The organism is Flagellimonas onchidii, from assembly GCF_004804315.1.
GTDB lineage: Bacteria > Bacteroidota > Bacteroidia > Flavobacteriales > Flavobacteriaceae > Flagellimonas > Flagellimonas onchidii.
The window spans coordinates 115,343-172,559 of the sequence record NZ_SRXX01000009.1 but is presented as its reverse complement, the minus strand read 5'-3'; the positions used below and the strand labels follow the sequence as shown (position 1 = coordinate 172,559).

The 57,217-nt window shown below is 38.4% G+C and carries 60 protein-coding genes (2 of these 60 cut by a window edge); 24 read left to right on the top strand and 36 right to left on the bottom strand.

What is annotated here, in order from left to right:
- The 3 genes in view from E4661_RS11360 to E4661_RS11350 are tightly spaced (at most 14 nt apart) and all read left to right on the top strand, a layout consistent with a single transcriptional unit that may run on beyond the window.
- On the top strand, positions 1 to 1,330 hold the 3' portion of the coding sequence (locus E4661_RS11360) for an HTTM domain-containing protein (RefSeq protein WP_136467406.1). The gene continues 38 nt to the left of window position 1, outside the view; only the last 1,330 of its 1,368 coding nucleotides appear in the window; the start codon falls outside the window, past its left edge; its stop codon occupies positions 1,328 to 1,330.
- The gene (locus E4661_RS11355; protein WP_136467404.1) at positions 1,311 to 3,758 is read left to right on the top strand and encodes a TonB-dependent receptor; all 2,448 of its coding nucleotides are present in this window, start codon (positions 1,311 to 1,313) and stop codon (positions 3,756 to 3,758) included. The genes E4661_RS11360 and E4661_RS11355 overlap by 20 nt, the downstream gene beginning before the upstream one ends.
- A 14-nt stretch (positions 3,759 to 3,772) precedes the next feature.
- Entirely contained in the window at positions 3,773 to 4,240 is a 468-nt protein-coding gene (locus tag E4661_RS11350) for a heme-binding domain-containing protein (protein ID WP_136467402.1), read from the top strand.
- Positions 4,241 to 4,275: 35 nt separating this feature from the next.
- Here E4661_RS11350 and E4661_RS19070 read toward each other — a convergent pair whose 3' ends face one another.
- The 6 genes from E4661_RS19070 to E4661_RS11325 all read right to left on the bottom strand — a co-directional run bounded on the left by E4661_RS19070 (position 4,276) and on the right by E4661_RS11325 (position 8,622).
- The gene (locus E4661_RS19070; protein WP_168796364.1) at positions 4,276 to 4,416 is read right to left on the bottom strand and encodes a hypothetical protein; all 141 of its coding nucleotides are present in this window, start codon (positions 4,414 to 4,416) and stop codon (positions 4,276 to 4,278) included.
- A 156-nt stretch (positions 4,417 to 4,572) separates the two neighbouring features.
- Complete coding sequence (locus E4661_RS11345) at positions 4,573 to 5,109, bottom strand: imelysin family protein (RefSeq protein ID WP_240751463.1); 537 nt, start codon at positions 5,107 to 5,109, stop codon at positions 4,573 to 4,575.
- Entirely contained in the window at positions 5,106 to 5,366 is a 261-nt protein-coding gene (locus tag E4661_RS11340) for a hypothetical protein (RefSeq protein WP_136467398.1), read from the bottom strand. The genes E4661_RS11345 and E4661_RS11340 overlap by 4 nt, the downstream gene beginning before the upstream one ends.
- 9 nt (positions 5,367 to 5,375) lie before the next feature.
- The gene (locus E4661_RS11335) at positions 5,376 to 6,773 is read right to left on the bottom strand and encodes a di-heme oxidoreductase family protein (RefSeq protein ID WP_136467396.1); all 1,398 of its coding nucleotides are present in this window, start codon (positions 6,771 to 6,773) and stop codon (positions 5,376 to 5,378) included.
- Positions 6,774 to 6,887: 114 nt separating this feature from the next.
- Entirely contained in the window at positions 6,888 to 8,114 is a 1,227-nt protein-coding gene (locus tag E4661_RS11330) for an imelysin family protein (RefSeq protein ID WP_136467394.1), read from the bottom strand.
- A gap of 157 nt (positions 8,115 to 8,271) precedes the next feature.
- Positions 8,272 to 8,622, bottom strand: coding sequence for a DUF6686 family protein (locus tag E4661_RS11325; RefSeq protein WP_136467392.1), 351 nt, complete (start codon positions 8,620 to 8,622; stop codon positions 8,272 to 8,274).
- 138 nt (positions 8,623 to 8,760) lie between these two features.
- On the opposite strand from E4661_RS11325, the gene guaB reads away from it, so the two are divergent.
- Entirely contained in the window at positions 8,761 to 10,233 is a 1,473-nt protein-coding gene (gene guaB / locus E4661_RS11320; protein WP_136467390.1) for an IMP dehydrogenase, read from the top strand.
- A gap of 3 nt (positions 10,234 to 10,236) precedes the next feature.
- Here the strand turns inward: guaB and E4661_RS11315 are convergent, their stop codons facing one another.
- The 3 genes from E4661_RS11315 to lysA form a co-directional block, all read right to left on the bottom strand.
- Positions 10,237 to 10,761: a thioredoxin family protein gene (locus E4661_RS11315; protein WP_136467388.1), complete on the bottom strand. Its 525-nt coding sequence runs from the start codon at positions 10,759 to 10,761 to the stop codon at positions 10,237 to 10,239.
- A gap of 68 nt (positions 10,762 to 10,829) precedes the next feature.
- Positions 10,830 to 11,243, bottom strand: coding sequence for a DUF3995 domain-containing protein (locus E4661_RS11310; RefSeq protein WP_136467386.1), 414 nt, complete (start codon positions 11,241 to 11,243; stop codon positions 10,830 to 10,832).
- 1 nt (position 11,244) lies between these two features.
- Positions 11,245 to 12,483, bottom strand: a complete 1,239-nt coding sequence (gene lysA, locus E4661_RS11305) for a diaminopimelate decarboxylase (protein WP_136467384.1) — start codon at positions 12,481 to 12,483, stop codon at positions 11,245 to 11,247.
- A 163-nt stretch (positions 12,484 to 12,646) separates the two neighbouring features.
- Between lysA and E4661_RS11300 the strand changes: the two genes are divergently transcribed.
- The 5 genes from E4661_RS11300 to E4661_RS11280 all read left to right on the top strand — a co-directional run bounded on the left by E4661_RS11300 (position 12,647) and on the right by E4661_RS11280 (position 16,387).
- Positions 12,647 to 13,285, top strand: a complete 639-nt coding sequence (locus E4661_RS11300; RefSeq protein ID WP_136467382.1) for an LON peptidase substrate-binding domain-containing protein — start codon at positions 12,647 to 12,649, stop codon at positions 13,283 to 13,285.
- A 152-nt stretch (positions 13,286 to 13,437) separates the two neighbouring features.
- Complete coding sequence (gene sucC / locus E4661_RS11295; RefSeq protein ID WP_136467380.1) at positions 13,438 to 14,631, top strand: ADP-forming succinate--CoA ligase subunit beta; 1,194 nt, start codon at positions 13,438 to 13,440, stop codon at positions 14,629 to 14,631.
- 361 nt (positions 14,632 to 14,992) lie between these two features.
- Complete coding sequence (locus E4661_RS11290; RefSeq protein WP_136467378.1) at positions 14,993 to 15,328, top strand: hypothetical protein; 336 nt, start codon at positions 14,993 to 14,995, stop codon at positions 15,326 to 15,328.
- Between the two features lie 115 nt (positions 15,329 to 15,443).
- A complete protein-coding gene (locus tag E4661_RS11285; protein WP_136467376.1) occupies positions 15,444 to 15,845 on the top strand; it encodes a TerB family tellurite resistance protein in 402 nt (133 codons plus the stop codon).
- Between the two features lie 116 nt (positions 15,846 to 15,961).
- Positions 15,962 to 16,387 (top strand): Hsp20/alpha crystallin family protein, encoded by a 426-nt coding sequence (locus E4661_RS11280; RefSeq protein ID WP_136467375.1) that lies wholly within the window; start codon positions 15,962 to 15,964, stop codon positions 16,385 to 16,387.
- Positions 16,388 to 16,481: 94 nt separating this feature from the next.
- Here E4661_RS11280 and uvrB read toward each other — a convergent pair whose 3' ends face one another.
- From uvrB to E4661_RS11255, 5 genes are read right to left on the bottom strand one after another with little or no spacing between them, the layout of a single operon-like run.
- Positions 16,482 to 18,470: an excinuclease ABC subunit UvrB gene (uvrB, locus tag E4661_RS11275; protein ID WP_136467373.1), complete on the bottom strand. Its 1,989-nt coding sequence runs from the start codon at positions 18,468 to 18,470 to the stop codon at positions 16,482 to 16,484.
- 48 nt (positions 18,471 to 18,518) lie between these two features.
- A complete protein-coding gene (locus tag E4661_RS11270; RefSeq protein ID WP_168796363.1) occupies positions 18,519 to 20,255 on the bottom strand; it encodes a T9SS type B sorting domain-containing protein in 1,737 nt (578 codons plus the stop codon).
- 42 nt (positions 20,256 to 20,297) lie between these two features.
- Positions 20,298 to 23,015: a T9SS type B sorting domain-containing protein gene (locus tag E4661_RS11265; RefSeq protein WP_136467369.1), complete on the bottom strand. Its 2,718-nt coding sequence runs from the start codon at positions 23,013 to 23,015 to the stop codon at positions 20,298 to 20,300.
- 28 nt (positions 23,016 to 23,043) lie between these two features.
- Complete coding sequence (locus E4661_RS11260; RefSeq protein ID WP_136467367.1) at positions 23,044 to 23,877, bottom strand: ABC transporter permease; 834 nt, start codon at positions 23,875 to 23,877, stop codon at positions 23,044 to 23,046.
- A gap of 1 nt (position 23,878) precedes the next feature.
- The gene (locus E4661_RS11255; RefSeq protein ID WP_136467365.1) at positions 23,879 to 24,775 is read right to left on the bottom strand and encodes an ABC transporter ATP-binding protein; all 897 of its coding nucleotides are present in this window, start codon (positions 24,773 to 24,775) and stop codon (positions 23,879 to 23,881) included.
- Between the two features lie 74 nt (positions 24,776 to 24,849).
- Between E4661_RS11255 and E4661_RS11250 the strand changes: the two genes are divergently transcribed.
- Positions 24,850 to 25,926, top strand: a complete 1,077-nt coding sequence (locus E4661_RS11250) for a hypothetical protein (protein WP_136467363.1) — start codon at positions 24,850 to 24,852, stop codon at positions 25,924 to 25,926.
- Between the two features lie 16 nt (positions 25,927 to 25,942).
- Here the strand turns inward: E4661_RS11250 and E4661_RS11245 are convergent, their stop codons facing one another.
- From E4661_RS11245 to E4661_RS11220, 6 genes are all read right to left on the bottom strand, one after another.
- Positions 25,943 to 27,001, bottom strand: coding sequence for a nucleoid-associated protein (locus E4661_RS11245; RefSeq protein ID WP_136467360.1), 1,059 nt, complete (start codon positions 26,999 to 27,001; stop codon positions 25,943 to 25,945).
- 87 nt (positions 27,002 to 27,088) lie between these two features.
- Positions 27,089 to 27,583 carry a plasmid pRiA4b ORF-3 family protein gene (locus tag E4661_RS11240; protein ID WP_136467358.1) on the bottom strand — a complete coding sequence of 165 codons (495 nt, stop codon included), beginning with the start codon at positions 27,581 to 27,583 and terminating at the stop codon, positions 27,089 to 27,091.
- Between the two features lie 43 nt (positions 27,584 to 27,626).
- On the bottom strand, positions 27,627 to 28,640 hold the full coding sequence (locus E4661_RS11235; RefSeq protein ID WP_136467356.1) for a COX15/CtaA family protein: 1,014 nt from the start codon (positions 28,638 to 28,640) through the stop codon (positions 27,627 to 27,629).
- The gene (locus E4661_RS11230) at positions 28,630 to 30,066 is read right to left on the bottom strand and encodes a CCA tRNA nucleotidyltransferase (protein ID WP_136467354.1); all 1,437 of its coding nucleotides are present in this window, start codon (positions 30,064 to 30,066) and stop codon (positions 28,630 to 28,632) included. The genes E4661_RS11235 and E4661_RS11230 overlap by 11 nt, the downstream gene beginning before the upstream one ends.
- Positions 30,067 to 30,161: 95 nt before the next feature.
- Positions 30,162 to 30,725: an L-threonylcarbamoyladenylate synthase gene (locus E4661_RS11225; protein ID WP_136467352.1), complete on the bottom strand. Its 564-nt coding sequence runs from the start codon at positions 30,723 to 30,725 to the stop codon at positions 30,162 to 30,164.
- A gap of 25 nt (positions 30,726 to 30,750) precedes the next feature.
- A complete protein-coding gene (locus E4661_RS11220) occupies positions 30,751 to 31,884 on the bottom strand; it encodes a glycosyltransferase (protein WP_136467350.1) in 1,134 nt (377 codons plus the stop codon).
- 111 nt (positions 31,885 to 31,995) lie between these two features.
- Between E4661_RS11220 and E4661_RS11215 the strand changes: the two genes are divergently transcribed.
- A complete protein-coding gene (locus tag E4661_RS11215; protein WP_136467348.1) occupies positions 31,996 to 32,829 on the top strand; it encodes a glycosyltransferase family 2 protein in 834 nt (277 codons plus the stop codon).
- On the opposite strand, the gene E4661_RS11210 is transcribed toward E4661_RS11215, so the two are convergent.
- The gene (locus tag E4661_RS11210) at positions 32,811 to 33,614 is read right to left on the bottom strand and encodes a glycosyltransferase family 2 protein (protein WP_136467450.1); all 804 of its coding nucleotides are present in this window, start codon (positions 33,612 to 33,614) and stop codon (positions 32,811 to 32,813) included. The genes E4661_RS11215 and E4661_RS11210 overlap by 19 nt on opposite strands.
- Before the next feature lie 203 nt (positions 33,615 to 33,817).
- A complete protein-coding gene (gene glf, locus E4661_RS11205) occupies positions 33,818 to 34,933 on the bottom strand; it encodes a UDP-galactopyranose mutase (protein ID WP_136467346.1) in 1,116 nt (371 codons plus the stop codon).
- 70 nt (positions 34,934 to 35,003) lie between these two features.
- On the opposite strand from glf, the gene E4661_RS11200 reads away from it, so the two are divergent.
- Entirely contained in the window at positions 35,004 to 36,077 is a 1,074-nt protein-coding gene (locus tag E4661_RS11200; RefSeq protein ID WP_240751462.1) for a glycosyltransferase, read from the top strand.
- A gap of 4 nt (positions 36,078 to 36,081) precedes the next feature.
- On the opposite strand, the gene E4661_RS11195 is transcribed toward E4661_RS11200, so the two are convergent.
- Entirely contained in the window at positions 36,082 to 36,897 is an 816-nt protein-coding gene (locus E4661_RS11195; RefSeq protein ID WP_136467344.1) for a 2,3,4,5-tetrahydropyridine-2,6-dicarboxylate N-succinyltransferase, read from the bottom strand.
- A 100-nt stretch (positions 36,898 to 36,997) separates the two neighbouring features.
- Here E4661_RS11195 and ruvX point away from each other — a divergent pair, with 100 nt between their 5' ends.
- Genes ruvX through E4661_RS11180 form a run of 3 tightly spaced genes read left to right on the top strand, consistent with a single transcriptional unit; the run spans position 36,998 to position 38,489 of the window.
- Positions 36,998 to 37,408, top strand: coding sequence for a Holliday junction resolvase RuvX (gene ruvX, locus E4661_RS11190; RefSeq protein ID WP_136467342.1), 411 nt, complete (start codon positions 36,998 to 37,000; stop codon positions 37,406 to 37,408).
- Positions 37,409 to 37,411: 3 nt separating this feature from the next.
- Complete coding sequence (gene def / locus E4661_RS11185) at positions 37,412 to 38,002, top strand: peptide deformylase (RefSeq protein WP_136467340.1); 591 nt, start codon at positions 37,412 to 37,414, stop codon at positions 38,000 to 38,002.
- A 52-nt stretch (positions 38,003 to 38,054) separates the two neighbouring features.
- Positions 38,055 to 38,489 (top strand): DUF5606 family protein, encoded by a 435-nt coding sequence (locus E4661_RS11180; protein ID WP_136467338.1) that lies wholly within the window; start codon positions 38,055 to 38,057, stop codon positions 38,487 to 38,489.
- A 5-nt stretch (positions 38,490 to 38,494) separates the two neighbouring features.
- On the opposite strand, the gene E4661_RS11175 is transcribed toward E4661_RS11180, so the two are convergent.
- Both E4661_RS11175 and E4661_RS11170 read right to left on the bottom strand, forming a co-directional pair.
- Entirely contained in the window at positions 38,495 to 40,069 is a 1,575-nt protein-coding gene (locus E4661_RS11175; RefSeq protein ID WP_136467336.1) for a family 20 glycosylhydrolase, read from the bottom strand.
- A 1-nt stretch (position 40,070) separates the two neighbouring features.
- Complete coding sequence (locus tag E4661_RS11170) at positions 40,071 to 40,724, bottom strand: SGNH/GDSL hydrolase family protein (protein ID WP_136467334.1); 654 nt, start codon at positions 40,722 to 40,724, stop codon at positions 40,071 to 40,073.
- A 98-nt stretch (positions 40,725 to 40,822) separates the two neighbouring features.
- On the opposite strand from E4661_RS11170, the gene mazG reads away from it, so the two are divergent.
- A complete protein-coding gene (gene mazG, locus E4661_RS11165) occupies positions 40,823 to 41,596 on the top strand; it encodes a nucleoside triphosphate pyrophosphohydrolase (RefSeq protein WP_136467332.1) in 774 nt (257 codons plus the stop codon).
- 98 nt (positions 41,597 to 41,694) lie between these two features.
- On the opposite strand, the gene E4661_RS11160 is transcribed toward mazG, so the two are convergent.
- From E4661_RS11160 to E4661_RS11145, 5 genes are all read right to left on the bottom strand, one after another.
- The gene (locus E4661_RS11160; RefSeq protein WP_136467330.1) at positions 41,695 to 41,994 is read right to left on the bottom strand and encodes a type II toxin-antitoxin system RelE/ParE family toxin; all 300 of its coding nucleotides are present in this window, start codon (positions 41,992 to 41,994) and stop codon (positions 41,695 to 41,697) included.
- A 3-nt stretch (positions 41,995 to 41,997) separates the two neighbouring features.
- Complete coding sequence (locus E4661_RS11155) at positions 41,998 to 42,243, bottom strand: type II toxin-antitoxin system ParD family antitoxin (protein ID WP_136467328.1); 246 nt, start codon at positions 42,241 to 42,243, stop codon at positions 41,998 to 42,000.
- A gap of 124 nt (positions 42,244 to 42,367) precedes the next feature.
- A complete protein-coding gene (locus tag E4661_RS11150) occupies positions 42,368 to 42,601 on the bottom strand; it encodes a hypothetical protein (RefSeq protein ID WP_136467326.1) in 234 nt (77 codons plus the stop codon).
- Positions 42,602 to 42,688: 87 nt separating this feature from the next.
- Entirely contained in the window at positions 42,689 to 42,820 is a 132-nt protein-coding gene (locus E4661_RS19570) for a hypothetical protein (RefSeq protein ID WP_262709922.1), read from the bottom strand.
- A 1-nt stretch (position 42,821) separates the two neighbouring features.
- The gene (locus E4661_RS11145; RefSeq protein WP_136467324.1) at positions 42,822 to 43,253 is read right to left on the bottom strand and encodes a hypothetical protein; all 432 of its coding nucleotides are present in this window, start codon (positions 43,251 to 43,253) and stop codon (positions 42,822 to 42,824) included.
- Positions 43,254 to 43,797: 544 nt separating this feature from the next.
- Between E4661_RS11145 and E4661_RS11140 the strand changes: the two genes are divergently transcribed.
- The 4 genes from E4661_RS11140 to E4661_RS11125 are packed head-to-tail and all read left to right on the top strand — an operon-like array spanning position 43,798 to position 47,648.
- Positions 43,798 to 45,189: an MATE family efflux transporter gene (locus E4661_RS11140; RefSeq protein WP_136467321.1), complete on the top strand. Its 1,392-nt coding sequence runs from the start codon at positions 43,798 to 43,800 to the stop codon at positions 45,187 to 45,189.
- 7 nt (positions 45,190 to 45,196) lie between these two features.
- Positions 45,197 to 45,424 carry a hypothetical protein gene (locus tag E4661_RS11135; RefSeq protein WP_136467319.1) on the top strand — a complete coding sequence of 76 codons (228 nt, stop codon included), beginning with the start codon at positions 45,197 to 45,199 and terminating at the stop codon, positions 45,422 to 45,424.
- Positions 45,424 to 45,993, top strand: coding sequence for a phosphatase PAP2 family protein (locus tag E4661_RS11130; protein ID WP_136467317.1), 570 nt, complete (start codon positions 45,424 to 45,426; stop codon positions 45,991 to 45,993). Before E4661_RS11135 ends, E4661_RS11130 begins: the two co-directional genes overlap by 1 nt.
- Positions 45,990 to 47,648, top strand: coding sequence for an ArnT family glycosyltransferase (locus E4661_RS11125; RefSeq protein WP_136467315.1), 1,659 nt, complete (start codon positions 45,990 to 45,992; stop codon positions 47,646 to 47,648). The genes E4661_RS11130 and E4661_RS11125 overlap by 4 nt, the downstream gene beginning before the upstream one ends.
- On the opposite strand, the gene E4661_RS11120 is transcribed toward E4661_RS11125, so the two are convergent.
- Genes E4661_RS11120 through meaB form a run of 3 tightly spaced genes read right to left on the bottom strand, consistent with a single transcriptional unit; the run spans position 47,645 to position 50,538 of the window.
- Positions 47,645 to 48,517 (bottom strand): lysylphosphatidylglycerol synthase transmembrane domain-containing protein, encoded by an 873-nt coding sequence (locus E4661_RS11120; RefSeq protein WP_136467313.1) that lies wholly within the window; start codon positions 48,515 to 48,517, stop codon positions 47,645 to 47,647. The two genes, E4661_RS11125 and E4661_RS11120, sit on opposite strands and share 4 nt — an antisense overlap.
- Positions 48,498 to 49,460: a glycosyltransferase family 2 protein gene (locus E4661_RS11115; protein ID WP_136467312.1), complete on the bottom strand. Its 963-nt coding sequence runs from the start codon at positions 49,458 to 49,460 to the stop codon at positions 48,498 to 48,500. Before E4661_RS11115 ends, E4661_RS11120 begins: the two co-directional genes overlap by 20 nt.
- Before the next feature lie 34 nt (positions 49,461 to 49,494).
- On the bottom strand, positions 49,495 to 50,538 hold the full coding sequence (gene meaB / locus E4661_RS11110) for a methylmalonyl Co-A mutase-associated GTPase MeaB (protein WP_136467310.1): 1,044 nt from the start codon (positions 50,536 to 50,538) through the stop codon (positions 49,495 to 49,497).
- Between the two features lie 307 nt (positions 50,539 to 50,845).
- On the opposite strand from meaB, the gene E4661_RS11105 reads away from it, so the two are divergent.
- From E4661_RS11105 to E4661_RS11095, 3 genes are read left to right on the top strand one after another with little or no spacing between them, the layout of a single operon-like run.
- Positions 50,846 to 51,388, top strand: a complete 543-nt coding sequence (locus tag E4661_RS11105; protein ID WP_136467308.1) for an RNA polymerase sigma factor — start codon at positions 50,846 to 50,848, stop codon at positions 51,386 to 51,388.
- Positions 51,372 to 51,998 (top strand): hypothetical protein, encoded by a 627-nt coding sequence (locus tag E4661_RS11100; RefSeq protein WP_136467306.1) that lies wholly within the window; start codon positions 51,372 to 51,374, stop codon positions 51,996 to 51,998. The genes E4661_RS11105 and E4661_RS11100 overlap by 17 nt, the downstream gene beginning before the upstream one ends.
- The gene (locus E4661_RS11095) at positions 51,970 to 53,427 is read left to right on the top strand and encodes a DUF4097 family beta strand repeat protein (protein WP_136467304.1); all 1,458 of its coding nucleotides are present in this window, start codon (positions 51,970 to 51,972) and stop codon (positions 53,425 to 53,427) included. Before E4661_RS11100 ends, E4661_RS11095 begins: the two co-directional genes overlap by 29 nt.
- 78 nt (positions 53,428 to 53,505) lie before the next feature.
- Here E4661_RS11095 and msrA read toward each other — a convergent pair whose 3' ends face one another.
- Together msrA and E4661_RS11085 are read right to left on the bottom strand one after the other, a co-directional pair.
- Entirely contained in the window at positions 53,506 to 54,192 is a 687-nt protein-coding gene (gene msrA, locus E4661_RS11090; protein WP_136467445.1) for a peptide-methionine (S)-S-oxide reductase MsrA, read from the bottom strand.
- Positions 54,193 to 54,248: 56 nt separating this feature from the next.
- Entirely contained in the window at positions 54,249 to 54,932 is a 684-nt protein-coding gene (locus E4661_RS11085) for a metal-dependent hydrolase (RefSeq protein WP_136467301.1), read from the bottom strand.
- 314 nt (positions 54,933 to 55,246) lie between these two features.
- Between E4661_RS11085 and E4661_RS11080 the strand changes: the two genes are divergently transcribed.
- Positions 55,247 to 55,483 carry a hypothetical protein gene (locus E4661_RS11080; RefSeq protein ID WP_136467299.1) on the top strand — a complete coding sequence of 79 codons (237 nt, stop codon included), beginning with the start codon at positions 55,247 to 55,249 and terminating at the stop codon, positions 55,481 to 55,483.
- Between the two features lie 179 nt (positions 55,484 to 55,662).
- Here E4661_RS11080 and E4661_RS11075 read toward each other — a convergent pair whose 3' ends face one another.
- A protein-coding gene (locus E4661_RS11075; RefSeq protein WP_136467297.1) for an amidohydrolase family protein crosses the window boundary here: on the bottom strand, positions 55,663 to 57,217 show its 3' portion. The gene runs 23 nt beyond the window's last position; 1,555 of the gene's 1,578 nt are visible here — the last part of the coding sequence; its start codon lies off the right edge, out of view; it ends in the stop codon at positions 55,663 to 55,665.

Here is a 57,217-nt window from a genome sequence, read left to right as displayed (position 1 = left end):
CGAGGCCGCCCCATTGGCGGTCTTTCGTATTTTTTTCGGGATAATGATGTTAGGGAGTATTGTCCGCTTTTGGGCAAACGGATGGATTGAAACACTTTATCTTAATCCTAAATTTCATTTTTCTTACTACGGATTTGAATGGGTAAAACCACTCGGTTCCATTACCTATATTATTTTTATTATTTGTGGATTGGCTTCCATTGGGGTGGCAATAGGATACAAATATCGATTCTCCATTTTAATCTTCTTTTTGTCCTTCACCTATATCGAATTAATGGACAAGACCACATATTTGAATCATTACTACTTTATAAGTGCCCTATCTTTCTTGATGTTTTTTTTGCCGGCCAATGCCTATTTTTCGTGGGATGCAAAAAAGAACTATAAAGTTGCTTTTCAGCGTATACCAAAATGGACCATTGACTGTGTAAAGTTAATGCTGGGTGTAGTCTACTTTTATGCGGGTGTTGCAAAACTAAACTCCGATTGGCTTTTTAAGGCAATGCCACTAAAGATTTGGTTGCCTTCCAAATTCGATATACCATTTATTGGAGATTTATTGACAAAAGAGTGGGTGCATTATGTCCTTAGTTGGGGAGGTACAATCTATGATTTGATGATTCCCTTTTTGCTGTTATGGAGCAGGACACGTTATTTAGGTTTTGCTTTGGTTGTGTTTTTTCATGTGTTAACGAGAATTTTATTTCCAATAGGAATGTTTCCGTATATCATGATCGTGTCCGCACTTATCTTTTTTGATGACCGTTTACATCACAAAATATTGCGCATTATTTCCAACATAATAAAGGTCAACAAAAAAATATTTGATAATGGAAAGGCGTTGGTTTATGGGAAAAATCTGGTCAACCAATTAAACTACGGCGTACTGATCCTGTTTTTTGCCATTCAGTTGCTTTTTCCATGGCGGTATCTATTGTACCCGGGAGAATTGTTCTGGACAGAAGAAGGGTATCGTTTCTCATGGCGTGTAATGCTTATGGAAAAATCGGGTTACGCCCAATTCAAAATTGTAAACAAAGAAACTGGGAAATGGTTTTATGTGGACAATTCAGATTTTTTGACTCCTTTTCAGGAAAAGCAAATGTCCTTCCAACCTGACTTTATTGTAGAATATGCCCATTATCTCAAACAACATTTTGAAAAAGATGGGCACCAAAATATTGGGATATATGTTGAATGCTATGTGGCATTGAACGGGAGATTGAGTCAACCATATATTGACCCCAATATTGATTTAGGGCAAGAAAAAGATTCATTTAAACACAAAACGTGGATATTACCATTTAAGGATGAAATCAAAGGGATTTAAAAACACCATTTTTCTTTTTTTGTTTGTTTCGATTGCTTGGGGACAAAGCAGTTTTTCGGGCAAGGTAACTGATTCAACTGGTGAACCGTTGGCGCAAACCGAAGTTTACATTAAAGAACTGCAACAATTGGAAGCAACCTCCGAAACCGGTAATTTTCAATTTAGTAATATCCCATCCGGAAAATACAATATTGTGGCGTTTACCTTCGGGTTTCAAGTATATGAGCAACCCGTTGAGATTAACGGGGATATGTCACTTAATATCACTTTACAACCTTTGGGAGAACAACTGTCAGAAGTAGTTTTAACTAAAGAACGTGAGAAAGTATTTAGGCTGCAACAACTTAAAAAGGTTGAAGGTACTGCCATTTATGCGGGTAAGAAAACCGAAATAGTGGCAGTTGATCTAATCACTGGAAATTTGGCAGCAAACAATGCACGTCAAATTTATGGGCAGGTTGTTGGACTCAATATTTATGACAATGGTGATGCCGGTCTACAATTGAATATTGGTGGGCGAGGTTTGGATCCAAACCGGACAGCAAACTTCAATACTCGCCAAAATGGTTATGATATTAGTGCAGATGTTCTAGGCTATCCAGAAAGTTACTATACTCCTCCTGCTGAAGCACTAAGGGAAATACAAGTAGTCCGAGGGGCTGCATCCTTGCAGTATGGAACACAATTTGGAGGGTTGATTAATTTTAAGTTTAAACCTCCGAATCCAAATAAGAAAATAGAATTGATATCCAGACAGACCTTGGGTTCAAATGGTTTGTTCACTAGTTTTAATAGTTTAAGTGGCACTTCTGGAAAGTTTAGCTATTACAATTATTTTAATTACAAAGAAGGTGATGGCTTTCGTCCAAATTCCAATTTCAATGCAAGAAATTACCATGGACATTTTGGATATGACATTTCTGAGAAAACCAAGATCACTTTCGAAGCTACCATCTTGGATTATTTGGCCCAACAGCCAGGAGGATTGACAGACTCACAATTTAACGAAGACCCTACATTTTCCAATAGGGAACGAAACTGGTTTGAAATTGACTGGAAGTTAGGTTCGCTACGCTTAGACCATAGTTTTTCTACAGCAACTGACCTTAGTTTTAATCTATTTGCATTGGATGCCTCTCGTAAGGCTTTGGGTTTTCGTCAAAATAGAGTAGATATCATAGATGATGGCAGTGAACGAGAGTTATTGATTGATGATTTTCAGAATTGGGGAGCAGAGGCTCGTTTGCTATCCCGATATAAAATTGGGACAAAAGATGCTGTTTTTTTGATTGGTTCTAAATATTATCAAGCCTTTAATAAACAGCTTCAGGGTGCCGGACCGGCCACAACAGGTCCTGATTTTGTTTTTGCGGACGAAGAATTTCCAGCTTTTCCAAGAAAATCCACATACAGTTTTCCTAATTTGAATTTGGCTGTTTTTGGTGAGAATATATTTAATTTGAGCAATCGCTTTTCCCTTACCCCTGGTTTTCGTTTTGAGTATATAAAAACATCTGCCAATGGTAACTTTACCGAGATATTTACTGATTTGGCAGGGAATGTATTGGAAACCCGAGTAACAGATGAGGAGAATGATTTGGAGCGTTCTTTTGTGCTTTTGGGATTAGGTGCTTCGTATAAATTGAATCAGAGCGTTGAACTGTATGGCAATATATCGCAAAACTACCGTTCCGTTACTTTTAATGATTTGCGGGTGGTAAACCCTTCACAAGTGATTAGTGAAGATTTGGAAGATGAGGAAGGCTTTACGGCAGATGTTGGGGCAAGGGGTAGGTTCAAAGAGATTTTGGCTTATGATGTGAGCAGTTTTTTGCTCTATTATAATAATAGGATATCGAGAACAATTCCTTTTGTAGATGATCAAAATAGGGTGAGGAACTTAACGGATAATGCGGGTACTGCGGTCATTTATGGCCTTGAGCTACTTGGTGACTGGAATCTCAGAGAAACATTTTTGAACAGTTCTGAGGATTTAAAACTAAATCTTTTTGCCAATCTGGCCTTAACGGCATCTGAGTATATAAAATCGGATATTAATAATGTTCAGGGAAAGGAAGTGGAACATATTCCTGCCATAAATTTGCGAACAGGAGTTAACTTTGGCTATAAGGATTTTCTTTCCTCCGTACAATATACTTATCTCTCGCGTCAATTTAACGACCCACAAAACTCATTGCCTTCCACCACCTCTTCTGAGCCTGGTGCTGGTATTATAGGAGAATTACCTGCCTATGGTATTATGGATGTTTCATTATCTTATACCTATAAAAAGTTTAAATTGGAAGCTGGAATCAATAATGTGTTGGATAATTCGTACTTTACCCGAAGGGCAACAGGGTATCCTGGTCCTGGAATAATACCGGCGGATCCCAGAACGTTTTATACAACGCTCCAAGTAAAACTTTGAAAAAATAACACCTGATGAAAGTAATTAAGAAAGTACTGATTGTTTTGTTGATTGTTTTGGTAATCATTCAATTTTTCCGTCCAGAAAAGAATATTGCCGACCAACCGATAGCAGCATTTTTTGAAAGTGAGACACAAGCAAGTGCCGAAATCGTTACTATTCTGGAAAGCAAATGTTACGACTGCCATAGTAACAATACAAAGTATCCGTGGTATGCTGAGGTAGCACCTATTTCATATTGGATTGATGGCCATATTGAAGAAGGAAAAGAGCACTTTAATGTATCGGATTGGGCTTCGTTTGATATTGAAAAGAAGGAGCACAAGATGGAGGAGTTTGTTGAAGAAGTTGAAGAGGGCAAAATGCCTGAGGACTCCTATACATGGATACACGGAAATCTATCAGATGGTGAAAAAGAGAAAATCATCGAATGGGGTAAAAAAGTTCGATTATCCTACAAGCGTGAAATGGAAGGTAAATAAAGGGGTGATTGTTATATTATAATAGCCTGCTCTGTCTAATCTCCATCGTTATCAGTGGATGTTACTATTATAGAAAGCATACTTCTGGCATCTGTGCTAATCAATACTGATAATCTGGTTAGGCTTGTATGCAATGCGGCCACTTCAGTTGGGTTGTCGATTACAGCTTCCTTCAAAGTACCGGGTATGGCCCGTATATCTTCTTTTACCTTGGCAAAGGCCGTCTTAATTTCGTCGTTTAGTACATTGTCTTTGGCTACAAAAAAGATATAATCGGAAATATCTACAGTCCCATCTTGGCTAAAGAAGGCTTTTTCTGAAGTTTCGACACTTTACATAAGCAGGGCAAGAGATTGACCACTATAGGGAGCTTGAACAATATCGGGGTTTGAATTTGGCGAATTCTCCAATCCGGCGGGCTTACCAATCTTAGTCACTTTTCCGGTATCAATGGAATTATATAGCCCATTGAAAAACAAATTGAAAGAACCGTCTATACCTGTAGCATTACTATTGATAAAAGTATTTGCATAATCTTCACCATCTTCTGCCCAAATGTTTAACAAACGGTCCGCCTGTGAAATTAAGAAGGAAGATGAATATTTGAGATAATCCCTACGTTTCGCATTGTCAACAAATTCTTGATTTGTAGTGGTAACATCGGATTTAAAAAGAAGATATTCGATGCCGGCCAAAGCTTTAATCTGGGGACTAATAGGGGCAAGGGTTTCTTCAGTCACCTCGTTATTGGCAATAAAATCTTCAAGAGCTGTTGCAACTGTTGGCCAGTTGTAAATGGCTTGATGTAAGAATCGAGCTCTTGCCATTCCGATATGGAAATTATAAGTGCTTTCATAAGCACGTGTCATCTGAATCCAATGGTTTCGAAGGTCAGATAAGTTAGATTCAGATGGATTACTAATATATATATATTGACCAATCCATCAAATGATTTGACTCGCGCATTAAATTCTTCAATAGTCGGAAGAATAGTTTCGGTGGTTATTACATTCAGCAATTCCTTAATATCGAAGATCTCATCCGTGCTTGTTTCACCATTTGATGAATTACATGCTGTTGCCAATATCAACAATAAGATTGATAAATATGAAGTCAATTTTTTCATGTTAAGATTTTAAAGTGAATTGATGAAATCTATTAGTTGTTGTCTTTCGTCAGCTGTTAGGTTTACGAATTCCTGTTTGCTGCGTTCGGCTTCACCACCATGCCATAGGATGGCTTCTTCTACACTTCTGGCACGCCCATCGTGTAAGAAAAAAGTATGATCGTTTACTGTGGCAATTAATCCAATTCCCCAGAGAGGTTGCGTCCGCCATTCCGTACCACTAGCCAAAAAATCTTGTCGACCATCGGCTAAGTCTTCTCCCATATCGTGTAACAAAAAGTCAGAATAAGGTCGTATGGTTACATTTTCCAATAATGGATTGTTGGGAAAACTTCCTGTTACTTGATCAATAGTATGGCAACCAATACAGTTAAGATTATTGAATAGAACTTTTCCTTTTAAAACAGACTCTTCCATGAAGTTTCTGCGATTAGGAACTGCTAGGGTTTCCTGATAAAACAACACACGGTCAAGTTGGTCATCTGTTACTTCTGGTTCGCCCCCATTGGGAGCTTCTTGGCAATCTTGCTGAGGACTTGGGCAATTATTCTGACTAAAAATAGAAGTGGTTAAGCCCATATCTCCATGGAAAGCACCAGCTATCTGTACCTTAAGGGTTGGGGCATTCGCTTTCCAGCCATATTTACCAAGATCTTCTTCATTGCTATCGGGATTCCAAACGTAATTTGCCTTGCCAGAAATACCATCACCGTCACTGTCAAACTCGTCTACATATTTTAAGATTTCACTATCTGGTAATGCGCTTATTAATCCCATGCCTATGGTTTGTTGTGCCACTCTAGGAGATGTTAGCACACCAGTTAATAAACCAAATTGTTCATCCGAGAAGTTATATATCGGTTTTAGGAGCTCGTATGTTGTGCCATCGGGGTAAGTACCACTAATGGTTTCATATGTTGCCATTACCTTTGCTTCGGATGGGATTCCATTGTTACTTCTATCCTGTATCTGTCCACCATAATTTGGGACACCAAGTGGTCCACCGTTGGTATCTTGGCCTGGAATGCTGACCCGCATTAAAAAACCACTTGAATTTTCTCCATTGACCAAGGGTTTTCCGCGTCCATCCTTAAAATGACAGCCGGCACAAGATCGGGCATTAAATGTAGGGCCGAGACCATCCCTTGCTGTTGTGGAAGCTGGCGAGGAAACCCATGATTGATTGAATAGGGAATTTCCAGTAGCGAACCGGGCCTGTTCTTGAAAAGTGAGGCCAGGGATTTCAAAACCAAATGCGTTGGCACTTGTGGAATTTGTGCCCAAAGACCCTGAAAGAAATTCTTCTCCCTCTTCATATAAAGTTTCAGGGACAGGAATCAGTCCATTGTCATCATTGGAACACCCAAGAAAACATATAGTTAGAAAACCAATTAAGATTCTTCTCATTGTCATTTCATAAACCCATAAATCCCAACGAGTGGCCGTTGGGATTTTTTTAGTTATGGTACTTTTGAATCAAAAGTAGCTCAAATTCTTGTGCCACTCCAAAGGCTTTTTTTATTATAAATTGATACCTATAACTGAAGCTGAGGCACTGATTTCATCTCCCCAAGTCTGAAGGGCGACAACGGCCTGCATTACAGGGCCAAAAGTAGCATCCGTAGAAGACTCTTGCGTAATCAAGAAATCAAAGGGTTGGGCATTATTTGCAATGATATTTACCTTGGCAATAGCCTCATCAGCTGCTTCTTTTAGTTTTGCAGCTTGGGCTTCATCTTCTTGCTTTACCAAATCGTAAAACGAAGAACCTGATATGTCACCATACTTTCCAAATACTACATTGTAAACACCTGCGGTATTAGCAAATATATCTCTGTGCGTATTATCAGAGAAACAAGAATGTTCGTCTTCCTGACCAGAATTATCAATTCCATCTGTAGAGTCAACAGGAGCAATCATGCGCTCTGCACTCAATTCATCACCAGCGATAAAGAACGCCCCATTGATAAGTTGTTTAAGAGCGACTGCTTCATCCAAATCTTCAAAAATAGTTCTATATGCTCCACCTGTGTTCCAGGTGTCAACTAAATCTTTAAGGTCATTAATCAACAGGCTCGTAGATACTTTCAAATATTCTCCGCGTCTGTCAGCGTTGTCAGCTGTTGTGTAATCCGTAAACTCACGCTGACCTGGCAAATCATCCGAAGGGCTTGTATTGTCTTGTCCCCATAGTAAAAATTCGACAGCATGCCATCCTGTACTAATGGATTTGTCATTTTCCTCTTCATTGAGTTGAGCCAATGTAGCTTCATCAATTGTAATGTTTGCATCCGAAATGATGCTTGCATAATCACCCGCATGTGATTCCGTTCCAACAGCAACGTAATCAATATAGCTCTCATCTATAGGCCAAGCATTCATTTGGCCCTCATTGCCAATTCCCCAAGGAGATGAACCGCTCTCGTCTACATCGACAGGACTATTCGTTTCACGGTAGGCTTCGGTTTGACCGTAGGGCTCCCTTGCTGCTAGCCAAGCTTCTTTAGCCGCATCAAAACCTTCTTGTGTTGGATTATCAACAAAGTCATTAATGGCTGTCTGCATAGTTAATGCTGCATTGTAGCTGTCTAAGTATGATTGGTAAACAATGTTCGCATGATTGGCAATTACTTCAGCTTGGGTTATGCTTGGTGTTTCTTCGCCACCATTGTTATCGTCATCGCTGGAACAGGATGTAATTAGTAAGCCGAAGAGGGCATAAGAGGCTAGTGTCTTGATTTTTTTCATATTTTTTATTTAGACTTATTTAAAATAATGAACAAGGCGCAAATATAGAACTACGTATTTTATAATTCAAAATTTAAATTGAAAATATTTGAATAGGGGGGTGTTAAAATTTGCACTAGGGATGTTGTTTGCATTTTAGTTTATACGGCGCAAGAGCTCAGTTTTCAATAAACCTATAATTGATATCTGCAGAGTCTAAAAACTCTATTCGTTTTAAGTCTATTGATAGGAGACGTTTTATCTCAAGGATTTCTCTCTTGCTTACGATGATGATAAAATGTTTTTGCCCAACTGAAATGGGAATTTTTCGTTCATGTATCCAGTTTTTAAACTCATTTTCCCAATATGAGATATCAACTTGTGAAATATAGGATTTTAATGAGTCTAGTTCCCATTCATAAAGTTCAAAACATAGATTGTTGTAAACCAGCTGAAAAAGCTTACTTCTATCACAAAATGTTAATGTACCATTTTTGGTTTGGCTTAGAATCTTAAGAGGCCCGCACATAGAGAATATTTTGGTGTAAATATATTTATTATTTATAATAAGTCTAAATAAAAATAATGTTAAAATACCTTAAACACCCAATTCACCTTAACTTGAATTAAAAGTGGTATATTTGCACGCAATTAATCCGTAATTGCAATGGAAGCCCACCTAAATAAAATTGTTGGCGAAGGACTAACCTATGACGATGTCCTACTCGTGCCCGCATATTCCGAAGTACTTCCCAGAGAGGTCAATATCCAAACGAAGTTTACCAGAAACATCACCATTAATGTACCGATAGTATCCGCAGCAATGGATACGGTCACAGAATCGCAAATGGCTATTGCGATGGCTCGTGAAGGTGGTATTGGGGTGCTGCATAAGAACATGACCATTGAGCAACAGGCCATTAAGGTACGAAAGGTGAAACGTGCAGAAAGTGGTATGATCATGGATCCGGTAACGCTTCCTTTAGATTCACTTGTAAGGCATGCCAAGGCAAGTATGAAAGAGCACAGTATTGGTGGAATCCCGATTGTAAATGGGGAAAAGAAATTGATAGGCATTGTTACCAATCGTGACCTTCGGTTTGAAAAAAACAACGACCGACCTATAGGTGATGTCATGACCTCTGAAAATTTGGTTACCGTTGGTGAGGGGACTTCTTTGGAAGAAGCTGAGGTAATCTTGCAGAAGAACAAAATTGAAAAGCTTCCGGTAGTAAACGATAATAATGAGTTAGTTGGGTTAATTACCTTTAGGGACATTACAAAATTGACACAAAAACCTATTGCCAACAAGGATAAATATGGTAGACTACGTGTTGCTGCTGCTATTGGTGTTACCGCTGATGCAGTGGATAGGGCTGGAGCATTGGTCAATGCAGGTGTTGATGCTATAGTAATTGATACTGCTCACGGACATACACAAGGCGTTGTAGGAGTGTTGAAGGCTGTAAAGAAATCTTTTCCTGAATTGGAAGTCATTGTTGGAAATATTGCAACAGGAGAAGCTGCAAAATATCTTGTAGAAGCGGGAGCTGACGCCGTTAAGGTTGGAATTGGACCTGGTTCAATATGTACTACCCGAGTGGTGGCAGGGGTCGGATTTCCACAATTTTCGGCTGTTCTGGAAGTAGCGGCAGCCATAAAAGGAAGTGGTGTTCCAGTTATTGCTGATGGAGGAATTCGTTACACTGGAGATATTCCTAAGGCTATTGCTGCTGGAGCAGATACCGTAATGTTAGGGTCTTTATTGGCTGGAACCAAGGAATCTCCTGGTGAGACCATTATTTATGAAGGAAGAAAGTTCAAGTCTTATCGAGGGATGGGCTCAGTTGAAGCTATGAAAGAAGGAAGTAAGGATCGTTATTTTCAGGATGTGGAGGATGACATCAAAAAGCTGGTTCCTGAAGGTATAGTAGGAAGAGTGCCCTATAAAGGTGAGCTTTTCGAAAGTATCCATCAATTTGTGGGCGGATTACGAGCCGGTATGGGTTACTGCGGGGCAAAAGATATAGAAACCTTGAAGGAAAGTGGAAGGTTTGTCAAGATTACTGCAAGTGGTATCAACGAGAGCCATCCTCACGATGTAACGATTACAAAAGAAAGCCCTAATTATAGTAGATAGGTTTTACTTGCCCGCATAGGTCTGCCAATCCTTGTCTTTGTAGATGTCATCTCCAAAGTAACGTGCAATCTGCATGAATGGCTTTACCTTTTGGTATCCGGGAACAGGGGAGAGCATATTTAGTTTTTCATCAAGGAATACTACAGTTGGGTAACTCATTTTGCCCTGCAAAAGCGCTGCGGCAAACTCATGATATCCGCGTCTGCCCGAAGGCACGAATTTAAAAGTATTTCCTTTGTATTCAATCGGGTCCTTACCCTCGGCATCCAATTTTACCATATAAAAATTCTCCTTCATATAGGAAGCTACTTCTGGATTTTGAAAAGTGTCCTTATCCATCTTTTTGCACCATCCGCACCAGTCTGTATACACGTCAATAAATATCTTTTTCGGATTAGCATCGGTTTGGGACAATTGAACTGCTTCATCCCAACTTAACCAATCTACCTTTTGGGCATGTGTTTGGAATCCAACTAATAAAAAAAGAAATAAACTGATTTGAGTAAAGTAGGTAGAAACTGCGCTCATAGCTTTTTATTTTGAGGGTTTAGTCCAGTGACTATACCAAAACTAACGAAAATTATGCCAAAATAGTGTCAGGTGAACAATTCAAGAATTAGAATGAGTATGCCCATAAGCAAACACAAGGGGGAGTAGTAACGAGTGTCCAGAGCAGAAAACTTACTGTTCTTAGCAGTTTTAAAAAAACCAACATATTTAAAATCACCTAGAGCCCGGACAATAAAGACCACTCCGATACCAATGGAAACATACCGTAACCACGGAAATTCAACATAATGGACAACCTTATTGATGAATACAAATGCAAAACCCAACAGAATAATACCTACAAGAATTGCGACAATCTTACCGGGAGTTTTTACTTTGTTGCTTCCCACTGGGGTTGGAAGCACAGCCTCTGGCTCTTTTATGCCAAATATTGCCCAAAAAAAATGGAGTATGGCCAAAGTGATTAGAACAATTGAAAGCAATATGGCCAGTACATCCATCCTATTTAATAGCGGCGGCTTTAGGGGTTTCAAATAAATCTTTTACGTCAACCTGATTTCTGAGGATATCATCAAAAGTTTCCCTTTGACGAATCAGATGGGCTTTTCCTTTGTGCCAAAGTACTTCTGCCGGACGATATCTGGAGTTGTAGTTACTTGACATGGTAAAACAATAAGCTCCTGCGTTTTTAAAACATAGAACATCGCCTTCAGAAATCTCATTGATTCTGCGGTTACTACCAAAAGTATCCGTTTCACAAATATAACCAACAACCGAATAATAACGTTCCTTACCCTTTGGGTTTGACAAATTGATGATTTCATGCGAAGATCCGTAGAGCATTGGCCGAATCAAGTGATTAAAGCCTGAATCCACACTTGCAAAAACGGTAGAGGTTGTTTGCTTCACCACATTTACTTTTGCAAGAAAATGACCTGCTTCGCTTACCAAAAATTTACCTGGTTCAAAGGCAAGGGTCAGTTCCTTGCCATAATTTTTGCAAAATTCATTGAATCGATCTCCTAGTTTCTTTCCGAGCTCTTCAATATTGGTTTCAATATCACCATTTTTATAAGGGACTTTAAAACCGCTTCCGAAATCGATGAACTCTAAGTTTTTGAAATTTTTGGCTGTTTCAAACAGAATTTCCGAAGCATAAAGGAAAACATCAATATCCAAAATATCACTCCCTGTATGCATATGGATACCGTTGATGTTCATTTTGGTCAACTCCACAATGCGCAGCAAATGCGGAATCTGATGAATGCTTATCCCGAACTTTGAATCGATGTGTCCAACAGATATTTTGGAATTTCCTCCGGCCATTACGTGCGGATTAATTCGGATACATACGGGAACATCTGGGTGTTTACTCCCGAATTGTTCCAAAATTGAAAGATTGTCAATGTTGATTTGGACTCCTAGGGCAGAAGCTTCTTCTATTTCTTCCAAAGAAACCCCATTAGGTGTAAAAATAATGGACTCAGGTTTGAAACCTGCCATCAGCCCTAGCTTAACCTCTTGAACGGAAACCGTGTCCAAGCCACCGCCTAAGCTATTCATCAATCTTAGGACAGAAATATTGGAAAGGGCTTTGGCCGCATAATTCAGCCTTAAGCTATTCACGCCAGAGAAGGCATTGGTCAATCGTTGAAATTGCGATGTAATTTTTTCAGCATCATATACATATAATGGAGCACCAAATTGATCGGCTAGTTTCAATAAGTTTCGAGAATTCATAGGTCATCTTACTTTAAAGCAAATCTATACGTTGTTATCAAAGTTTACAAGAATATGACATCAAATCATATTAATATAACAATTTGTTTTAAAAATAACAAATAGCTTTGTTTAAGCTTGCTCCTTTCAGGTCGGCATCGTAAATTTAACTCAAATTTGCAGCATGAAGCTACCCCTATTTCCATTACAAACCGTGTTTTTTCCGGGCGAAACAGTTCCACTACATATTTTTGAAGAGCGTTATAAGCAACTTATTCGAGATTGTAGGGAAGAAGCTATTACGTTTGGAATACCTGTATTTATAAACAACACCATAGCTCACGGAACAGAAGTGCAGCTGGCCGAGGTTGTCACCACCTATGAAAATGGGGAAATGGATGTAGTTTGTGTCGCACGGCAGGTCTTTAGAGTCCTATCTTTTGAAAATCAGATGGAAGGAAAGTTATATGCCGGAGGAGATGTGGAGTTTTTAGATTCTGAAAACACTTCTGATGAGGTATTGCGAACCGAAGTGCTAAAAATGCTGGAGGATTTATATGGGCTGATGGATGTCCCTTTTACTAAAATTCCGGAGAAACAATTCAATAGCTATACATTGGCACATAAAATGGGACTTTCGTTTGAGCAAGAGTACCGATTACTTCAAATTTCAAGCGAAGTGGAAAGATTACGTTTTATTAAAGAGCATTTAGAAACAACCACGACTGTGTTGAGTCAAATCAATAGAACTAAGGGAATTATTGAAATGAATGGCCATTTCAAGAATTTTGACCCTCTGGATTTTGAGGATTTTAAAATGTAATCCTTTTATCAGCAGATGGTAATAAGCAGTCCGTGGGCCGTTTTGAAGTTGTACTTGTTTTTCCCGTGCCCCAAACCCAATTATTCCTTTTTCATACTCAATTTGTCAAAGTCGTTTTCTATTTTTGTCCCCAATAAAAAGTTAATTCACAAATGAATCTTCACGAATATCAAGGAAAGGAAATTTTAGCCAGCTTTGGAGTTAGAATTCAACGAGGTATTGTTGCCCGCAATGCAAAAGAAGCTGTGGACGCCGCCAAACAACTTACTCAGGAAACTGGAACGGGGTGGCACGTAATCAAAGCTCAGGTGCATGCCGGAGGACGAGGTAAAGGTGGTGGTGTAAAGTTGGCCAAAAACCTGAAAGAAGTGGAGGAACTGTCTGGTCAAATCATCGGAATGAACCTGATTACCCCGCAAACTTCTGCTGAAGGTAAAAAAGTACATCAAGTGCTTATTGCGGAAGATGTTTATTATCCTGGTGATAGTGAGACCAATGAATTTTATATGTCTGTATTGTTGAACAGGGCGACTGGGCGCAATATGGTAATGTATTCCACTGAAGGTGGAATGGATATTGAAGAGGTGGCCGAAAAAACACCTCACTTGATTTTTACTGAAGAGATTGACCCAGCTACAGGGTTATTGCCGTTTCAAGCAAGAAGGATTGCCTTTAATCTAGGTTTGTCCGGTGCATCTTTTAAGGAAATGGTGAAGTTTGTATCGGCACTTTATAGGGCTTATGAAGAAAGCGATGCAAGTTTGTTCGAGATAAACCCTGTTCTAAAAACATCTGATGATAAAATAATGGCTGTTGATGCCAAGGTTTCCATTGATGATAACGCATTATATAGAAGAAAACCCTATGCTGAAATGCGTGACCTTCGGGAAGAAAACCCTATTGAAGTTGAAGCTCGAGAAGTAGGTCTTAACTATGTTGATTTGGATGGCAACGTGGGATGCATGGTAAATGGTGCTGGTTTGGCTATGGCTACTATGGATTTGATTAAAATGGCTGGTGGTGAACCTGCGAACTTCCTTGACGTTGGGGGTACGGCTGACGCAAAGCGAGTAGAAGAAGCTTTTAGAATTATATTGAAAGATCCAAATGTTAAGGCTATCCTTATCAATATTTTTGGTGGAATTGTACGTTGTGATCGTGTGGCACAAGGTGTTGTTGACGCCTATAAGAATATGGGAGATGCTATTCAAGTTCCTATTATCGTTAGGTTGCAGGGGACAAATGCCGAATTGGCCAAAGAAATTATCGATAATTCAGGATTGGCGGTACACTCGGCTGTTCAATTCCAGGAAGCTGCAGATAAAGTGAAAGAAGTATTGGGATAAAAAATACTTCTTAAAGAAATATGAAAGGGCAACGTTTATTTAACGTTGCCTTTTTTCTTTTTTGGTGATACAATTTTCTTACATTTTTAATTTGGCAATTTTTCATGGTTTTGCTGATTATCTTCCAAAGAAGGGAAGCTTCTCAAGATAGGATTGTCATCGAATGGATTTACATCCTGAAAAATCAAAATATTAGCTTAGGGTTAGCTAGTTTAACCGTTGGTTAAATGTGAATTCAACGCTTGTATCCATGGTAAGATTGATACTAAGTTTGTGCTGTCTTTATAAAGAAACGTTCTTATCTACAATACCGCATGCTTTAACACACAAATCTTATTAAACATCAAAAAAAGAGATTATCATGAAAAAAACAATGTTGATTTCCGTATTGGCTTTACTGTTATTTGGTGCAAAAACTTACCCAAATGACACAGATGCAATTAATCCCCATAAAAGTCTTTCGGTTCAAATTTATGAGATACTGAAAAAGAACCCGATTGCTTTGAAATCAAATGAAACAACTGCCCAAATTCGTTTTACTTTGAACAAAGAAGGTGAATTAGTTGTGCTTTCCGTTGATACAGAAGATACTGCTTTAGAAGATTATTTAAAAAGTAGATTGAACTATCAAAAGGTGGAAATGAATCCGGTTAGGGAAGGTAAAATTTATAAGCTTCCTGTTAGATTTAAATCTTAAATACAAAACCTCTTTTTGGAGGTATTGGATAAAACCCTGAAATGTTTCAGGGTTTTTTATACACTAAAACCAAAGGTTTTAGAGTTATCTTATTAAGAATCAGCTACAATACAATATGGGAACTTTCGAGGAAAAATTAAGTATTCTTTCCGAAATGATAGCTTTTGCAAGGGTTGATCACACCTTGAAGGATTCCGAATATGAGTTTTTACTCGGGGTTGCTACTAATCTAGGAGTTGATAAAAAAACTTTTGAAAGCCTTTTAAAACAGAAATCTCCCAAAGTTACTCTTAAATCACAAGGTGAGCGTATAGTTCAATTTCACAGGCTTTTACTATTGATGAACATTGACCAAGAGCAGCACAAAAAGGAAATCAATACGCTCTACAACATAGGTTTGGCAATGGGGCTTCCTCCGTCAGCTATAGGTCAGGTGTTGGAGGTAATGCATAAGTACCCCAATAAGGTTGTTCCGGCTCGTGTGCTGATTAATATCTTCAAAGCACACTATAATTAATGTCATTTTGACAGTAATTTTTGTTAATAAAATGTCAAAATGACATAAAAAACCTATTGGTACAGCCTTTGACTATATCATCGTGATTTACATGTTTAATACAAAATTTGATTACGATGAGTCTAGTAAAAAGAAATAATTTGTTTTTCCCATCCTTAATGGATGACTTTCTAAGTCCTGATTGGTTTGGAGGGATTAATCATTCCTCTACTTCTATTCCCGCTGTCAATATTAAGGATAATACCGATGGTTTTGAGCTTGAATTGGCCGTGCCAGGTGGGACGAAAGAGGATTTTAAGGTAGAAGTGGAAAATGATATTCTTACCATTTCCAGCGAAGCTAAATCCGAAAACAAAGAAACCAAGGAGAATTACACCCGAAAAGAGTTTACATATGCATCTTTTAAAAGAGCATTTACCCTGCCCGAAACCGTCGATGGGTCTAAAATCGATGCAAAATATGAAGATGGAATTTTAAAGGTCAGTCTTCCCAAAAAAGAGGAAGCTTTACCTGAGCCCAAGCGTTTAATTACGATTGGGTAGGTACAACGAATTGTAAGAGCACCCGCTCGGGTGTTTTCATGATGGTTGGTTTAGTTGGTTAGTTGAGGAAAGCCCCGCATTAGCGGGGCTTTTTTTATTCCTGCTCTTGTAGCATTTTTATTTCGTCCCGAAGTTTGGCAGCTTCCATAAAATCAAGCTCTTTGGCTGCTTTTTCCATTGCTTTTCGCTTTTCACGAATCAATTTTTCTTTTTGATCTTGGGTAAGATATTCCAAATCGGGTTCTGCTGCCCTTAGCTCTTCCTTTTGAAAATGGTAGGTAGATACAGAATTCTTGGCTAGTGCGTTGTCAAGATTCTTGTTCAATGCCTTTGGAACAATATTGTTTTCCTTGTTATAATTTATTTGTTTTTCCCTTCGGTAGTTAGTTTCATCAATAGTTTTTTGCATACTTTCCGTGATGGTATCAGCATACATTATCGCCTTTCCATTTAGGTTTCGAGCTGCCCTTCCCACTGTTTGTGTGAGAGAACGGTTGCTTCTTAAAAAACCTTCTTTATCGGCATCTAAAATGGCCACCAATGATACTTCGGGTAAATCAAGACCTTCCCGGAGTAAGTTGACTCCTATCAAAACATCAAAAAGTCCTTTTCGTAAATCTTGCATAATTTCAACGCGTTCCAGGGTATCCACGTCACTGTGAATGTATCTGCAACGCACATTGATCCTAGAAAGATATTTTGTCAATTCCTCGGCCATACGTTTGGTCAAAGTAGTGACCAAGGTTCGTTCATCCAGTTCAACCCGCTGTTGAATTTCCTCAACCAAATCGTCAATTTGGTTCATACTTGGGCGGACTTCGATTATTGGGTCCAACAGTCCGGTAGGTCGAATCACCTGTTCTACATAAACACCTTGACTTAACTGAAGTTCGTAATCTGCGGGAGTAGCACTAACATATAGCACTTGGTTCTGGAGGGCTTCAAACTCCTCAAACTTCAATGGCCTGTTGTCCATGGCGGCTGGAAGTCGGAATCCGTAGTCTACGAGATTCTCTTTTCTAGACCGGTCTCCCCCATACATGGCATGCACTTGTGGAATGGTAACGTGACTCTCATCAATGACCATCAAATAATCATCCGGAAAATAATCCAAAAGACAAAAGGGTCGAGTGCCTGGTTCACGCCCATCCAAATAACGGGAGTAATTCTCAATTCCTGAACAGTACCCCAGTTCGCGGATCATTTCCAAATCAAAATTCGTTCTTTCTTCCAACCGTTTGGCTTCCAATGGTCTGCCGATTTCTTTGAAATAGTCTATTTGCTTCACTAAATCGTCTTGAATTTGATGAATTGCATTTTGAAGAATATCCGGGGAAGTGACAAACATGTTCGCAGGGTAAATGTTCAATGCATCATACACCTCGATTACTTTATTGTTGAAGGGATCAAGTGCTTCTATTTCCTCTATTTCGTCCCCGAAAAAATGTACCCTGAATGCATGGTCAGCATACCCTGGAAAGACATCGACCACGTCTCCCTTTACCCTAAAGTTTCCATTTCTAAAATCAGCAGTAGTACGGGAATATAGACTTTGCACCAATTGTTTCAGGAATTTCGTTCTGGATATAACCTGATCCCTTTGGATAGATATTACATTTTTTTGGAATTCAATAGGATTTCCAATACCATAAAGGCAAGAAACGGAAGCTACGACCAATACATCCCTTCTTCCAGAAAGTAAAGAAGAAGTGGCACTTAAACGCAGTTTTTCTATATCCTCGTTGATTGAAAGGTCTTTTTCAATATATAATCCGCTAGTGGGGATATAGGCTTCAGGTTGGTAGTAGTCATAATACGATACAAAGTATTCAATTGCATTGTTCGGAAAAAACTGCTTGAACTCAGAATACAACTGTGCTGCCAAAGTTTTGTTGTGTGCCAAAACCAAGGTCGGCCTTTGAACCCTCTCCACAACATTGGCAACGGTGAACGTTTTACCCGAACCAGTGACTCCTAAAAGGGTTTGATGTGGCTCACTTTCATTGATTCCATTAACCAATTCAGAAATGGCCTGGGGTTGGTCCCCAGTGGGGTTAAAATCTGAAACTACTTGAAACTTCATGTGATAAAAATACTAAAGGGAAGTACTAAAATGAAGTAAATACCTGTATTATCTTTTAAGGGCAAAGTGACCCTTTATTTCTCGGTTCATACTGTCCACAGCCTTGAACCAATATTCGCCCGAAGGAAGGGGGCGGCCTGCAAAATTGCCATCCCAGCCCAATGAACTTTGCGAGATTTCTTTTAACAACATGCCATACCGATTAAAAATTCGAATCGATTGAAATACTACCAAGTCCGAGTCTCTAGGTTGTATAAATTGCCAAAAATCATTTATGCTATCTCCATTTGGGGTAAAAAATTTGGGGAATCCTTCTGCGGTTAAATCCAAGGAAAAAGTCTCCGTGGCGATACCGCAACCATTTTTATCCCTAACATAAAAAGTATGGTTTCCTGCTTCAAGATTGCCAAATGTATTGTTATCCTGATATGGTCCGTCAATATTATCCACTGCATATTCATAATCCCCATTTCCTGAAACATTCACGGTTATTTCCATGGTTAATCCAGATTCTCGCATACTGAGGTTGTCAATCGTTGCGATTTCAGATGAAACAACCGAGAATTCCTTGGTGGTTGAACATTCAATGGTTTGTCCTGATTGGGAAATATTGGTGTAGGCTTCGTATCTGTACGTCCCATTTTCTGATAAGGCCACCTCGTTGGTCTCCGAGAGCAAGGTCTCGTTACCAAATGGGTCAATTTGGTACCATCTAAAGCCGTCTGCACTGTCCTCCGAAGTGATTGTATGGGGAAGTTCATTTGAGCATAAAGATAACTTGTCGGGAAAATTGATTTCTGGATTTAGGGATACAAATTCACCGGAATCAATATCGAGATATGGCCCGCAGCCCAGTAAAGTTGAAAAGCTTTCTTGCCCACAGCCAATCGCTTCACCAGCAGAATTAAAAGGGGTAATTCGTATGAAAAATGTGCGATTTGATTCAAACTCCAGAATTAAAGTTGAATTTGTCACGAATGATGCATTGTCTAGAATATCTGCTGAATCTGGTGTTGAACCGATGGTGACCCTATATCCTGTTGCACCTGAAACTGGTGACCATTCCAAAAGAGGGGTGAGCGGAACATTGGTAGCACCATCCAACGGCGAAATCATGTTGGTGCAGCTAGGAATACTAGCCACATCTCCTGTGGTAAATGAGGTTTCTTGACAACCAGAGGCCATTCCGTTTTCATTTTCTGGAAAAACAGAAACATAAATAAGCGTATTGGGAGGGAACTGACCAGAAGGGTTGTAAGAAAGTACGTTTCCAACGGATGTGAGGGGCAGTAAATCACCTCCTCCCGGGTTGGTGCCAAGCCTAATGGAATATCCTGTGGCATTTGGAGCGTAGTCCCAGATAATATTTGAAAATACGCTAACGTCGGTTTCGCCATTTGTCGGACTAGTTACCGTTGTACAATTTGGGGGAGTGGTCACATCTTCAGTAGTAAAAGATTGACCTATGCAAATGATATCCTCTGTAGAGTCGAATAAAAAGTCCAAGATTATGGTTACATATATCGTGGTGTTTTCTGGAAGCCCCAAGGGAGCCGTATATGAGGTAGCATTACCAACAGAGCGCTGCAAAATTTCACTACCCCCAGGAGTGGTACCCAGTCGAATACGATATGCCGGTACTCCGGGAACGGATTCCCATGAAATAACGGTGTTGACAGGTACTCCCGTAGCTCCGTCCAACGGACTTAACAAATTAGGACATTCTTGTGCCTTACCTGCAACCGAAACAAAAAGAGCGGTTATGAAGAGCAATTTTTTTAACATTTGACTAAAATCAAACATTGTAAGTTAGTTATTTTTAATGGATTATCGCTTTAGCGCGAAATGCCCTTTAAAAATTCGTCCGTCTTCCAAGAACATTTTAAACCAATAGTCATCGGCAGGAAGAATAGTATTGTTGAAAGTGCCATTCCACCCTCCAGTTTTAGGGCTTATTTGGGCCATTAACCTACCAAATCTATTATAAATTGAAATAGTGCTTTCGGCCTGAAACTGTTCGTCAATACCAATTATTTGCCATGTATCGTTGATATTGTCACCGTTCGGGGTAAAGAATTTGGGATAACCAATTACCGAGATGAGTTCTGACGATACTCCACATCCATTTTTATCTCTTACGAATACCGTAATAAAACCCGGGGTTACATTTTCAAATATGGGGGAATCTTGATAATTTGACTCATCTGCCAAGGCATATTCATAATCACCATCTCCAGATACTGATATTTCTACTCTGTTATCGTCGGTAATATCTTCAACGCTTATATCTTGTATGATTGCTTTATTAGAGGGACTGACCACAAAATCAACTTCACTCATACAGTCAAAAGTACCTTCATTGGTTACATATCGATAACCAGCTTCGAGCGTGTAATTACCTATCGAGGAAACTTCGGAAATACGATGTGAGCTAATCCTTTGCCGAGTTCCTCCCTCATTTTTGTACCAATAATATAGATCAAAACCTGCAGGAGCTTCCAAGAAGATAGGAGGGCCATCGGTACACCAAGAAACTTCATTGTCAAATTTGAAAGAAGGAGTAGGGTTCACAATAAGATTGATAACGTCAATTTCCTCGCATGCGTTTGAATTTTCTATTCGCGCATATATTTTTGTGGATTCCGTTCTATAGTTGCCGTCAATGGGTTGTTGCTCAAGAGAGGCATCCTCCAAAGAAGTATAAAGTGCCACGTCCGAATTTGGATAATCTTGATTTATTATTGCCTTAAGGTCAAAAATCCCTTCCAATAACAAGTCTTCCGGATTTTCATCACATACATAATAGTTTTTTTCATCCGATGGATTGAAAATTACTGACCTTACCTGTAATTCCAGCGCTGCGAAATCTTCACATCCGTTGTCGTCAACAATTTTATAATAGATGGTTTGGTTAAAGGGATTTGTGTTAGTGAAACCAATAGGATTGATTATCGGTTTTTCCGTGTTTAAATTGGTTAAGGATTCATAAAATGAATAAGTAAAGTCTGTATTTACTATAGCTTCTTCAAGATTGAAAGGTGCGATTCCGTCGGTTGAATTGGTGGTTGAAGCGTCGCATTGTATCAATGTAAGCGGTTGCGCTTGCGGCAAAGGATTTATCGATACGAAGGCCTCACCAATTATAGGACATTCTCCTGGGTCAGCTAAAATTACCTCCAGACTATAACGCCCAGCCTCTGAGGCACCTGCAGAGCTTATGGTAAGCGTATTGGACGAGTTGCTTATGGGATTACCATCTTTTTCCCAATTATATGTAGCATTCGGAATATTTTCGGTTTCCAAAGTAAAGTCGTCCCCTTCGCAAACGGTTAAGGAGGTTCCTGTGGAGCCATCTGCATTTTTGACAATGTCTACTCTGTCAAAAAAAGATTGGATGAACGGCGGGAGTCCTTGAGTGGCATTTCGTCCACCAAGAGAGATTGCATTATGGACATAGTCAGCAGCGTTGCCTAATTCATTTGGACTTTCGATGACCCCTAGGTATGGGGTTCCATTAAGATAATTTTCCGCTATAGTCCGGTATATTTTACCATTCTGACCTAGTTGTAAGGCGCCGCGATAAATAGCTCTTCGGTCGATTTCAATTTCAGAGGCAGAAACATTCGAAGCTGTTAAATCATATTGCAAAAGTGATGATGAGTGCCCTTCCAGATCATTGGCTGGTGCATTATTTGAGGTGTGGGCGTACAAAAACCTCTGATTGGGCGAAAATTCAATGCCATAAGGAAATTTGTTGGGTGCTGACACCGAAAGTTGCCGTTGGTTGGACAAAATACCGGAATTCACATCAAAGTCATACAAATAAAGCCCAAAAGCAGAATTGGCACTGGCCAAAGTACTGCCATCTGCTGAGAATTTCAGATAGCCCCTAGGATCCACAACCTGTAAGTTTGGGAAAGTACTTTTGACAGATGTTGTATTTACCCCAGTTGATGTCACTTCAAAAGCGTGATAGGTGTCAAAAGGCCCATCTCCATTATTATTTCTTCCCAATGTGACAACCCAAATGGATTTGTCAAAACAATCTTTGACAACGGCGGATATCTTTTCCGAGCAATCTCCGAGAAGGTTGACATTTTTTTCTATCACAGCTCCGTTGCCATTATTAAGAGAAAGGTCAACCGTGGAATAATTCAATCCGCGATCTGGGTCGCCTTCAAAAGTTGTGGTATCCACAGTGAAAATATACAGGATGTTTGGGTCATCAGGATTTTCTACAATTATGGCCGATTGCGTACTGGAAGGATCGCCATATAAACCGGTTCCATTTTGCATAACCGTATGACTTCGGTCAAAAACCCGAATGCCATCTGTGTACATTATTAGATTGCCTTGAGCATCAGAAATGGAGGCACAACCTTCAAAAGTGTCAATCCGGCCATTGTTCAATGCGGTTACAGTACCGTCGTTATTGAATTGTATGCCAGCTCTGTTTCCAAAATACCAATTGGCGGTTTGCCCTTGTCCAAATAAATGGCAAGAGGAAAGACAAAGAACAAAAAGCAAACAGTATTTATATAGCATTCTGTGATTTACGGCACCTCACAAGATACTATAAATCACGCTTTTTCAATAATACATAGGATAAATAGATAAAAAGCGCCGTCCAGAAGATTACTATCAGAAATTCGTACCAGTATACTTGATAATCAAATTTCATGTTTTCCCCGATTTGTTGACCAATATTTTGAACAGCAGATAACCGGGTAAAAGGCTCCTTGATAAGGTTAGTCATAGATTCAAGTGGAAAGAAATCCTTGATTAACTTGGCGTTGTCCCAGCTCATTACCCTCCAACCTAACAAACCAAAAATAACTTGCTCCAAAACAGCCCATAGAATCAGAAAACCTAGGGCAAATGCCGAACGTTTTACAAAAATTCCCAGAAAAAGGCAGAAAGAAAAGAACCCAACCAATTTTACAAAGAAAGCCAACAGGAATTCTAAATCAGAAAAAATAATGGACATTTCATTGTAATCGGAATAAACGAGACCTAATATCATCGATACTACAAATACAAATACGGTAGAAATCAATGAAAAGGAAATGACCGTTAAAAATTTTGAAAGGATAAATTCTTTTTTTGAAAGTCCATCAATAAGGTTTTGTTTAATAGTCTTATTGCTGTACTCATTGGCCATCATAGAAACAATTACAATAGCTAGAAAAAGTTTAAAAATAGCCGTGACAAAGGTGTTGAAATGCCAGATATATGGAAAATTAAAGATTCCCTGATCAGCAAGATGAAACTTTACCGGACCAATATCGAATTTAATGGCTGCAATTAGGGCAATTGAGGTAAGCAGGACAAAATAAGAAGTAATCAGTATTTTACTGGCCCTGTTATTCCAAAGTTTTATGAATTCTATCTGCAATAGGCGTACCATATTATTTGTTTTTGGTCAGGGTTAAAAATTGTTCTTCCAAACTCTCTTTGCGTTTTACCAAATGGGAAAGCACCATACCTTTTTGAAACAACATTTTGTTTAGTTCTTCCGCATTCATTTCTTCCTTTAAAAAAGCGGTCAAAGTGCCATTTTCACGAGTGATTTTTCCAAAACTTGCGTTTTTTTGTAAAAGGTTTTCCAATTTTTCCATGTCTGTGGTTCTTAATTCAAAGAACCCATGGCTTGCCAACATGCCATCTACGGCACCAGAGTATAGTTTTTCTCCTTTTCTTAGGATGACAACATGTGAACAGACTTTTTCAACTTCATCCAATAAATGAGAAGCAAGTAGAATCGTAGTTCCCTGTCCAGCTATTTTTTTGATGATCTCCCTAATTTGATGAATACCTTGAGGGTCCAGTCCGTTCGTGGGTTCATCAAGAATCAAAATTTCAGGATCGTTGAGTAGAGCGGAAGCAATGGCCAACCGCTGTTTCATTCCCAAGGAGTAAGTCCGAAATTTACTGTTTCTGCGTTCCCAAAGCCCAACTAGCTCCAGTTTTTCCTGAATTTTTGTTTTAGGGACTTCTTTGATTGTGCAAACTAGCTTCAAATTTTGAGTAGCAGTCATGTAAGGGTAAAAGTTGGGGCGCTCGATAATAGCCCCGACTTTTTTTAAAGCCTCATGTGTGGACATGGTACCATCGAACCAGCTAAAATCTCCTGAAGTTCGGTTTACTACGTTGAGAATTATGCCCAAAGTAGTTGATTTTCCGCTACCGTTAGGTCCTAGAATTCCATAGACATTCCCTTTTTCAATGGTGAAGGATAAATCCTTGACCGCTGTGAGGAAGCCAAATTTCTTTGTTAAATTGTTTACGGTCAGTATAGTTTCCAAGATGGAATCGTTTTTTGATTTGTTTATAGTAACTTGACGAGGTATTATAGGTTTTGTTACAAAATACGGAAAGAATGTCTGGTGAAAAGTTGATGTCAAAGAAAAAACCTGCGTATCCGGTCAATGAAAAATTGGATGCGTACCTAAATCGATACAATCGAAAAATAGAAATCCCTATTTTTTATGATGACCTTCTGCGGTTTGCTGGTTCCGTTGTTGTATATGACTCAGAAGGTGATGATACACTTTGGGTAAGGGTCTATTATTCAGATTTTGATCGTGAAGAAATTGATTTGAGTCTCAAAAAGGTCTATTCCATTCTTCATTCCGATGGTGGTAACCGTATTTTGGAATATCTCAATATTGATGCAGTGGATTATTGCACTTTTGGAAACTCTAAACCTTTTCGAATAAAGGTCAGAAACATTCTCAATGACAATTACACTTACTTCTATGTAAAAAAAGCTGATGCCTCCAGAGTTTATGGGCTAGAGCTGGAGCATATGCTGTCTCCTTACAATTTAAACTTTTTGGTTTATGGAGATACGCTAATTGAAGAGCATATTGCTGGTATTCCGGGAGATGTTTTCATTGAAGACATGCTTCCTAAATGTACGGAGCCTGAAAAGGCTCAATTGGCCAAGGAGTTTGTGAAGTTCAATGAGCGCTGTATGATTCGTTTGTTGGGAGATATGCGTTCCTATAATTATGTTATTGTACCTACCCATGATTTTGACCATGTGGTGTACAAGATAAGAGCTATAGATTTTGACCAGCAGTGCTTTGAGGGAAGATTGAAGGTATATCGTCCACAGTTTTTTAAAGAGAATTTTCAGATGGTGGAACTGGTGCGTTCCAAATTGCAAAAACATTCGGTTGATCAATATAAAATTGAGGAACGTTCCATAGTGGCGAAACGAATTATGAGTTCCGGTGACCGAATCAAACGATTATTGGATGCTAGTTTAGAAGATACAATTTCCCTTGACGAGAACATCTTAAAACTTAAGCTTGAGATATATGAATTGACCAAGGATATCGACTTTAAGAAGAGTACAACAATGGGCGAGGTATTAACTCTTGCTCTCGATTTTGTAAAGCGGAATTACCAAGATGTGAGTATGCGGCAGATTATTGACAAGAAATTTTGATCAATAAGCAATTGTACTAATTCTTTTCCTCTTTGTTGAAGTACACCAAATAGTAGTACATCTGTCGTTCCTCATCCCAGCCTTTTTCCACAAATTTTTGAGCTGACTCTGGGTTGATGAAATCCATTTTTATCTGGATATTGGTGTCCAGGTTGATGACGTTCTTTATTTTTTTTCGAGCATCGGAAACTGCTTTATTGGCAATATCAAAGTTCGAAACGTCCTCGATGCTAAACTTTGGTCCCTTCTCTACCTTGTAATGTTTGAACTCAGGGATAAGCTCTGGGTTTTCCATAACCTCATTTAAAAAAGAGGTTTCCTCAAATTCATCATTTTTGGCGAAATGGTTTACCGCTCTGTTCATAAACAACACTTCCTGTTGCTTGTCTTCTGCGGGTAAGACCACATCCTTGGCAAAATTCTGGCAGAACTTCAGATAATTCTTGGTGTAGAAATTCTCATCGGTCAAAGGTGTAATTCCTAAAAAGTTTTCCAGCCAATATTTGGCATCATATCGATTGCGATCAACTGACAAAACTTTATAGCCTTCCTCTTTTTCAATGTTGAAAACAATGCAACCTTTATCCAGTTTATTGATATTGATGCCTTGTTGAATCAATATTTCAAGGTTTTGGCCTTGTTCTTCAAACTGGAGAAAATCATGTTTCAATTCGCTTTTGAAGATTCCAATGGCGTCTGTCTTTTGGTTGTCTACGACCATATCTGAAAAATGAACCACATAAACTTCCCCACTTTTAATATGGGGATGATTGGATTGTTCAAAAAGATGGGAGGTAATTTGTTTCGAAATCTGATGGGCCGAGGTGCTATCTTCAAATAGGGTCGTCACCGACTTATATACCTCATTAAATTCCAAGTCGACCTCATGGCTGAACTTAAAATAATTTTCTTCTTTTTCGCGAAACGGTTTAAAAAAATATTCCTTTAAAAGTCCCGCCATTTCATCGTTCAATGAAAAAGGTTCAGAGGAAAGAAAAATGGGTTCATTCTTACTTTTATTACCCACACGATGGAGGGATACGCTTTCGATTTGGGCGGGGTATAGGTTTAGCATTCTGTTTGTCGATTATCAATTGTCAATAAACAATGGTCAAATAATTTAATTGTTCATTGATAATAGGTAATTGTTAATTCTACTTAATTAATTCCAATTTTCGTCAAAATCCATGTCGTCATAACTGTCGAGTGAATCACCAAATTCTATTTGGGACTCTCCTTCAAATTTTTTCTCTGGAGGTGAATCGGGAAGCTCACCGAAACTAAAGAGTAGGTTAGGATAAGACCTACCATCCTCTTTCTCCACAATATCGGCTAGTTCCACAAAAAAGGTCCACATACTCAAAAAGTCGTAAACATATATAAGTTTTGGGCTTTGCTCAGTTAAAACGTCATCCAATGTGGTTTCGTTCATCAATCGAACATCGGAACCGTTTTCACTCATATCAAAAAGAGCGATTTCTTCATCTTGGTTCCATTCCTCATCACAGGTATAAAAAGAGGCCATTTCACTGCCGCCAAAGCCAAAAGCTTGCGTTATTGCATTATGAAATTCTTCCAATGTGTTGGAGCCCTCTATTTCGATATCCCTAAAGATATCCTCTTCAACATCAAGAATTATCCTGATTTTATAAATCATTCAATAGAAATTAAAGTGGAACAAAGTTAAGACAAATAGTGATTCATTTGGTGAATCTATGTAAGGTGAAGGTCATTGCGGCCAATAAAAAGAATGCACAAATCTGATGCGCAACACCTAGCCAAAGGGGAACGGCATAAATCAGGGTGAGCACGCCCAATAAAAACTGAGCCGCAACTAAAATGATAATTGATTTCACCCCATTGGTTTGTAACGTGGTAAGCTCCATATTTTTGGTTCGATACCATATCAATATTACAAAGGCAACGACCAAATAAGCCAGATAACGGTGAACAAATTGAACCCCACTTTTACCTTCTATAAAATTCTTCACCAAAGGTTGTTGCTCAATATAAACCGTTTTGTGCATTAATTTACCTTCGCTCATCAATGGCCAGTGATTGTGGATAAAACCAGCATCTAAACCGGCAACAAAAGCCCCCCAAATAATCTGGATTACCAAAAACACATAAGCAATCCTTATCAGGTTTCGAATACTGGTATTGATTTGCTTTTTATCAGGATACTTCAAATCCAGTGCCACCCATAAACTATAAGCAAATGTCAAAAAAGCAGTGGTCAAATGTGCGGCTAACCTATAATGTGAAACATCCGGTCGGTCAACAAGCCCACTCTTTACCATGTACCAACCCAAAAATCCTTGAAATCCACCTAAGAAAAGTAGCACTAAGGATTTTTTTATGGTCGGACGGTCCAGTTTTTTGCGAATTAAGAAAATCAAGAAAGGAACTATAAACACAATTCCAATCAACCTTCCAATGACCCGATGCAGCCATTCCCAAAAGTAAATGCTCTTAAAATCCTCTAGATTGAAATGATGGTTGAGTTTTTGATATTCAGGATATTGTTTATAAAGCTCAAAAGCCTCTTCCCATTCTTGTTGATTCATGGGGGGTAGGGTGCCGGTGATCAATTTGTAATCAGAAATGGAAAGTCCTGAGTGGGTCAATCTTGTAATACCGCCGACCACAACCATGATGAAAATCATAACACATCCCGTTAGCAACCAATAAATAACGTATTTGTTATTTTTCATTCGAAACTGGGTTTAGATTCATTTCTTTGCCTTTTTGCAGCATAAAATCAAAGGCGGCTTGATATTCGTTAGGAATTTCCCCTTCTAAAATGGCCTCTTTTATCGCTTCTTTAAGAATTCCTATTTCCCTGGAAGGTTTTAAATTGAAAGTCTTCATGATTTCTTCACCGGAAACGGGAGGTTGAAAATTACGAACATGATCTTTTTCTTCAACCTCAATAATTTTTTGGCGTACTATCTTAAAGTTGTTCTTGTACTTTCGCTGCTTTCTTGGATTTTTTGTCGTAATATCAGCCTCGCATAGCGTCATTAAATCCTCTACATTGTCGCCAGCGTCAAAAACTAAGCGACGTACTGCTGAATCGGTAACAAAATCTTCGGATAATACTATGGGCCTGGAACTCATCAAAACCATTTTCTGAACAAATTTCATCTTGTCGTTTAATGGCATTCGTAATCTTTTGAAGAGTTTGTATACCATTTTCGAACCAACAAATTCATGGGCGTGAAATGTCCACCCGATTTTTTTATGAAATCGCTTCGTTGGTGCTTTGCCAATGTCATGCAACAAGGCCGCCCATCTTAACCAAAGGTTATTGGTGTTTTCTGAAATATTGTCCACCACTTCCAGCGTGTGCCAAAAGTTGTCTTTATGCCGTTGCCCTTCAACCTCTTCAATACCTTGGAGTGCTGTAAGCTCTGGTAAAATAATGGGTAAAAGGCCTGTTTGATGCATCAATTTAAAGCCTATTGATGGCTTTTCGCTCATTAAAATCTTATGGAGTTCATCCACTATCCGTTCCTTGGAAACAATTTTGATTCGGTCTTTATTTTCGGAAATAGCTTGAAGAGATTTTACTTCAATCTCAAAATTTAATTGGGAAGCAAAACGAACAGCACGCATCATCCGAAGGGGGTCATCGGAATAGGTGATTTTCGGGTCCAGTGGAGTACGAATGATTTTTTGACTTAAATCCTTTCTACCGTTGAAAGGGTCTAAAAGTTGTCCAAAATTGGATGTGTTCAACGCCAGGGCCATGGCATTGATGGTAAAATCACGACGATCTTGATCATCTTGCAAGGTGCCATCTTCAACAATCGGTTTTCTACTGTTACGCTGGTAGCTTTCCTTTCGGGCGCCCACGAATTCCAGTTCAAGGTCTTCGTATTTAATCATGGCCGTACCAAAATTTTTGAAAACGGATACCTGTGGCTTTCCTTTAAGTTTTGAAGCTACTTTTTTTGCGAGCTCAATTCCACTTCCAATAGCAACAATGTCGATGTCTTTTGGAGTTCCGCGATTTAGAAAATAATCTCGAACAAACCCTCCAATGACATAAGAGTCAATGCCCAATTCTTCTGAAGTTTCACCAACAAGTCTAAAAATGGGGTGCTGTATTGCTTTTTTATGGAATTCCTGCGTCATTCTACTCGATAATCGAGATTATATTATTCCGAATTTTGCTTCGAAACTTTAATATTTTTCTTAATCAATGTCTTTCGGATTTGTTCCGAAGTAGTTTACTTTCGAATTACCTTCACTTGACCATCGTTGCCCAACTTTATGATGGATGATGGGGAAGGGTTTTTACTTTTGTCGGGCAAATTTACCACATAGTCCACTCCTTTTAAAATTTCAGGGCTTATCTCTTTGAATTGTTTTGGTGTGGGCTGGCCTGATACGTTGGCAGATGTGGAAACAATTGGTTTTCCAAACTTATTAATGAGATATTGACAAAATTTGTCGGAAGCGACCCGAATGGCAAGGGTATTGTCTTCCGCAATAAGATTTTTGGCAACTCCTTTGGGCTCGTCAAAAACAATTGTAATCGGTTTTTCAGCCAAATCAATAATATCATAGGCGACTTCAGGGACTTCTGCTACGTGGCGCTCTAACATTGCTTGGTTGGCCACTAGACAGATTAAAGCCTTACTGTCTTCCCTGTTTTTTAGAGCATATACTTTTTTTACCGCTTCAGGATCAGTGGCGTCGCACCCAATGCCCCAAACCGTGTCCGTAGGGTAGAGGATAAGGTTGTTTTTTTTCAGCGCTTCGATGCAGTTGTTGATTTCTTGAGTATTGATAATATAAGTTATGGTTGGTCTAAATTTAAGTTTGCGCTTCAGTATTGGGTTTGACTAATTCTCTCGCTAATTGGCACAGTTTGTCCAATTGCTTTTTTTGGTCATATTTTCTTTCGATATGTTGTCGTCCTTTTATTCCCATAGCTTTTGCAAGTTCTGGGTTTTCGCATAGTTTCATCATATAGTTGGCCATACCTTGCTCATCGGTTTCGTCAACCAGATAGCCTGTTTCTTCATGGATAACAAGCTCTTTTATGCCGCCATGTTTGGTACTTACAACTGGTAAACCAGAGGATGCAGCTTCCATAATGCTCACCGGGGTTCCCTCCATGTCTCCATTAGGGGCAGTTATGGAATGTTGGACAAAGGCCAAGGAGGACTTCATTAAATCAGATATTTTATTTTGATTCAAAATGCCTGTAAAAAAAATGGAGTTTGGTATTTGAAGTTCGGTGATGAGTTTTTGGCAATCCTCAAAGAGTCCATTCTTGTTCCCCACAAAAGTGAGTTTAGCATCGGGGTATTTTTGTAATACTTTGTGGAAAGCTAGAATTGTATATAAAGGTCCTTTTTTTGGGGTAAGTCTGCCAACCGCCAAGAAACTCTTTGTTTTTACAACTTCAGTACTTACATCAAATTTTGAGGTTTTGACGCCACAAGGGATGACGTGAACTTTTTTTGGGTTGGCTCCCATTTCCAATAATTTCTGTTTCATGTCCTCAGATACGGAAACTATATGGGAAGCATATGTAAAAAGGGAGGTGTATTTTGTTTTATATCTACGCAGTATTTTTTTATCTGTAGCATCGTGACCGTGAAAAATGACGATTAAAGGCGTTTTATTGATTTTGCATGGAGGTACCATATGCGAAGCACTCATGCCATAATTTGCCAATACGACATCGATATGACTGTTTTTTAAAAATTTCACTACTCCATAATTACTGAAATAATTGTTTCTGCCTAAGATACCTTTTACGATTTTGTGTATTGCCCAATAAAAAGTAGGGCTTAATAAATCACCGTTCTCTTTTTTTTCAGGATATCGTCCACTGTGGATTGTGAAAACATCACAAACTTCTGAGAACCCTGAAATTTGATCTCTAATAAAAGTTTCAGAATAAGCATATTTCTCTGATCGAGTAATGCATATTTTCATATGAGGAAATTATTAAATCATAATCTGTAAAATTAGTTCAAATTTTTTATCCATCTTACATTTAATGTAATTGTGGGAAAATGAACCACAGACTTTTATATTTTTGCCCTTATGGATTTAGCAGAAGTAGAGCAACCCAAAATATCGATAATTGTAAGTACCTACAATTCTGAGGATTGGTTGAAAAAGGTGCTATGGGGCTTTAATTGTCAAATTTTTAAGGATTTTGAAGTCGTTGTAGCGGATGACGGTTCTGGGCCCAGAACCAAACAATTGATCGATACAATGTCTAAAGAGGTATTTTATAAAATTGTTCATGTTTGGCAGGAGGATGATGGTTTTCAAAAGTCGAGAATTCTTAACAAGGCTGTTGTGGCTTGTAGCGCCAACTATATTATCATGACGGATGGAGATTGTATTCCCCGTGAAGATTTTGTTGAGGTTCACTATGTAAACAAGGAAGAAGGCTATTTTATTTCAGGAGGGTACTACATGTTACCAATGAATATTTCCAAGCTGATTACGCTCGAGGATATCGAAAAACAAAACTGCTTTAATATTAATTGGTTAAAAGAGAAAGGGGTTCCCAAAACGTTCAAAAACAATAAGCTTACCGCAAGTGGGTTCATTTCCAAGCTGCTGAACACATTTACGCCGACAAATGCCAGTTGGAACGGACATAATTCATCTGGATGGAAAAAAGACATTGTAAACGTGAACGGATTTGACGAACGTATGCAATATGGAGGTCAGGATAGGGAATTGGGTGAACGGTTGTTCAATTTTGGGATAAAATCAAAACAACTACGATATAGTGCGGTTTGCGTACATCTAGATCATAAAAGAGGTTACAAGACGCCTGAATCAATAGCTAAAAACCAGACCATTAGAAAGGAGACCAGAAACAAAAAATTGGTGTGGAGCCATTATGGCATCACCAAATAATAGGTAATTTGGTTTTTCTTTTCCAATCGCTTTAGTTCACGATATCTTTCCAATACGCTCAGCGCATTGAGGTAGGAAATGATAACTCCTTTTTTACCATCTAAAAAGCCTAACCGTATTACATAATGGTTAAAAAACTTCCATAATGGTTTCACAACCAATAGAAGGTAATTGAACTGCTTTTCCTTGTAAAAAGATTCTTTGGCCTTTAATTGTCCATATCTTAGCATCTTACCCTTGTAATCCTCATAGTTTTTATAACAGTAATGGGTAAGTTTTTCTTTTAGTATACAAGATTTGCCATCGACCTCTAAGGTTTCGTGAACAAGTTTCTTATCGGTAAACTTAACCTTACTCTTCTTAAAAAGTCTGTGGTTTTTGTCGGTTTGCCAACCACTAAAATGCAGCGGTTTATTTTGGAACATGAACTTTCTATAGAACCAATACGCTTCGCAGGCATTGGGATTGTTTACGGTATCTATAATCTCTTTTTGTAGTTTGTTTCCAACAACTTCATCAGCATCCACAAAAAGAACCCAATCGTTAGAGGCTTGCTTAAGTGCAAAGTTCTTTTGCGCAGTGAAATTTTCAAAGGGGTTTTGGATTACCGTGACCTTTGGATGGTTCTTCAAATATTCAAAAGTTCCATCGGTGCTGTAAGAATCTACAACGACAATTTCATCCGCAAATGCAATGGAATCAATACATTTTTCAATGTAACCGATTTCATTATAAGTTATAATGAGTGCTGAGAGTTTTTGATTTGGGGTGCTCAAAACAGCCATATTCATTGGTATTGGGGTTTGGTGATTACAAAACTATAACAAAAAAATAGAGCAAAAATTGTTTCTTGGTTTATTTTCTTACAAAACAAGATAAATCATTCATACCCTACTTTAATGTAGTATTTTAACACTTTATTAGTACATTATAGATATCGAATATTGATTTGGTTGCTTTTTTTTCGATGAAAATTCTGTAAGAAAATTCATTGATTCTGGAATAGCTTTTTTGTTTTGGCAAGAGCAGCTCCGATTACTTGATGCATATCGTAGTATTTATATTCTGCAAGTCGCCCTCCAAATATAATATTGTCTTGTAACGCCATTTTTTTATACTCGTTGTACAAGTTGGAGTTTTTGGTATCGTTTATAGGATAATAAGGTTCATTTTTATTGGAGGCCTCAAGAGGGTATTCTTTGGTGATCACCGTGTTTTTTTGCATGCCAAATTCGAAATGCTTGTGTTCTAAAATTCTGGTGAAAGATGTATCGGAGTCCGTGTAGTTTACCACCGCGTTACCTTGATAGTTGGATTGATTCAAAATTTGATGGTCAAAACGAAGACTTCGGTATTCCAATTCTCCGTGGCAGTAATCGTAGAACTCATCAATTTTTCCAGTATAGACAATATTATCCGCTAACCGGTGAAGATTATCTTTTTCCTTAAAATAATCTACTCCAACCCTATATTCAATATTGTTTAAGAGCCCATCTATTAGCTTATTGTATCCCCCGATAGGAATGCCCTGATAGGAATCGTTAAAATAGTTGTTGTCGAAGGAAAAGCGAAGAGGCAACCGCTTAATAATGAAAGCAGGGAGTTTGGTAGCTTTTCTTCCCCATTGCTTTTCAGTGTATCCCTTGATCAATTTGTGATAAATATCTTCACCAACTAGAGAAAGTGCTTGTTCTTCAAGGTTGCCGGGCTTCTTTACTCGATGTTTTTTTGTTTGTTCATCAATAATGGCTTTTGCTTCTTGCGGTGTTCTTACCCCCCACAACTGATAAAAAGTATTCATGTTGAAGGGTAAGTTGTATAACTCACCTTTATAATTAGCCAAAGGGGAATTGGTATATCTGTTAAAAGGAACAAAGCTGTTCACATAGTCCCAAATGAATTTGTCATTGGTATGGAATATATGCGCTCCATACTTATGGACATTAATGCCTTCAATGTTTTCACAATATACGTTGCCACCTAAATGGTTCCGTTTATCAACTACAAGACATTTTTTGTTTTTCTTTTTTGCTTCGTGGGCAAATACTGCTCCATAAAGTCCACTGCCAACGATTAGGTAATCGTACGGTTTTTTATTGGTCATTTTCAAGAAAAAATCTTTTCGCTAAAGATATGATCTAGATATTTAAAAAGGGTTATAAAGAGATATATTTGTGGATAAAAACTTACCAAGTCTACTTAATATGGCAATGAACAATCTGTTTTACATATCTAGAAATTATAAGTTTTCACGAAATGCTGCTTCCAAGCCAAAAATGGACTGTGAGCAGGTTTTGGCAAAAAGTGGATTTAAAAACTTAGGGTTTCAGCAAAGTAACCATCCAAGCTCGGCAATTGGCGCTATTATCAGCTTTTTTGGAATTACCAAGGGTTTGTTGCGACTTCCTTTTTCCTCAACCCTTTGTATGCAATATCCGCTGAGCAAGTTTTTCAATTATAAAGTTCAAATTGCCAAGCTTAAAGGATGTAAAATAATTTTGATTGTGCACGATGTAAAAACGTTGATGGGCAAAAACAAAGACGTGGAAAAAGAAATGAAGCGCTTTAACAAAGCAGATGTTTTGGTTTTGCACAATAATATCATGATCAAATGGTTTGCGGAAAATGGTTATAAGGGGAAGATGGTTCCTTTGTACTTGTTCGATTACCTATTGGTGCCAGGACAAAAACTCTCCAACTTACCTGAACGAAGTGATAGGGAAGTGGTGTTTGCTGGAGGACTGGGTATGGAGAAAAGTGCTTTTTTGTATCAATTGGACACTCTTCCCAATTCAAATTACAGTCTAAAGTTGTTTGGAAACGGTTTTCAAAAGGATAAAGTTCCTGAAAATTCTGTACTAGATTATCGAGGGGTTTTTGCGCCGGATGAAGTGCTGAATCATTTAAAAGGAAACTATGGCTTGGTCTGGAATGGAAACGAGGTTAAGGAATGTGATGGAGCTTTTGGTAAGTATATTCAATACAACAATCCCCATAAAACATCTTTATATCTGTTGGCGGGTTTGCCTATAATTGTTTGGGATAAAGCAGCTGTTGCTAGACTTGTGGAAAAAGAGGAATTAGGAATTACAATTTCCTCCATGGAAGAATTATCCGATAAATTGGATAAAATTGATAATTCCACTTATGCCAACATGGTTGCCAATGTGGATAAGATGAGAAACAAAATAGCAAATGGCCATTTTTTGCAAATGGCCATTCAAAAATCGTTGGAATCACTAAACTAAAATACTATACCGCAACATCGTGCTCGCGAAGCGCATCGTTTAATGATGTTTTCTTGTTCGTGCTTTCTTTTCTTTTCCCAATGATCAGGGCACAAGGAACTTGGTATTCACCGGCAGTGAACTTTTTGGTATAACTTCCAGGGATAACTACAGATCTGGCAGGCACTCTTCCCTTAAGTTCAATAGGCTCATCTCCAGTTACATCAATAATTTTTGTAGATGCTGTCAACACAACATTTGCACCAAGCACAGCTTCTTTTTCCACTCTTACACCTTCCACAACAATACAACGTGAACCTATGAAGGCGTTATCTTCAATAATAACCGGGGCGGCTTGTAGAGGCTCCAAAACACCTCCGATTCCGACTCCTCCACTTAAGTGGACATTTTTTCCGATTTGTGCACAACTGCCAACAGTTGCCCATGTATCTACCATGGTACCTTCATCTACATAAGCGCCAATATTTACGTAGCTGGGCATTAAGATTGTTCCGGGTGAAATGTAAGCACCATGTCTGGCAACGGCATGTGGCACTACGCGCACACCTTTCTCTTGATATCCTCTCTTTAAAGGTATTTTGTCGTGATATTCAAAAATTCCAGCTTCAAGTACTTCCATTTTTTGAATAGGGAAATAGAGCACCACAGCTTTTTTTACCCATTCATTTATTTGCCAGTCTTCACCATTGGGCTCGGCACAGCGCAATTCGCCCAAATCAATCTTGTTGATGACCTCCCTTATGGCATTTTGGGTTTCCTCTTCCTTTAACAATTCCCTGTTGTCCCAGGCTTTCTCTATAAGCGCTTTTAATGCTGTCATTTCAAATAAATTTTCGTCAAAGATAACCTCCAAAATAGAATATTATGGGTTATTTTAAAGGCATAACATTTTTAGGTTTATTTTTGCCAAAAATTTTGGATTGGCAAGAATCTTGGCATTGGATTATGGAAAGGTAAGAACTGGAATTGCGGTAACCGATGAACTGCAATTGATTGCTTCCGGACTGACAACTATTGAAACCAACGATTTGATTCCCTTTCTAGTCGATTATTTGGAAAAAGAGAAAGTAGAAAAGTTTGTTGTGGGCCTTCCAAAACAAATGGATAATACACCTTCAGAATCGGAAGCATTAATTCAGCCTTTTTTGAAGAAGTTATCGGCCAAGTTTCCGTCCATTCCAATTGAAAGACAAGATGAACGCTTTACTTCCAAGATAGCATTTCAGTCGATGTTGGATAGCGGAATGAAAAAGAAGAAAAGACAAAACAAAGCGTTGGTGGATGAAATCAGTGCGACTTTAATTTTACAAGCATACCTTAATAGCTTTTAACCTATGATTATACCTATCGTTGCTTACGGAGATCCCGTCCTTAGAAAAGTTGCAAAGGATATTACTTCTGATTATCCAAAATTGGAAGAGCTTATATCCAATATGTGGGATACCATGTACAACGCGCATGGAGTTGGTTTGGCAGCTCCCCAGATAGGACTTCCCATTCGTTTGTTTTTGGTGGATACCACTCCTTTTTCCGATGATGAAGAATTAACTGAGAAAGAACAAAAAGCCTTAAACGGGTTTAAAAAAGTGTTTATTAACGCTAGAATTGAAGACGAAACCGGCGATGAATGGGATTTTAATGAAGGATGTCTGAGCATTCCAGATGTGCGAGAAGATGTAAAACGAAAACCTGAAATCACAATTACCTATTTGGACGAAAAGTTTGAAGAGCATAAAGAAACCTATGATGGGCTTTTGGCAAGAGTTATTCAACACGAATATGATCACATTCAAGGTGTTTTGTTTACTGACAAGCTTTCTTCGTTGAAAAAGAGACTCTTAAAAAACAGATTGGATAAAATTTCCAAAGGGAAAATCAACGTGGATTATAAAATGCGGTTTCCCAATATTAAAAAAGCACGTTAAATAAAATCGCGTTTGGATTAAAAGCATAATTTTGCGCGCATAAATTGTAAAAATGGCATTAGATAAAATTTTATCAGTTGGTGGAAAACCAGGATTGTTTAAGTTGTTGACACAGACCAGAAGTGGTTTTGTTGGCGAATCGTTGTTGGATGGAAAAAGAGTTACCGTTGGACTTCGAAATAATGTGAGTGTTTTATCGGAAATTGCCATTTACACTTTGGAAGAGGAAGTTCCGTTAAGGGAGGTGTTTCAAAAAATTAAAGAAAAGGAAGGTGGTAAAAAAACTTCCGTTAGCCATAAGGCTGAAAAAATTGAACTTGAAGAATATTTCTTTGAGGTTTTACCGAACTATGATGAGGATAGAGTGTATGCCAGTGATATCAAAAAGATAGTTCAATGGTATAATATTCTTGTAGATAATACACTAGATGATTTCTCTGCACCTGATTCGGAAGACGAATCTTCCAAATCAGATGAAGAGGAATAATATCATTACTTCTCCCAGTCTATCAATTTAGACGGATAGAAATTCACATTCATTGTATTTAAATAAGGAACCTGTTGGGCCAAGCGCAGTTTGTAATCTTCCCAATTTCGGTTTTCCGGCTGTGACCAGCCCAATTCAGCATACCCGATAGCTCTTGGAAAAGCTAGATACTCAAGCTCTGCACTATTGGAAATAGTCTCTGACCAAAGCGGAGCCTCAATTCCCAAAATCTGTTCTTTTGGTATTTCCGGAACATATGTTTCAGGGCTCCAGTTGTAGGCGGTATCTACAGGAATATATGCAGCCCAATGCAATCCATATTTAGAAAGTGAATCGTATTGCATGTCCAAATAAGCTTTTTTCGCAGGTGATAGTAATATTTTAGAACCTCCTTCGGCCGCTTTAATGGCATTATGGGGCTCGTTCCAGAGCTGCGCTACCGTAGAGGAGTCTATTTTGGCTTGGGCAATTTCATTCCAGCCCATGGCTCTTTTACCGTGTTTCCTAACAATTTTTTCAACCTTTTCAACAAAATATAGATAGTCCTTTTTCTTGGTCACATGGCTTTCATCACCTCCAATATGGAAATATGGACCAGGGGACAGCTCTGAAATTTCACGGATAACATCGTCCAAAAAGGCATAAACGGTATCTTTTTGTGCATCAAAAGTACTGAAGCCCACCTGTGTGCCCGTGTATGGGGCTACTTTTTTGCCATTACCATTTAAAAACGGATAACTTACAGATGCAGCATTGGTATGTCCGGGCATGTCTACTTCTGGTACAATTATGATATGTCTATCCGCGGCATATTGCACAAGGTCCTTGTAATCTTCTTGGGTGTAAAATCCGCCTTCGCCACCACCAACTTCGGTTTTACCACCAACTTCGGTAAGTTTCGGCCATGATTTGATTTCCAATCTCCAACCTTGATCATCGGTAAGATGTAGGTGAAGGGCATTGTATTTATAATAAGCGAGGATGTCAATAAATTTTTTCACTTCATCCACGGTGAAAAAATGTCTCGCAACATCCAACATAGCTCCACGGTATTCAAAAAGAGGCTCATCGTAAATTTTTCCTGATGGAATCAACCATAATGGATGGTCGGTCAGGGTGTCATTACTTTGCTCGGGAATCAATTGTCTTAGCGTTTGAACACCTCTAAATGCACCCGCAGCTGTTTTGGCATTTAAATAAATGGAATCTTTTTTAATGTAAAGTTGATAAGACTCCGGAGTTTTCAAGTCAACACTGTCCGACTGATTGATATAAATGACCCTGTCAATTTCATCTTTATCTGAAGCGTTGTTGACTTTCAAATCAAACCCAAGTTTCGCATTGACTTTTTCCGCTAGAAAACGACCAGCTTTTTCAAATTCTGAATCCGTCAATGTGGTTAAAATCACTGTATTTGAATCCAGACCAAAAGCACTATTGGTGGCTACGGTCTTAACAGGTTTTGGAATCAATGCTACTGTGGATAAATCTGTTTTTGGAAAATTAATTTCCTTCTTTTTTGATTGGCAGGCAGCTAGTGAAATAACCACTGCAAAAATGAGAACTGCTCTTGATAACATGTTAATCTACGTTTTTGTTTATATAATCTTTTAACACATTGTACCAAAGTTCATATCCCTGTTGGTTCATGTGCAATCCATCCTCTATAAAAAGATGGTTTTTTAATTTTCTTTTAGAGACCATCACTGACCAAACGTCCGCAAAACGCACATTCGTAGTTTCTGAAGCCAGCTTTTTCAACCTTTTGTTGAGTCGTTTATACTTTCGCTTCAAATGCCATCTGGAGATACTGGGTTTTGCAGAAATCAAAACAATTTCCATTTGGGGCCTTTTTAGAAACAATACTTCAATGATGTCTTGAATGGTATTTTCTATTTCTTTCGGTCTTTTTTTACTGCTGATGTCATTATCTCCTTCATAAATGAACACCTGATTTGGATTGTAGTCTAAAATGAGCTCATCTAAATAATGTTCTAAATCCGATGATTGTGACCCCCCAAAACCCGTATTCAATATTTGTTTGTCCGGAAATCTATCCTGAAGGTCCTTCCACATTCGAATACTTGAACTTCCGGTAAAGACAATGGTGGGTTTGGTAGCATCCCATACCGAATTAACATGTTCTTGAATTTGTTTTACTTCCCCGGAAAAAGGTAAATCCCCCTGTGCATTAATAGAAATGGAGAGTAAAAGAAAAAAAAAGATATGTCGCATCTAACTGTTGAAAAAATAGTTAACGGTGTCCCAAAATAACACCAAAAACTATAATGTCCTAAAATAAGGTCTTTGTACTTTTAGATAAAATTTTTTAGATGAATGCAAGACCAGAGCAACTAAAGGCTTTTGATCGACTGTTAAGTATCATGGATGAGCTTCGCGCTAAATGCCCCTGGGACAAAAAACAGACCATGCAATCCCTGCGCCACTTGACCATTGAGGAAACCTATGAGTTGGGCGATGCCATTTTGGACAATGATTTGGAAGAGGTGAGGAAAGAACTGGGTGATTTGTTGTTACATATAGTTTTTTATGCCAAAATTGGTTCGGAAACCAATGATTTTGATATTGCTGACGTAGCCAATGAGATTTGTGAGAAATTAATCAATAGGCATCCGCATATATATGGAGATGTAAAAGTGGACAATGAAGAACAGGTAAAGGAAAATTGGGAGAACATCAAGCTCAAAGAAGGCAAAAAAAGCGTGCTCGAAGGAGTCCCGAATGGTTTACCCTCCCTTGTTAAAGCAAACAGGATTCAAGAAAAGGTTGCTGGTGTGGGTTTTGATTGGGAAAAACCAGAACAGGTTTTCGAGAAAGTAAAGGAGGAGCTTTCAGAGCTTCAAGAAGAGATAAAACTTGGAGACCAGGATAAAATGGAATCAGAATTTGGCGATGTACTATTTTCCATGGTCAATTATGCCCGCTTTTTGGATATCAATCCTGAGAATGCCTTAGAGCGAACCAATAAAAAATTTATCAAAAGGTTTCAATACCTCGAAAACAAAGCAAAGGAATCAGGAAAATCCCTTAAAGAAATGAGTTTAGCCGAGATGGATGTTTTTTGGGAAGAAGCTAAAATGCAATAAGTCAAAAGTGTTGGTTTTTAGCGCAAAATGTATAGTGGTAAAAGTAAAGGCTTAAATTTTTGAGGCGGCGCTTGTACACCGTGTTAACTGTAGTCATTTTATTCATTCAGCTGAGATTCGATATCCATTCTTTGATGCAAAATTCTAATAATCTCAATTTCTTCTTTATTTCTGTTGATTTTATAGAAAATGAAATGAGATTTTATTCGAGAACGGGAATACCCTTGTCTTACTTGACTGTAATCTTTTCCGGATTCTGGATTTTTCGCCAAATATTCGATTTCGTCAATTATTAGGTTGAAATACCTGTCTGCTTGTTCTAGAGACCAGTTTTCATAGGTATAAAGCCAAATATTCTCAATATCTCGATGTGCTTCTTGACTGACTTTATACTTCACTGCTCAGTCAGATGTTTTTTGATGAAGATTCTTTAAAAGTTTTTTTCGGTCAAAATTCTCTACGAAACCTGATTTTTCTCCTTTTTTCAATTCTTTTATGAGTTCTGTCTTTTTAGATTCCTCGTGTTCAAACATTCTCAAAGCTGCCCTGACAACTTCACTTGCGGAAGAATATTTTCCCGTTTTGATTTGACGACTGATAAAATTGTCAAAATAATCGCCTAATAATATGGATGTATTTTTGGCCATAATCTCAAAATATTAACTCAAATATACCAACTATTGGTATAAAACCAAAAAGTGGTTTCTGAGAGTTTGGTTTAGGTTGGTTGCAGCCCACGGTTTCAGATGACCTTCATTTATTAATGGTTGGCTACTTTTTATTTTTTTCTTCAACTGAATCAATAAATCCAATCAAGTCGGTAAGTTGGTTTTTAATTTCATCATAACCCATTTTTTCTCCAACGCTCATAAAATCTATTAAATTTTCTTTCATTCGGGTGTTGACGGTGTCTTTCAAATTTCCCAAAACACTGTCAATTTCTTTTGAGCGCTTGTCTATTGCTTCAATTTCTTTAATGGCCTTTAAAATAGCATCTAGCAACATATTTATTTTTTGTGATTTTTTTAATTTCTTTCAATTCAAGGAATTCAACCTGAATGAATTATACCCATTCAATGTTGGCGACAGTACTTATTTTTTAGGTTTAGCTGCAGGCGGTTTTAAAACAGCTTCTTTGTTTATATTCGTATTTGGTTTGACTTGGTTATTTTTAACAACTCCTTCCGTTAATGGTCGTTTCTGTCCGAGTTTCTTTTTGTCCATATCATTTTAATTTTGCTTGTTCAATTATTAACTTGTCTTTTGGATAAACCAAGTAAATTCGATCAATTTCGTATAATTCTTTGCTTTTAGGATACGAATAGACGGTTACTTGCCCCAAAACAATTTCTTTATGCTCTGTTGTCTCTGAAAATGATTCCACAGTTCCTAGATAGGTTAATGAATTTTCTATATCTCTTAGATATACCCAGTTGATATCTGGCGAATTTAGAAAATATGAATAGAGGTTTTCGTCCCCGTACTTGTTTGAAATATTTAATTTTCTCGCAAGATTATTTATTAATTTCGAATGGTCAATTTTTGAAATTATGAAGCCTAATAATATGCTAATAATACTTGCCCAGATAACCTCCGAATAAGGAATTGAATTGCTATTCGATAATTTGGCAAATGTTTCGATTTTTTCATACTTCAAATTTGATTTGGAGCTTAAATTTTTAACGAACGTAATCAGATAAATTATTAGTTGTAGTACTAAATAGGAAAACATTCCGAACATTATAGAAATAATCACAAACATAAAATCTGATTGTTCCCTATGTCGAATAGTTAATTGTTTGAAAATGGTGGTTGCCAATGCTCCAGGCACTAGAAGAATAATAAGTTTAAGTGTTAGAGTAGAAATTTCCATTTTAAAGATTGTGGTCTTTCATATTTTGCCAATCTCTTATATGATTCGTTTCGATGAATCGAACGAAACTGATAAGTGAAGTTACAGGTTTTCATGTTAAAAATCTAACCTAAATTAACGAATACCCGTTTTGAATTGACGAATACAGTAATAAATCAATTTGCACTCTTTCCCTAGAATGAAAGGGAATTTTTTTCGTATCTCCGCTATGCATAAATTCTCCATACCTCCTTTCATAAGTATGGTCAACATCTTTTCAAAAAGAAGCCAAAAAACCATCTTTAAATCTTTCCATTCCAATTATCTTTACGCCTTCTAAATTTGAGCTTTGTTTCAAGCATATACCAAAGAATTTGCATACAACTTAAAGTTGGCCTACCCTGTTATTTTGGGCATGTTGGGGCACACCTTTGTGGCCTTTGCCGATAATATCATGGTTGGGCAATTGGGTACAGCTGAACTGGCAGCAGTTTCTTTGGGAAACAGTTTTGTGTTTATTGCAATGTCTTTGGGCATCGGTTTTTCAACTGCAATTACCCCTTTGGTTGCCGAAGCCGATGGAGCGGGGAATGTCGCTGATGGAAAGAGCGCACTAAAGCACGGATTGGTACTCTGTACACTTTTGGGAGCATCCCTTTTTGGAATCATTTTGCTATGTAAACCTCTGATGTACCATATGAAGCAACCTGTGGAGGTTGTAGAGTTGGCTATTCCATATTTGGAATTGGTTGCTTTTTCATTGGTTCCATTAATTGTTTTTCAGGCCTTTAAACAGTTTTCTGAAGGTCTTTCACAGACCAAGTCCCCCATGTATGCCACCGTATTGGCGAATGTGGTGAATATTGTGATAAATTACCTATTGATTTTTGGGTCGTTCGGATTTCCTAAGCTGGGCATTGTTGGCGCAGCTATTGGTACTTTGGCTTCAAGGTTTATCATGGTAGGCTATATTTGGTTTTTGTTGAATCGAAAAGAAAAATTCCAACCATATATTACCAAATTCAATTTCAAGATAATTGAGAAAAAAGTCATTCAGAAGATTGTAAGTCTTGGCTTTCCGTCTGCACTGCAGATGTTTTTTGAGGTGGCCATCTTTACCGCCGCAATTTGGCTAAGTGGTGTTCTGGGCAAAAATGCCCAAGCTGCAAACCAAATAGCCCTGAACCTGAGCAGTATGACCTTTATGGTGGGCATGGGGCTTAGTGTAGCGGCTATGGTACGTGTGGGAAACCAAAAAGGCTTACAAAACTTCAAGGAGTTAAGAAGAATCGCGGAATCGATTTTTTTCCTGACTCTTTTGTTGGAAATTGTCTTTGCCGCCATTTTCCTTTTGGGGCGTCATTGGTTGCCCACCATTTATTTGGATGTGGACGATGTAATAAACCAAATGGACAATACCGAAGTGATCATAATAGCCGCAAAGTTGCTTTTGGTCTCGGCATTTTTCCAGATTTCAGATGGTATACAGGTAGTGGTTTTGGGTGCGCTTAGGGGGCTTCAAGATGTGAAAATACCCACGTTTATAACTTTTATCGCCTATTGGCTTATTGGTTTCCCTGTTAGCTATTACTTTGGATTGTTCACTGAATTTAAGAGCACGGGTATTTGGATAGGGCTTCTTCTTGGACTCACTGCATCTGCGGTAATGTTGTATATTCGGTTCAACTTTTTGACCAAAAAACTGATAAAAAGCAAACAAGGTTCTATAAGAATCGAATAATTTAAAAATGGAATTACCAAAATTTCTTTTAGGCGATAATACAGATCATCCCGATTCAATTTATATCGTTCATACCGAATATCCTCGTTTCATCATCAATTTGGAAAATGACGAAGTGGAATGGTTAGAAGAATTTTCAAAGGAGGATGAAGAAGAACTTGCCGCCGAAGCGGAAAGCTTGATTGAAGCTGCTACAGCATTTTACGATAGAGAAGTTTCACGATACGATAGCTAATGCTCGAAGAACTGATACAGTGGGATCATGAGGTTTTTTTGTTTCTGAACGGGCTTGGAACGGAAACATGGGATGGTTTTTGGATGTTTATGACCAAGACCGGAAACTCGGCTCCATTATACATATTGTTACTTTATCTGACCTACAAAAGTTTTGGATTGAAGGGGACAGCGGTCGTTTTGGTATGTGTGGCATTATTGATTACCTGCACAGATCAGTTGTCCAATTTCTTCAAATATGGCGTTGGTCGCCTAAGACCCTGCCACGACCCGGAGATAAGTGGAATCATGCGTTTGGTCAAAAGCTATTGTGGAGGAAAATTTGGATATTTCTCGGCACATGCGGCCAATTCCTTTGCACCAGCTACCTTTTTTGCACTGCTGTTCCGTAAAAAGGTCAAATATATTGGACTAGTTCTTATGGTTTGGGCCATTGTTGTGGCGTACAGCAGAATATATATCGGGGTACATTATCCTTTGGATGTTTTGACAGGTATGTTTATTGGAATCTTTTTTGGATGGATATTTGCTAGGTTGGCTATATTTGCATTCCAAAAATTGGGAACATGATACCATCCGCTCGATATTGGTTTTTACTTTCCCTGGTTGTTCTGGTGTATATAGCCGGAATGTTTGTTACCCTTTTTGAAAACGATTCAGCACAATTTGCCGTGATGGCCATGCGAATGGTACAAGAAAATGATTTCTTCACCCTAATAAAAGGAACCGAGGAATATCTGGATAAACCTCATATGCACTATTGGTTGGCCGCTTTATCTTTTAAAGTTTTTGGTATCTATGAATGGTCATACCGCATTCCTGGAATTTTGGCAACTTTGTTAGGAGCCTTTAGTTGCTATGGCCTGGGAAAATTACTCTACAATAAAGATGCGGGAAAGCTTTCTGCTCTTGTTTTTATGACCGCCCAGACCATAGTGCTTGCAAACATTGATGTACGTACTGATGCGGTTTTGACGGGATTTGCCATCTTTTCCATTTGGCAGTTGGCCATGTATATCGAAAAAAACAAACTTCACAACATTTTATGGGGAGCTCTTGGTGCAGGGGTTGCTTTCTCGACTAAGGGACAGATTGCTTTGGTGGTCATTGGAATATCAATTTTGTGTCATTTGGCATATACCAATAAATGGAAAGTATTGTGGAATTGGAAAGTCTTCCTTGCTCTTTTGGTTTTTGGATTGACAATTACCCCAATGCTTTATGCATATTATTTACAGTTTGACCTACACCCAGAAAAGATTATAAGAGGTAGGGACAGCCGTAGCGGAATCTTTTTTATTCTTTGGGAACAAAGCTTTGAGCGAATGAGCGGGCAGGGTATTGGAAAGAATAGTAGCGATTTCTTTTTCTTTTTTCATACGTTCCTTTGGGTTTTTCTTCCTTGGACCGTAATAGCATTGCTCGCCTATTGGAAAAGGGGGCAAAACTTTTGGAAAGTACGATTCAAACATAATCCTGGCCTTGAATTCTTGACGTTTGGAGGAATCAGTATTCTGTTTTTGCTTATCAGTTTTGCCCAATTCAAACTTCCGCATTATATGAATATTCTGATACCGCTATATTCTATTTTGACGGGGGCATATCTTATCAAATTACATGAAGAGTCCAAGAAGAAAACGCTAAAAGTCCTTCTTGGAGTTCAATATTTTATACTTAGTCTGGTGTACGTATTTGCCCTGTTGGCATGTTTTTACGTTTTCGATTTTAGTGGCATCCATCATTATTTGATGTTACTTGTCTTAATAGTATTGATTGCATTTTTTTGCCTTAAACGTGAGGAGCATACTGTTCGTATAATCACTTTGGCGGCTTATAGTTCAATTTTATTGAATGTAGTGTTGAATGTTCATTTTTATCCTTCCCTTTTAAAGTATCAAGCAGGCTCTACAATGGCGGAGAAAGTTAGAGAGCATAATATACCAGTGGATAACATCTATAAAATATCTGAAAGATATACGTGGGCATTGGACTTTTACAATAAAAAACCGGTCAATATAATTTCTATTTCTGGGTTGGAAGAGAAACCCGACGCATGGGTATATGCAACTGACGAAGAACTTCAAAAGCTGGAGAAAGCAGGTTATCACTGGCATGAAGAAATAACAGTGGACCAATTTCGTATCACTAGATTACAATTGAAATTCCTAAATCCACACACTCGTAGTAAAAAGCTCAACAAAATGCACTTGGTGCACTTGGATTAATCCACGGTCTCCAATTTTGGTTTTTTGAAGTGATAAACTATCCCTAAAAACGATATCAATGCGGTCATTAGGAAGAACACAAAACTGATGCTTATTGATGCGCCTGCATCCAATCCCAACCATTTTGCTCCGTATAAAAAAGTGATTTCCCTGCTTCCGATGCCACCAATGGTCAGTGGAATTACGGAAACAATTGAGGAAACCAAAAAAATGAACAGGTATTCAATGGTTTGCAGTTCTATCGAAAGCGATTTTAAGATACAAAGGATGCAGACCAACTGCGAAAATTGTACAAAGGCTGAATATCCAAAAGATTTCCAAAATATGGGTGAGGCATAGGAAAAAAACTTTTTGTTGAGCCACCAAAACACCAAAATGCTCAAAGGAATTCCTAAAACAAATACCCAGTTGTAGGTTTTGAAGAGCGTTTGCTCAAGAAGTAGAGCCAAAATGCAAGCGTAAATGAAAATCAATAACATTCCACTCAATCGGTCGAGCAGAAGAACCGAGACTACTCTTTTTGTCCCTGATTTATATTTTTTTTGGATAACATAGCCTTTATAGGCATCACCACCGATCCCTCCAGGTAAAAAGAGGTTATAGAACATTCCCAATAAGTATAACTTCAAGTTACTTAACTGAGTAATTTTAACCTCAATTTGATGAAAGTACAGATTAAGTCGGAAAGCCGCCAAAACCTTGGATAAAACCACAAGCAAAACCCCAAGAATCAAATAGAAAGGATTGCTGTTCTTCAAGGTTTTTATAACATCCTCAAGCTGTATTTTGGTGAAAATAAAGTAAATCAGCGCAGCACTAACAACGATTTTTAGTGCAGTAATGAGTTTTTTACGCAGCTTTTCCGTCACCAATGGTTATTTTTTTGACACGATACGGTCTTTTTTGTTGAGACTCATAATAAGTGCGGATAAGCAATTCCATGACAATACCTATGGTAAACAACTGGATTCCCCCTAAAATGAACATCATTCCAAAAATCAAAAGTGGTCTGCTGCCAATATCCTCACCAAAACCGAGTTTTACTATCAAAAGGTACAAATTGATGAAAATACCTAGAATAATCAACAGTACTCCAAAAATCCCAAAAAGGTGGATGGGCCGTTGAAAATACTTTCGAATAAAGAGCAACAACATCATATCGGCCACAACCTTAAAAACACGCTCCAAACCATATTTTGACACCCCTGCATGACGTGCATGGTGTTTTACGGGAACTTGCTTTATCTGCCCGCCTTCCAAATAAGCCAAAAGTGTAATAAAACGATGCATCTCGCCATATAGATTAAGACCTTTGGCGATATCTTTGGTAAACACTTTTAGAGCGCAGCCATTGTCCTTAATATCCAATTTGGTGACCCTTCGAACCAAAAAATTGGCAATTTTTGAAGGTATTTTTTTTATAAGTGAATCCTTTCTTTTTTGACGTATTCCAGTGACAACATCATAATCATCATTCACGGCGTATTCCAACATCTGAGGGATATCGGAGGGGTCGTTTTGTAAATCCCCGTCCATGGTAATGATGTATTCACCTTCAGCGTAGTCAATTCCTGCAGCCAAGGCCAAACTTTGGCCATAGTTTTTTTTGAGCTCAATCAAATGCACCTTGTTGTCATCCATGCCCTTGACCACTTTTCTGGTTTTATCCGTGGAGAAATCATCAACATATACAATTTGATAATTGTACCCTTGTAAGTTCTCATGGATTTTTTCGGTCAACAAGACTACATTGTCTTCTTCGTTGTACAATGGAACCACTATGGATAGTAGGGAATCAGTGACAGTGCTCATGCTTTGGCTTATAATCTGGGCAAATTTACTTCTTTTATTTAAGTTCCACTGAGATGCTTTCCAATAGTTTTTTTGCAGCATAAAAAGGTGACACCCTGTTGTTTTCCACTGCCACTAACATGTCGTTTTGGACTTTTTCAAAGGACTTTTTCTGATGGAAATACTGTTTTATTTGCTCATCCACAGTTTGTAAAAACCAGTTTTTATTTTGGTTTTTGCGGTTCTGTTCAAAATGGCCATTTTTCTTGTTTAATGTAACATACTCTTCTATCAAGTGCCATATCTCGAGGATTCCGGTCTGTTCTGATGCAGAGCATCGAAGCACCTTTGGCGTCCATCCATTTGCTTTAGGCGGATATAAATGGAGTGCTCTTGAAAATTCAACCTCGGCCAACTTGGCCTTTTCAAGATTGTCACCATCTGCCTTGTTTATTGCGATAGCATCGGCCATTTCCATAATGCCACGTTTAATGCCTTGAAGCTCGTCTCCTGCACCTGAAAGTTTCAATAACAGAAAGAAATCGGCCATACTGTGCACCATGGTCTCACTTTGTCCTACACCAACGGTTTCTACTAAAATAATGTCATAACCCGCAGCCTCACATAAAATAATGCTTTCACGGGTTTTTCTGGCTACACCACCCAATGAATCACCGGAAGGAGAAGGTCGTATAAAGGCGTTAGAATCTTTAGAAAGGTTTTGCATCCGGGTTTTATCACCCAAAATGCTGCCTTTGCTCAGGGTACTTGTGGGGTCTACCGCCAAAACGGCAACTTTTTTCCCTATTTGGGTCAACGCTTTACCAAAAGCCTCAATAAATGTACTTTTTCCCACCCCAGGAACTCCGGTAATACCGATTCTAACGCTGCTATTGGACTTGCCCAGACACTTTTCGACAAGGGTGTTGGCTTTTTCAAAATGTTCGGCCTTTGAACTTTCTACAAGTGTTATAGCCTTGGCAAGATGGGCTTTGTTGCCTTTGAACAGTCCTTTAAGCAGCTCATCCACCGAAACATCTTGCTTTCTAAGCTTTCTTATTTTAGAAATACTGGAAGAAATATGTTTCTTGTTTGCCAAGATCAAAATTGCTAAAGTTGATTACGAAGGTATAAAGTTTTCGCGGCTTATGGTCAATTATACCAGGTCAAAACTAAAAGTGTATCGGTGCAAATCATATGCTCGATGGGTTGACACGAATCATACTAAATTTTTATAGGCAGTGATCTTGTGGTTACTACAGCTTGCTGAAAGGAAATAGAACTTTTCGCCCGTTACCATGATATAAATGTTAAAAAAAACACCAAATTGAGAATATTTTGCAACATGTGGTTTTTTACCTCGTCCTTAACTTGAACAACCAAAATACCAAATACAACAACTGACCATGTTTCATATTGAACTGGTAGAAAAATGCAAGGCCAATGATCGCCAGGCGCAATTAAAGCTTTACAGGCAATATTGCGATGGAATGTATGGTGTGGCTTTACGTTTTCTGAAAAACCCAGATGATGCCGAAGATGTGTTGCAAGAAGCTTTTATCAAGGCCTTTCAACGGATTGATCAATTCAAGGGAGAGGTCACATTTGGGGCTTGGTTGAAAAAAATAGTAATAAATGGGAGTATCGATTTTTTAAAATCGAAGCATCAGCGGACGGTGGAGTTGAACGAAGGGCATATACATGTAGCAGATGATGATGATTGGACAATTGAGAAAGGAATTTCGCTTGAATGTATAAAAGAGGTCATTGAAAAACTCCCCGAGAAGTATAGATACGTGGTGCAATTATTCTTGGTAGAAGGATATGATCATAGTGAGATTTCCTTCATTTTAGGAATTTCGGAAACGGCATCAAGAACTAGATTGTTGCGAGGAAAAACACAACTAAAGGAATCATTAAAGAACTGGGCTTATGGGACAGGATCTTAAAGAATTATTTGCAAAAGAGAAGAAAGAGGACAAAAGGATAATGAAGCCTGGGCATGAAGATAGGTTTTTATCCAAATTGGAGGAAAGCTTGCCAGACTTGAAACTGGAGACTGCACCTAAATCTAAGCCAAAACCTAAACTTAAACCTTTTCCATGGCTGCGAATAGCGGCATCCGTAGTAGTATTGTTGGGTTTGACGGCGTATTTCGTTTTTGGAACTGATAAAACAATTGAAAATTCCGATACGACTATAACCGATAAAGGAAATGGATCTGAACAGCGTCAAAGTATTTCGTTGGGTGATCTTTCTCCCGATTTAAAAAAGATAGAAAGGTATTATGTGACCAATATCAATCTTGAACTTTCTGGTTTGGAGTTTACCGGAGAGAATAAAGTTATTGTTGATAGCTATATGGCTCGACTTTCTGAATTGGACAAGGAGTACAAAAAATTGACGGTAGAACTCAATGCGGTCGGGCCTAATGATGACACTATAAATGCCTTGATACAAAACCTCCAGTTGCGATTGCAATTATTACAAAAGCTAAAATCAAAGTTAAATCAATTAAAATCATCAAAAAATGAGCAGGAACCTAAAAATATGGTTTAATGTTTTCCTTTTTGGCTTGACAGGTATCGTTGGTCTGGCACAGGAAAAATCAAAGACCTACAAAGAAACGTTCAATGTTGACAAGGAAACAGTGTTGAACATAGACACTAGTCATGCCGACATTGAATTTGAGACTTGGGATAAAAACCAAGTAGAAATTACCGCTGTAGTCGAGCTGGAAGGTGCTACAGAAGAGGAAGCCAAGACCTATTTTGAAAAGGATGTCGTTAAAATCCTGGGTAACAGCAAAGAAATAGAAATCAAAACCCTTGGTAATAGTTTTAATGTAGTTGGAGGCGACACCTTTGCGCATGGCTTCGATTTTGTGATGCCAGATATAAATATAGAGCATCATCTCGAAAGTCTTGAAAATATTGAGATTTCAGAGATTCCTGAAGTTATAGTGATTCCTGAAATGCCTCCCATGCCACCCATTCCGCATATGGATTTTGATTATGACGCTTATAGAAAGGATGGAGATAAGTACATGAAAGAGTGGAAAAAGAATTTTGACAAAAACTTTGACAAAAATTATAAAAAGCGATTTGAAGAATGGAGCGCTAGTATGGAAAAGATGGGCGAGGAACGTGAAAAACAACGCGAACAGCTTCGGCAACAACGCCTTAAAATGCGAGAGCAAGCTCAAGCTATTAGGGAAAACGCAAGGGCAAAGCGTGATGCCATGAGGGAAGAGCGTGACCGACTACGAGAAGAGAGGGATAGACAAAGGGAAGAGCATAGGTCAAATGGAGTTTTTACCATTCATTCGGATGATGATTCTAACATATTTTACTTTTCTTCCGAGGGTGAACGTAAAAAGTATAAGGTTAAAAAGAGTATTAAGGTTAAAATGCCAAAATCGGTAAAGCTAAAAATGAATGTGAGGCATGGAGAAGTAAAATTAGCAGCAAATACCAAAAATATTAAAGCAAGCTTGTCTTATGCAAGCTTGCTAGCTTCTACTATTGATGGTGATCGTACTGATATCAGAGCCTCATATTCCCCGGTAGTCGTTCAAAAATGGAATTATGGACAGTTAAAAGCTAATTATTCAGACTATGTTGATTTAAAGGAGGTTGGGGAGCTGACACTAAGTTCTGTTTCTTCCAATGTGACCATTGACCGCTTGCTGAACAAGGTATATGCAGTCAATAATCTTGGAGGGCTTCAAATAAACTCTGTGTCTAATAATTTTTCTAATGTGGATATAACGGTTGAAAATGGAGAAGTGGATTTTGCAATCCCCTCAACACCATTTACCATTTATGTGAATGAAACTACTTCCGATGTTCAGTTTCCCAAGGTTTTGACCATTGAACCTTACAAAAACTATAATGCCAATGTTTACAAGGGCTATTATATCAACAATAAAGCAGACAAAACGGTCAATATTAATTCCAAGTATAGTGAGGTGGTGCTAAAGGAATAACTTTTTCCTTTCAAAAACCCAAAAATCTTTTCTTTCCTATCCTACCTTCCCAACCGCTATACACAAATACATCACACTTTAATGTGATTTTTCTTCTTTTAAATAGGATTTAAAATTTTCCTGAAACCTCATCAACCGTGGAATAGAAACGCTTATAATATATGAGTTATAGGGATTTCTTCTTTCAAAATCTTGATGGTAGTCTTCTGCTTTATAAAAAACTTCAAAAGGTTCAACTTGTGTTACAATTGGCCGGTCATATACATTCTCTGATTCTAATAGATTAATATAATCGGTAATTATTTTCTTCTCTTCCTCGTTTTTATAGAAGACAATCGATCTATATTGTGGACCTCGGTCAGGACCTTGCCTGTTAAGGGAAGTTGGGTCATGGGAACCAAAGAAAACCTGTACCAATTCGGTGAATGAAATCTCTTTAGGGTCATAAAATACTTCTACGGCCTCTGCATGCCCGGTTTTTCCATATGCTACTTGCTTATAGGTCGGATTCTTTTCAGGGCCGCCAGAATAACCAGAATATACCTCCTTGACTCCTTTTACGCTTTCGAAAATGGCCTCGACACACCAGAAACATCCACTAGCGAAGTAAGCGGTCTCATATTCTTGTAACTTCTCGGGGGATAGCATCACCTTTTCCACAGGATTGTGTGCTGCGATGGTGGGTTGGATTTTAGTAGTTTTCGATTGACACCCTATTGATGTCAATAAGATTAGCGATACAAATAGATTTCTCACAATAGTCATTATTTTCATGCTTTGTCGTTCTAGAATGCAATGTATTACTAAAGCTAGCAATAAAGTTAAATAGATAGACTTGCTCCAATATCCAATAATACCAGCTCCTTCCCTTTGGATTTAAAATAATCCATGGCTTTATCCTTATCTAGTTTGATAGGTGGAAAAGTATCATAATGGCATCCTAAGACCATGTTGCACTGCACATAATCACTTGCGATTGCTGCATCTTCATATCCCATTGTGAAGTTGTCTCCAATAGGCAAAATGGCCAAATCCAGCTGGGAACAAGTTTCAGGAATCAATTTCATGTCTAAGGTCAAGGCAGTATCCCCAGCAATATATATGCATTTATCAGAAGTTGTAAGTACAAATCCACCAGGGTTTCCACCGTAAGTACCATCAGGCAGCATGCTGGAGTGAATGGCATTAACGTATTTCAATGTACCGAAATCGAAGGTGTACTTGCCACCATGGTTAAGGGGGTGCCCAGATATTCCTTTTTCCCCGAACCATTGCACAATTTCATAGTTGGAAATCAAAAGCGCATCGGGATTGTTTTTTGCAATTGCCTCCACATCCAATATGTGATCTTGGTGTCCATGAGTAATCAAAATATAATCGACTTTCAATGTGTTGATGTCGATATCTTGGGCCAGACTGTTCCCGCTTATAAAAGGATCCACAATTAGTTTTTTGTTTTCTACTTCTATCAAAAGTGTGGCGTGGCCTAAAAAGGTAATATTCATGTTTATGGTTTAAAATGACTAAAAATGTCCTTGAAATTATAAAATCTACGGGTTTATAGCAAGACTTTGTATCGATGTTCTAACTAAAAAATCAGACCAAATGCATTAGCGATATCCAAGGCCAGTTCTGGAAACCTCGATGAAATGCACATGAAACCGATAGCGTGTTTTTTACCCCCAAAACGTTTATCGAGGATAAAATACACTTCAGCCGAAAAAAGTTCCGATACCGAAAAAAAAAGGACGTTAAGCGAGATAAATCCAGGTCAGGATCAGGACGAAGGTAGATTTACAATGTAAAAACAACCCAAGTCATGAAAGCAATTTTAACCCTTATCGCAGTAATCTTCTTCGGAACTCTAGCTATGGCACAAGACATTTCTAAAGAAGTAAAAATTGAAACTACAACTGTTGGTGTTGAATTGGATATTACTGTTCAAGAAGAAGCTCAAAAAGAAACTAAAGTTGCCAGATTGTATAGATTTAGAAACTCTAGAGTTAAAAAGGCACTTTCTTTTAGAACTAAGAAAAACCGTTCCAAATTGGCTTAATCATGATAATGGGAATTGCCATACCACTTGCATTGTTCTTTAGTGCGGCCTTTGTAATCGCATCTATCGCTTTTTCCTTTCGAAAAAGAAGGAATTCCCAAGACTAGCTTACACAGACTTTACTGTTTTTACATACATCTAGCCTATACAAACCAAAATCTTAGAAACCATCATGTACACTATTCTAATCCCGGTTGTTTTATTGAGTAGTTCAATTTTTGTTTTTGCTGCTCTACTGTTCTCTTTACGTCTTTCAAAAGTGCCTTTGCATCGTAAATAATACCATCTTTAATGGTATAGCTTACGCCTCCGACTCGAACTACCTTATTGTCTTCTGTTAGTTTGATGGCTCCCGTGCCATAGAGAACCTTTAGGTTTTTTAACGGATTCTCGTCAACAATCACGAAATCGGCTAGTTTACCTACGGCGACCGTACCAATTTTATCTTCCATACCAAGTGCCTCAGCACCATTTAGAGTGGCCGAACGGATGATTTCCAGCGGATGGAATCCAACTTCCCTTAAAAGCTCCATTTCTCTGATATAGGCAAAACCGTATAATTGGAAGATAAAACCCGAATCAGAACCTGTGGTGACCCTGCCACCCCTGTTTTTATATTCATTTACAAAGGTCATCCACAGTTTATAGTTTTCACGCCAGGCCACTTCCTGTTCCGTGCCCCAATCGTGCCAATACGAACCATGTGAAATCTTGCTTGGTTGATAGAATTCCCACAGAGATGGCAAAGTATAGTCCTCATGCCACTCCGCCCTTCTAGCCCGATGTAAATCGCGACTTGCTTCATAGATGTTTAAAGTTGGGTCCAGAGTGAAATCTAAACTTATTAGCTCATCCATTACGGCATTCCAATGGTCAGAATATGGTTTGGCTGCTTGTTTCCATAATTTTCCGGCTTCCTCAAAACGATGTTGTTCGTTTTGGTAATTATAATCCAAAGGATAGTCTTGAACTGTCCTATCCTCAAATAAAGCTTCTGGTAAGCCGTACCAGTGCTCCATGCTGGTCAATCCGGCGCGAGCTGAATTCAGAACGTTCCAACGAGCGACATCCAATTGGGCATGATGACAAGCAGAACGAAGCCCTAACTTTTTGTTTTCATCCAATGCTGCGGCCATAATTTCTGGGGGGGCTCCAAAAAATTTGATTCCATCTGCTCCTCTTTCAGCATTGGCCCGTACCCATTTTCTTGCTTGTTCTGGAGTGCTTATCGGCGCATCATTTAAGGGGTTAAAACCACTGGTTTTTTGCCCAAAAGCAGTGTAAGCAAAAATTCGAGGAGCAATTATTTCATTTTTCTCACTTTTTCGCTTTAAATCCAACGCCCAATCAATACCCCTCCCGGCGGGCTCTCTTACCGTTGTAATGCCATGGGCCATCCATAGCTTGAAGACATAATCAAAATCAGCACCTTGTGCCTCTCCACCGATATGGCCGTGCATATCTACAAAGCCTGGCAAAAGGTACATACCTTCGCAATTTAGTTCTTTGCCCCCAGGTTTGAGTTGTGGTCTTTTGGAGTCATCAATTTTTACTCCAGGGTAACCTACAACTTGAATTTTAGTGATTTTATTCTTTTCGACAACAACATCAACAGGGCCACGAGGGGGAGCCCCGTTACCATTGATCAATGTAGCGCCTCTGATGATAAGCTGGGAAAATGGCCCTTCGCTTAAGCTTTCTTGTCCAAACCCTAAGCTCAAATTAAATAAGACA

Coding starts and splice junctions, on each gene's coding strand:
- E4661_RS11355 (WP_136467404.1), top strand. CDS start 1,311: ATGAAATCAAAGGGATTTAAAAACACCATTTTTCTTTTTTTGTTTGTT.
- E4661_RS11350 (WP_136467402.1), top strand. CDS start 3,773: ATGAAAGTAATTAAGAAAGTACTGATTGTTTTGTTGATTGTTTTGGTA.
- E4661_RS11345 (WP_240751463.1), bottom strand. CDS start 5,109: ATGACACGTGCTTATGAAAGCACTTATAATTTCCATATCGGAATGGCA.
- E4661_RS11340 (WP_136467398.1), bottom strand. CDS start 5,366: ATGAAAAAATTGACTTCATATTTATCAATCTTATTGTTGATATTGGCA.
- E4661_RS11335 (WP_136467396.1), bottom strand. CDS start 6,773: ATGAGAAGAATCTTAATTGGTTTTCTAACTATATGTTTTCTTGGGTGT.
- E4661_RS11330 (WP_136467394.1), bottom strand. CDS start 8,114: ATGAAAAAAATCAAGACACTAGCCTCTTATGCCCTCTTCGGCTTACTA.
- E4661_RS11325 (WP_136467392.1), bottom strand. CDS start 8,622: ATGTGCGGGCCTCTTAAGATTCTAAGCCAAACCAAAAATGGTACATTA.
- guaB (WP_136467390.1), top strand. CDS start 8,761: ATGGAAGCCCACCTAAATAAAATTGTTGGCGAAGGACTAACCTATGAC.
- E4661_RS11315 (WP_136467388.1), bottom strand. CDS start 10,761: ATGAGCGCAGTTTCTACCTACTTTACTCAAATCAGTTTATTTCTTTTT.
- E4661_RS11310 (WP_136467386.1), bottom strand. CDS start 11,243: ATGGATGTACTGGCCATATTGCTTTCAATTGTTCTAATCACTTTGGCC.
- lysA (WP_136467384.1), bottom strand. CDS start 12,483: ATGAATTCTCGAAACTTATTGAAACTAGCCGATCAATTTGGTGCTCCA.
- E4661_RS11300 (WP_136467382.1), top strand. CDS start 12,647: ATGAAGCTACCCCTATTTCCATTACAAACCGTGTTTTTTCCGGGCGAA.
- sucC (WP_136467380.1), top strand. CDS start 13,438: ATGAATCTTCACGAATATCAAGGAAAGGAAATTTTAGCCAGCTTTGGA.
- E4661_RS11290 (WP_136467378.1), top strand. CDS start 14,993: ATGAAAAAAACAATGTTGATTTCCGTATTGGCTTTACTGTTATTTGGT.
- E4661_RS11285 (WP_136467376.1), top strand. CDS start 15,444: ATGGGAACTTTCGAGGAAAAATTAAGTATTCTTTCCGAAATGATAGCT.
- E4661_RS11280 (WP_136467375.1), top strand. CDS start 15,962: ATGAGTCTAGTAAAAAGAAATAATTTGTTTTTCCCATCCTTAATGGAT.
- uvrB (WP_136467373.1), bottom strand. CDS start 18,470: ATGAAGTTTCAAGTAGTTTCAGATTTTAACCCCACTGGGGACCAACCC.
- E4661_RS11270 (WP_168796363.1), bottom strand. CDS start 20,255: ATGTTAAAAAAATTGCTCTTCATAACCGCTCTTTTTGTTTCGGTTGCA.
- E4661_RS11265 (WP_136467369.1), bottom strand. CDS start 23,015: ATGCTATATAAATACTGTTTGCTTTTTGTTCTTTGTCTTTCCTCTTGC.
- E4661_RS11260 (WP_136467367.1), bottom strand. CDS start 23,877: ATGGTACGCCTATTGCAGATAGAATTCATAAAACTTTGGAATAACAGG.
- E4661_RS11250 (WP_136467363.1), top strand. CDS start 24,850: ATGTCTGGTGAAAAGTTGATGTCAAAGAAAAAACCTGCGTATCCGGTC.
- E4661_RS11245 (WP_136467360.1), bottom strand. CDS start 27,001: ATGCTAAACCTATACCCCGCCCAAATCGAAAGCGTATCCCTCCATCGT.
- E4661_RS11240 (WP_136467358.1), bottom strand. CDS start 27,583: ATGATTTATAAAATCAGGATAATTCTTGATGTTGAAGAGGATATCTTT.
- E4661_RS11235 (WP_136467356.1), bottom strand. CDS start 28,640: ATGAAAAATAACAAATACGTTATTTATTGGTTGCTAACGGGATGTGTT.
- E4661_RS11230 (WP_136467354.1), bottom strand. CDS start 30,066: ATGACGCAGGAATTCCATAAAAAAGCAATACAGCACCCCATTTTTAGA.
- E4661_RS11220 (WP_136467350.1), bottom strand. CDS start 31,884: ATGAAAATATGCATTACTCGATCAGAGAAATATGCTTATTCTGAAACT.
- E4661_RS11215 (WP_136467348.1), top strand. CDS start 31,996: ATGGATTTAGCAGAAGTAGAGCAACCCAAAATATCGATAATTGTAAGT.
- E4661_RS11210 (WP_136467450.1), bottom strand. CDS start 33,614: ATGGCTGTTTTGAGCACCCCAAATCAAAAACTCTCAGCACTCATTATA.
- glf (WP_136467346.1), bottom strand. CDS start 34,933: ATGACCAATAAAAAACCGTACGATTACCTAATCGTTGGCAGTGGACTT.
- E4661_RS11195 (WP_136467344.1), bottom strand. CDS start 36,897: ATGACAGCATTAAAAGCGCTTATAGAGAAAGCCTGGGACAACAGGGAA.
- def (WP_136467340.1), top strand. CDS start 37,412: ATGATTATACCTATCGTTGCTTACGGAGATCCCGTCCTTAGAAAAGTT.
- E4661_RS11180 (WP_136467338.1), top strand. CDS start 38,055: ATGGCATTAGATAAAATTTTATCAGTTGGTGGAAAACCAGGATTGTTT.
- E4661_RS11175 (WP_136467336.1), bottom strand. CDS start 40,069: ATGTTATCAAGAGCAGTTCTCATTTTTGCAGTGGTTATTTCACTAGCT.
- E4661_RS11170 (WP_136467334.1), bottom strand. CDS start 40,724: ATGCGACATATCTTTTTTTTTCTTTTACTCTCCATTTCTATTAATGCA.
- mazG (WP_136467332.1), top strand. CDS start 40,823: ATGAATGCAAGACCAGAGCAACTAAAGGCTTTTGATCGACTGTTAAGT.
- E4661_RS11155 (WP_136467328.1), bottom strand. CDS start 42,243: ATGGCCAAAAATACATCCATATTATTAGGCGATTATTTTGACAATTTT.
- E4661_RS11150 (WP_136467326.1), bottom strand. CDS start 42,601: ATGTTGCTAGATGCTATTTTAAAGGCCATTAAAGAAATTGAAGCAATA.
- E4661_RS19570 (WP_262709922.1), bottom strand. CDS start 42,820: ATGGACAAAAAGAAACTCGGACAGAAACGACCATTAACGGAAGGAGTT.
- E4661_RS11135 (WP_136467319.1), top strand. CDS start 45,197: ATGGAATTACCAAAATTTCTTTTAGGCGATAATACAGATCATCCCGAT.
- E4661_RS11130 (WP_136467317.1), top strand. CDS start 45,424: ATGCTCGAAGAACTGATACAGTGGGATCATGAGGTTTTTTTGTTTCTG.
- E4661_RS11125 (WP_136467315.1), top strand. CDS start 45,990: ATGATACCATCCGCTCGATATTGGTTTTTACTTTCCCTGGTTGTTCTG.
- E4661_RS11115 (WP_136467312.1), bottom strand. CDS start 49,460: ATGAGCACTGTCACTGATTCCCTACTATCCATAGTGGTTCCATTGTAC.
- E4661_RS11105 (WP_136467308.1), top strand. CDS start 50,846: ATGTTTCATATTGAACTGGTAGAAAAATGCAAGGCCAATGATCGCCAG.
- E4661_RS11100 (WP_136467306.1), top strand. CDS start 51,372: ATGGGACAGGATCTTAAAGAATTATTTGCAAAAGAGAAGAAAGAGGAC.
- E4661_RS11095 (WP_136467304.1), top strand. CDS start 51,970: ATGAGCAGGAACCTAAAAATATGGTTTAATGTTTTCCTTTTTGGCTTG.
- msrA (WP_136467445.1), bottom strand. CDS start 54,192: ATGACTATTGTGAGAAATCTATTTGTATCGCTAATCTTATTGACATCA.
- E4661_RS11085 (WP_136467301.1), bottom strand. CDS start 54,932: ATGAATATTACCTTTTTAGGCCACGCCACACTTTTGATAGAAGTAGAA.
- E4661_RS11080 (WP_136467299.1), top strand. CDS start 55,247: ATGAAAGCAATTTTAACCCTTATCGCAGTAATCTTCTTCGGAACTCTA.